A 57,008-nucleotide genomic window follows, 5' to 3' on the forward strand; every position below is an offset into this window, starting at 1 on the left:
GCCGCCGTCGGCCGACCCCACCCAGACCATCCCGCGCCAGTCGGCGGACCCGACCGAGGCCATCTCCCGCCCCGGCGACACGGACAACGACCGCACCCAACACATCAAGCCCAATGACCACCCGGACCAGCCCCGCTGAGTCCGCCACGATCAGCAGCCCGAGGGGCTCGGTGGGCGAATGTCTTGCCTGGCCCGCCCGGGACGTGGGTCCCGCCGTGCCGTTGAGCCGCTAGGGGCGAGCGAACGGCGTAGATCTTGGACACTTTCCGTTTCGGGCTGACGGAAAGTGTCCAAGATTGCCAGCTGTGGGGGTGTGAACGGCCTGGGCCGGGTGTTGACGGACGGCCGTTTCCCCTGACGGCAGGGGTTGAGCCGCTTCCCGTCGGGGGAGGCGAACGCGTGCCGTTTCCCACGGTGCGGGCCGGGACTGGTGGGCCGGGCTCGCGCTGCGCATAGGCTGAGCGGATGGTTGATCGCACCCACTCCGGTCCGAGCGACGCGAGCGTGCGGCGGGCCCTGGGCCGGGCCGCGACCGGGCGTGCGCTGGATGTCGACGAGGCGACCGCGCTGCTGTCCGCTCGTGGTGACGCGCTCGACGAACTGCTCCGGGTCGCCGGGGGGATCCGGGACGCCGGGCTGCGTGAGGCCGGCCGGCCGGGCGTGGTCACGTACTCAAAGAAGGTCTTCATCCCGCTGACCCGGCTCTGCCGGGACCGCTGCCACTACTGCACGTTCGCGACGGTGCCGCATCGGCTGCCGGCGCCGTTCCTGGACCGCGACGAGGTCCTCGCGATCGCACGGGCGGGTGCCGCGCAGGGCTGCAAGGAGGCCCTGTTCACCCTGGGTGACCGGCCGGAGGAGCGCTGGCCGGCGGCCCGCAGCTGGTTGGACGAGCGCGGTTACGACTCCACGGTGGACTACCTGCGTGCCTGCGCGGTCGCCGTGCTGGAGGAGACCGGCCTGCTGCCACACCTCAACCCCGGGGTGCTGTCCTGGTCGGAGCTGCAACGGCTCAAGCCGGTCGCGCCGAGCATGGGCATGATGTTGGAGACGACAGCGACCCGGCTCTGGTCCGAGCCGGGCGGCCCGCACTTCGGCTCGCCGGACAAGGAGCCCGCGGTCCGGCTGCGGGTGCTCGACGACGCCGGCCGGGTTGGCGTGCCGTTCACCACGGGCATCCTGATCGGCATCGGGGAGACCCCCGCGGAGCGGGTCGACGCGATCTTCGCGATCCGCCGCGCCCACCGGGAGTACGGCCACCTCCAGGAGGTGATCGTGCAGAACTTCCGCGCCAAGCCGGACACGGCGATGCGCGGCATGCCGGACGCGGAGCTGCACGACCTGGCGGCCACGGTGGCGGTGGCCCGGCTGCTGCTCGGCCCGAAGGCCCGGATCCAGGCCCCGCCGAACCTCATCGCCGGCGAGTACGACCTGCTGCTGCGCGCCGGCATCGACGACTGGGGTGGCGTCTCCCCGCTCACCCCGGACCACGTCAACCCGGAACGCCCGTGGCCGCAGATCGAGGAGCTGGCCCGGCACACCGAGCTGGCCGGGTTCACGCTGCGGGAGCGGCTGACCATCTACCCGGAGTACGTGCGCGCCGGCGACCCGTGGCTCGACCCTCGGCTGCTGCCGCACGTGAACGCGCTGGCCGATCCGACGTCCGGCATGGCGGTGGAGTCGGCCATGCCGCAGGGCCACCCCTGGCAGGAGCCGGAGGAGGTGTTCGGCGGGCGGACCGACCTGCACACCACCATCGACACCACCGGTCGGACCGACGACCGGCGGGGCGATTTCGACAGCGTCTACGGTGACTGGGCGGAGGTCGCCACCAAGGTGACGGCCGGCCCGGCCGCGGCCGCCGGCGACCATGACCTGCGGGCCGGGCTGCGGCTCGCCGCCGACGACCCCGCCGCGCTGCTGGAGCCCGCGCACACCGACGCCGCTCTGGCGCTGTTCGGCGCGGACGGTCCGGCACTCGACGAGTTGTGCCGGCTCGCCGACGACGTGCGCCGGGACGCGGTCGGCGACGACGTCACCTACGTGGTCAACCGCAACATCAACTTCAGCAACGTCTGCTACGTGGGCTGCCGATTCTGTGCCTTCGCGCAGCGTGAACGCGACGCCGACGCGTACCGGCTCTCCGTCGACCAGGTCGCCGACCGGGCCGAGGAGGCGTGGACCCTCGGTGCCAGCGAGGTCTGCCTCCAGGGCGGCATCGACCCGAAGATGCCGGTCACCGGGTACGCCGACATCGTGCGCGCGATCAAGGCGCGGGTGCCGGAGATGCACGTGCACGCGTTCTCGCCCATGGAGATCGTCACCGCCGCCGCGAAGGCCGGCGTGCCGGTCCGCGACTGGCTGACCCAGCTGCGCGAGGCCGGGCTGGACACCATCCCGGGCACCGCCGCGGAGATCCTCGACGACGACGTGCGCTGGGTGTTGACCAAGGGCAAACTCCCGGCCGCCGCCTGGGTCGACGTGGTCAGCACCGCCCATGAGCTGGGCATCCCGTCCAGCTCCACAATGATGTACGGCCACGTCGACCACCCCGGGCAGTGGCTGGCGCACTTCCGGGTGCTGGCCGGGGTGCAGGACCGCACCGGTGGCTTCACCGAGTTCGTGGCGCTGCCGTTCGTGCACACCAACGCCCCGATCTACCTGGCGGGGATCGCCCGGCCCGGGCCGACCTGGCGGGAGAACCGGGTGGTCCACGCGATGTCCCGGTTGCTGCTGCACGGCCGGATCGACAACATTCAGTGCTCCTGGGTGAAGCTAGGCGACGAGGGCACTGTGGCGATGCTCCAGGGTGGCTGCAACGACCTGGGCGGCACGCTGATGGAGGAGACCATCTCCCGGATGGCCGGTTCCGGCAACGGGTCGGCGCGTACCGAGGAGCAGTTGCGGGCCATCGCGACGGCGGCCGGGCGGCCGGCGCGCAAGCGCTCGACTGCGTACGGTCACGCCCGGCCCTGACGTCGAACCTTTCCCCGCCGCCGGCCGTACCACGCGGTGCCGGCGGCGGTCGCGGCGAGGACCGCCGCCGGTGTCCCCACGGGGCCTGGCGGCGTCGGTAGACGGCACCGGACCCGTCCGTCTCCGCGGGCGCGTTCGCGCCGCCGCCGGAAAGGTTGCCCATGACCAGTGATCAGCGGAAGCGGCAGTGGCCGCGACTGACCCGCCGGCAGACGTTGACCGCCGCGGCCAGCGCCACCCTCGGCGCCGCCGCGCTCACCGTGCCGGGCCTGTCGGCCGCGCAGAACGCTCCCGGCGCTGCCGGGCGAGCCGACGAGCCGATCGTCGTGCACCTGCGAGACGCCGATTCCGGAACGATGGACATCTTCGTCGGCGAGGCCCGGGTCGAGGTTCGCGACCGCGGCCTGGCGGATCGGCTGCGGCGCGCCGCCCGGCGCTGACCCGGCACCCCGCCCTGCCACCCTGTCCCCGCCCAGTGAGGTTGGTCGCCATGTCTTCCCACCGCGAGGCCCCGGAGATAGCCAAGGATCCGGTCGCCGACAGCTCCGACCTGTACGCGTTCGTCAGCCCCGACAAGCGCGACACGGTCACGTTGATCGCCAACTACGTACCGTTGCAGCTCCCCTCCGGGGGCCCGAACTTCTTCGAGTTCGGCGACGACGTGCGCTATGAGATCCATATCGACAACGACGGCGACGGCCGTCCGGATGTCACCTACCGGTTCGAATTCACCACCGAGATCACCAATCCGAACAGTTTTCTCTACAACACCGGCCCGATCGATTCGCTGGACAGCAGGAACTGGAACCGGCGGCAGTTCTACAGCCTGACCCGGGTGGCCGACGGCCGGGAGCACCGGCTGGCCCACAAGCTGCCCTGCCCGCCGTGCAATGTGGGCCCGCTGTCCACCCCGAAGTACGCCGAGCTGGTGCGGCAGGCCACCTACTCGCTCTCCACCGGGGAGCGGGTCTTCGCCGGGCAGCGTGCGGACGGCTTCTTCGTCGACCTGGGGGCGATCTTCGACCTCGGCACGTTGCGGCCGTTCCAGCAGCTGCACGTCGCCGGCAAGAAGATCTTCAAGGCCGAGGGGGAGCCGGTCAACGCCACCGACCGGATGAACGTGCACAGCATCGCCGTGCAGGTGCCGTTGGACCGGGTCCGCCAGAGTGCCAACCGTTACGGCGCGGGTGACCGGGCCTCGGTGATCGGGGTGTGGACGTCGGCGTCGCGCCGGCAGGTGCGGGTGCTCGGCGACCGGGGCGCTGCGGACACCGCCACCGGCCCGTTCACCCAGGTCTCCCGGTTGGGCAATCCACTGTTCAACGAGGTCATCGTGCCGATGTCCAAGAAGGACCTGTGGAACTCGCTGCCGCCGTCGGAGGACAAGCGGTTCGCGCAGTTCGTCGAGCAGCCGGAGCTGGCGGCGTTGCTGCCGGCGCTCTACCCGGACGTCTTCCCCAACCTGGACAAGCTCACCAAGGCCAGGAAGGCGCGCGCCGACCTGGTGGCGATCCTGCTCACCGGCATACCGGCCGGGTTGATCGACGGCTTCACCAACACCACCGGCGACGTGCAGGCCGACATGCTGCGGCTGAACACCGCGATCCCGCCGACCCGGCAGCCGGACCGGTTCGGGGTGCTCGGTGGCGACCTGGCCGGCTTCCCGAACGGTCGGCGTGTCGGCGACGACGTGGTGAGCATCGCGTTGCGGGCGATCGCCGGGGTGACCGTCCCGCTGGTGGACAGGACGTTCCGCCCGGACGCGGCGGCCGCCGCTGTCACCCCGGGGCTGAGCGCCGCCGACGTGACAGCGCCGTTCCTCGGAAACTTCCCCTACCTCGGTACGCCGTACGACGGGTTCAACAACCCGTCGGCGGCGGCGTCCTGACCGGCGTGGGGGAGCGGAGCATGCACGAGCACGCGTACGGGCCGTCGGAGACCGGGAGCGTCGTCCTCGATCTGGGTGGCGACACCGGTGCCCTGATCGTCTACACGAGCCCGGATCTGCATGGTCGGGAGATTGAGATCAGCCGCGAGGGCGAGCGGCGGGTCCACTCGGCGGTGCGTGAGCGCCGGGTGCGCGACGGCTCGTTCCACACAGCGGTCTATCCCGATCTGTCGTCCGGAATTTATACCGTCTGGTGGGACGACAAGACGTCCGCCGGCACGGTTTCTGTCCATGGTGGAGGGATAGCCGAGTTCGTGTGGCCCAGCAGCGGTTTCGGGGTCGCCAGCTGACCTCGCCGCGCCGGTTTTTCCATAGCGCCCCGTCCACATTGTGGACGGGGCGCATGTGCTGCCCGCAGCTCGACGGGCAGTCTGCGCCGTGTCGCGTTAACCTGTCCCCCACCAAGATCAGCTTGGCGGTGATGGCGGCTGGCGCCGTCCTGGCGGTGACTCGTCAGGGAAGCGCCACGGCAGAAAAGTCGGGCAACTCGCCGGAGAGGGCGTTACTCGGCCGGGGTCTGAATCGATAGGGCAGGTTGCGAGGCTGGACGGTCCGAGTGGTCGTCCGGGGGTGTCGGGAGGGCGACTCCATTATCAAGTTTGGCTTGACGGCGCACGCATTACACGCGTGTAATTTGAATGGGGTTGTTCGCACGGAACGCAACAAAACGGGACCGGACGGACAAGCACGCCTTTCGCGTGGGGGGTTGCAGCGGCGATGACGCCGGTGCGCGACAAGGAGGCATTTGATGGACGGCCAGCTTGAGGTGGCCGACCTGCTCGGAAACGCGCCGGAGTGGCAGGAGCGAGCGCTGTGCTCGCAGACCGACCCCGAGGCGTTCTTTCCCGAGAAGGGCGGCTCGACCCGCGAGGCGAAGAGGATCTGTTCGCGCTGCGAGGTCAAGACGGAATGCCTTGAATACGCTCTCGGTCACGACGAGCGGTTCGGCATCTGGGGTGGGCTCTCCGAGCGGGAGCGGCGCAAGTTGAAGCGGCGGGCCGCCTGAGCGGTGCGAGGTCGGGGCGGTGGGGGCCGCCCGACTCGCCCGGCAGGTTGCCTGATCGGGTCACGGTCCGGCGCGCGGGGGCGCGCTCGGCCTGACTCGCGGGGGAGCGCTCGGCCTCACTCGCGGGGGGACCGCTCAGGCCAGCTCGTCGGGGTCGACCCCGAGAAGGTTCGCCACCTGCTCGATGATCACGTCATGCACGAGATCGGCGAGGTCCTCACGGTCCATCGCCCGGAACTCCAGGGGCCGCCGGTACAGCACGATCCGCGGCGGCACCTCCTGCCGGCCCGGGCGGCCGGGCAGCAGCCGGGCCAGCGGGACCTCGCCGTCCTCCAGCACATCGGAGTCGTACACGTTCAGGTCCGGCGGGACGTCCTCGACGGCGAACTCGACCCCGGCCAGCTCCTTGGCGAACCGACGCTCCAGCGTCTCCACGGTGTCCAGGACCAGGTCGTCGAAGACCTCGGCCTTGGTCCGCGCCAGCGGCACGGTGGCCGGCACCAGCCGCCCGCGCAGGCCGCGCCCGTGCCGGTCACGGTGCGCACGCCGGCCGGAGCCGGGGCGGCGGTGTTCCGGGCTCGTCATGAGGCAAAGGGTAGCGCCCGCGCCGGGCTCGCCAGCGGCAGCGCCGCTCGCCTGGCGCGGCGCGCCCAGGACGGGCAACTGTGATCACCACGACGGGCGTGTCGCAACGCGAAGCGATGCGCCGGACCCGGTAATGGAGATACCCTGCCGCCTGTGAGGTCACCACGGCGCTGCTCCCGTAACGGCTGCCCCCGGCAAGCGGTCGCCACATTGACCTATGTCTACAACGAGTCGACAGCGGTGGTGGGGCCCCTGGCGGCGTTCGCCGAGCCGCACACGTACGACCTGTGTGAGCCGCACGCCCGCAGCCTGACCGCACCGCGTGGCTGGGACGTGGTCCGGCACGAGGGTGAGTTCGAGCCGCCGCCGCCCACCACGGACGATCTGGTGGCGCTGGCCGAGGCGGTCCGCGAAGCCGCCCGCCCGGCCCCCGCCCCTCGCCCCCCGGACCCGGGTCAGCACCACGAGAACCCGAACCAGACCGGCCGGCGAGGCCACCTCCGCGTAATCCCCCCCAACCACTAACTGCCGGGCTCCGCCCGGCCCCGCCCTCCCGGGTTGATCAAGAGGTTTGCGTCAAAAGCGCGTCGTTTGGTGACCGAAACCTCTTGATCAACCAGCGCGGCGGGGCGGGGTGAGGTGGGTGAGGTGGGGTTGGGGCGGCGTGGGGTGGGGTGGGGTGGGACCTTGTGGGACGCCTTGGGGGCGTTCGGGGGGGCGCCGGGGAAGCGTTCCAACACGTCCGACCGCCACACGCCGGTAGGCCGCAGACATCGGCACTCAGCGTGGTTAGCATGCGCCGCAGCGTGCACCGAGCCAAGTCACCGTGTACGCCTGGCGGGCAGGAGGGTCCGGTGGCGAACGAGGCGTTGCGGGTGGCGATGGCCGAGGCGGGGGAGACTGTCGAATCGCTGGCGGAGAAGGTTCGCGTCGACCCCAAGACGGCCGCGCGGTGGCTTGCCGCGGGGCGCATTCCGCACTCGCGTACCCGGGTCGCGGTGGCCCAGGTGCTGCGCCGGAACGCGGCCGACCTCTGGCCGGAGCCGTTCCGCCGCCGTGACCTGCCGTGGTTCCGACCGTGGGCCGAGCTTGAACAGGACGCCACCTCGATCCGCTCCTACCAGCCGCTGCTCGTGCCGGGCCTGCTCCAGACCGAGGGGTACGCCCGCGCGGTGCTGGGCACCGGTGGCCTGCTCCCACCGTCCGAGGTGGATCTGATCGTGGCGAGCCGCCTCGAACGGCAGGCGGTCCTCGGCCGCGATGCCCCGCCGCAGCTCGTGACGGTGATCGACGAGGTGGTGCTGCGCCGGCTGGTCGGCGACCGCGCCGTGATGTCCGGACAGTTGACCCACCTGGCGGTGGTCGCCGAGTGGGAGCACGTGCAGGTCCGGGTCATCCCGGCCGAGAGCCCGTGGCACACCGGCCTGGCGGGTCCCTTCGTGCTGGGCCGCCTGCCCGACGGGACGGAATTGGCGTATCTCGACAACCAGCTCCGCGGTCAGGTCGTGACCGATCCCGTCGACGTCGCTAGCCTGGGTCGGAGGTGGGAGAGCGTCACCGGTGAGGCGCTACCCCAACGCAGGTCGATCGAGCTGATCAGGGAAGTGGCCACGACATGGACATGACCGACGCCCGCTGGCGCACGGCGACCCGCAGCAGCAACAACGGCGGCGACTGCGTCGAGGTGGCCGACAACCTGCCCGGTCGGGTGCTGGTGCGCGACAGCAAGGACCGCGACGGCGGCACCCTGGCCTTCGCGCCGGCCGCCTGGTCGTCGTTCGTCGACGTTGTCCGTCGGTCCGACCGCTGATCCCCTGGCCGCTGACCCTGGCCGCTGATCCCCTGGCCGCTGACCCCAGCCGCTGATCCACTCGGCTTCTTGCGAAACGCGGTGTCGCGGCGCTGGGACACCCCGACTTCCTGGAACGCGAGTGGATCAAGCTGAGCGTGGCCGACGCCTGCACGGGCAGTCACGCATTGGCCCCGATGCTCTTCCGGTGCTGCCGGTTTGTCATCGTGTCAGTCGTCCACGGCGCCGACCCCTGAGGAAAAGTGATGCGTACTCCCCTCCGGCCCCTATCCCGGCGTGGACTACTCAGCGGCACTCTCGGTTCGGCTGCCCTGCTGGCCCTGGGTGGTGGCCTTGCCGGCTGCGGCACCAAGGGTGCGCAGCAGACCGATGCCGGCTGCGTCAGCGAGGACCTGTCCGGCACCGAGCGCAAGCTCGTCTTCTCCAACTGGCCGCAGTACCTGGACGTGGATGAGAAGGACGAGTCCAAGCGGCCCAGCCTTGACGAGTTCGTCCGGAAGACCGGCATCGCGGTCACCTACACCGAGGACATCAACGACAACAACGAGTTCTTCGGCAAGGTGCAGCACCAGCTCGCTGCCTGCCAGAGCACCGACCGGGACATCATCGTGCTGAGCGACTGGATGGCGGCCCGGATGAGCCGGCTCGGCTGGATCCAGAAGCTCGACCCGGCGAACATCCCGAACGTGCGGGCCAACCTGCTGTCGTCGCTGCTCGACCGGTCCTTTGACACCGAGAACCGGCTCTCCATCCCGTGGCAGTCCGGCCTCGCCGGGTTGGCGTACAACGGCAACGTCACCAAAGAGCTGCGGACTGTCGACGAGCTGCTCACCCGCCCCGACCTCAAGGGCCGGGTGACCGCGCTCAGCGAGATGCGCGACACGATGGGCCTGCTGCTCGGTGCGGCGGGGCACGACCCGGCCAACTTCACGAGCGCGCAGTTCGACGACGCGCTCAGCACGCTCAAGAAGGCCGTCGACTCAGGGCAGATCCGCAGGTTCACCGGCAACGACTACGCACCCGACCTGGCCAAGGGCGACATCGCCGCCTGCATTGGCTGGTCCGGCGATGTCGTCCAGCTCTCCGGCGCGGACGAGAAGATCAGGTTCGTCGCGCCCGACTCCGGGGTGATGCTCTACAGCGACAACATGATGGTGCCCAACAAGGCCACCCACAAAGCGAACGCCGAGCAGCTCATCAACTACTACTACGAGCCGGCGGTCGCCGCGAGGCTCGCCGCGTACGTCAACTACATCTGCCCGGTCAAGGGCGCACAGGCCGAGATGGAGAAGATCGACCCCGAGTTGGCGGCCAACCCGCTGATCTTCCCCGACGAGGCCCTGCTGGCGAAGTCCACGCTGTTCATGGCCCTGAACGAGAAGCAGGAGAAGGAGTACGAGGGCAAGTTCCAGCAGGTCATCGGGGCGTGACGAGGATGGCGCGTGAAACACCCGCCGGCGATCTGCGCCTGGCCAACCTGACCAGACGGTTCGGCACCCTCACCGCGGTCGACGACCTCAGCCTGACGATCGTCCAGGGCTCGTTCTTCGCGTTGCTCGGCGCGTCCGGCTGCGGCAAGACCACCACCCTGCGGATGATCGCCGGTCTGGACGAGCCGACCAGCGGTCAGGTGCTGCTCGGTGACCGGGACATCGGCCGGCTGCGTCCGCACCAGCGACCGGTCAACACCGTCTTCCAGAGCTACGCGCTCTTTCCGCACCTCACCGTCTTCGAGAACGTGGCGTTCGGGCTGCGCCGACGCGGCATCCGCCCGGTCGACGCCGAGGTCAACCGGATGCTGTCGCTGGTGCGGCTCGACGGCTACGGCAGCCGCCGCCCGGCCCAGCTCTCCGGCGGTCAGCAGCAACGGGTCGCGCTGATCCGTGCGCTGGTCAACCGGCCGCAGGTGCTGCTGCTCGACGAGCCGTTGGGTGCCCTCGACCTGACGCTGCGCAGACAGATGCAGATCGAGCTGAAGCGCATCCAGACCGAGGTCGGCATCACCTTCGTGCACGTCACGCACGACCAGGAGGAGGCCATGACCATGGCGGACACGGTCGCGGTGATGAACGCCGGCCGGATCGAGCAACTCGGCGCACCCGCCGACATCTACGAGTTTCCCGCCACCGCGTTCGTCGCGAACTTCCTGGGCCGGTCCAACCTGCTGGCCGGCGAGGCCGGCGGTGCCAGCGGCGGCGACGTCGTGGTGACGGCGCACGGCGCGCGCTTCTCGGTGCCCGCCGGCCGGTCCCGGGCCGACCACGGCCCGGTCCACCTGGGGGTACGCCCGGAGAAGCTGCATCTGGTCGGCTCCGCCGACCAGGTGCCCGTGGGTCATCAGCACGTCACCGGTGTGGTCACCGACGCCTCCTATCTGGGGGTCAGCACGCAGTACCTGCTGCGCACCGGCTCGGGCAGCGAGTTGTCGGTGTTCGCGGCCAACACGGGGACGTCGACGCGGATCGCGGTCGGCAGTGCGGCCGTGGCGTGCTGGGATCCACGGCACGCGTTCCTGCTGCCCCGGGACGCCGCCGACACCGAACTGCCGGTCCCGGTGGTCCCGGACCAGCCGGTGGGCGCGTCGTCGTGACCCTGCTGGCTCGCACCGGACCGGGGCAGCCGCCGCCCGCGCCACCGGCAGCCCGGTCCGGGCGACGCGGGCTCCTGCCGTACCTGCTGGTGTTGCCCGGTGTGGCCTGGCTGTTGATCTTCTTCGGTGTGCCGCTGGGGCAGCTCGCCGCGGCCAGCCTCTACGACCCCGGCGGCTCGCTCTCCAACGGTTACGCGATGACCTGGGCAGTCGGCAACTACCCGGACGTGTTGCAGGCGTACTGGCCGCAGTTCCTGCGCTCGTTCGGCTACGCCGCTCTGGCGTTGCTGCTGGCGCTGCTGCTGGGCTACCCGCTGGCGTACGCGATCGCGCAGAAGGCCGGTCGTTGGAAGAACCTGCTGCTGGTGTGCGTGGTCGCGCCGATGTTCACCAGCTTCCTGGTCCGCACGCTGGCGTGGAAGACGATCCTGTCGGACAACGGGGTGCTCGTTGGCCTGCTGCGCGACGTGCACCTGCTCGCCCCGGACGGTCGGCTGCTGGCCACCCCGTTCGCGGTGGTGCTCGGCCTGACGTACACCTTCCTGCCGTTTCTGGTGCTGCCGCTGTACGCGAGCCTGGAGCGGTTGGACCGCCGGCTGCTGGAGGCGGCCGGCGACCTGTACGCGAGCCCCGTCCAGGCGTTCCGCCGGGTGACCCTGCCGTTGTCCATGCCCGGCCTGGTCGCCGGCGCGCTGCTGTTCTTCATCCCGGCCAGCGGGGACTACATCAACGCGGAGCTGCTCGGCACACCGAACGAGTACATGGTCGGCAACGTCGTCGACTCGGCGTTCCTGGTCCGGCTGGACTACCCGCAGGGTGCCGCGCTGTCGGTCCTGCTGATGGCGGCGATCCTCGCGATGGTCTTCGGGTGGCTGCGCAGGGCCGGCACCGAGGCGGTGCGGTGAGACTCTGGCGATGGCTGGCCGACCGCTGGGTGATGATCGTGGCACTGCTGGTCCTCGGCTACCTGGCGCTGCCGATCCTGGTGGTGGCCGCCCTGTCGTTCAACCGCCCGTCGAGCCGGCTGTCGTACGACTTCAACGAGTTCACAGTGGACAACTGGCGTCGGCCGTGCGCCACCTCGGACATGTGCGAGGCGGTGGTCCGCAGCGTGCAGATCGGTTTCCTCGCCACCGTGGCCGCCACGGTGCTCGGCACCCTGATGGCGTTCGCGCTGGTGCGGCACCGCTTCCGGGGCCGGTCCGCGATCAACGTGCTGGTCTTCGTGTCGATGGCCACCCCGGAGTTGGTGATGGGCACGTCGCTGCTCGCCCTCTTTGTGTCCGCCGGGGTGCCGCAGGGCTTCTGGACCGTCGTGGTCTCGCACGTCATGTTCTGTGTGTCGTTCGTGGTGGTCACCGTGAAGGCACGGCTGGCCGGGATGGACCGGCGGTTGGAGGAGGCCGCCATGGACCTCTACGCCAGCGAGTGGCAGACCTTCCGGCGGATCACCCTGCCGCTGGTGCTGCCCGGCATCGTGGCCGCCGCGCTGCTGGCCTTCTCGCTGAGTTTCGACGACTTCATCGTCACGAACTTCAACGCCGGCACCACTGTCACGTTCCCGATGTACGTGTGGGCCGCCGCCCAGCGGGGCATCCCACCACAGGTCAACGTCATCGGTACCGCGATGTTCGCGGTCGCGCTGCTGCTGGTCGGGCTCAGCTCGCTGCGCGGTCGACGGGCCCGTCGCACCTCCGAGCCCGCCCGCTGACGGCATTTCGACACATCCACTGCCGCCCGCCGGTGACCGACCGTGCGACGGCACGGTGGGTAGGGGATTCGCGACGTTTGTTGGCAAATGTAGCCGCACGATCGGCCCCGGCCGGCCGACCTGGAGGGTTGTCCCAGGTGTCGTCTGTCGCCCGAGGAAGCGCCCATGGATCACCGGTGCGCGGCGAACGGCGCAGGTGACCAACGCGACGGATGATATTGCGCGCAGTGTTTGCGACGACACTCATCGCCGTGACGATGCAACCACCGCCGAATCCTGGCCCGCCGTACGCGCCGTCGTCCGGTCCGCCGCCCCGACCGAACTGGTTCCGCCGGGCCAGTCCCGCCCGCCGGGCCGCCGTGATCCTCGGCTCGGTGACCCTGTCGGTCCTGCTGCTCTGCTGCACCGGCGCCGCCATCATCAGCGCGCTGGCCGGCGAGCCGGAGCCGACCAGGACCGGGACGGCCGCCGAGGCTCAGCAGCCCATCGTGGCGGCGCCCGCCGAGCCGACCGAGGGTGCCGACGCCCAGGCCGCGTCGCCGCTCGCCGCCCCATCCGCCACGCCGGATCCCAGCGACGCGGTGCCAGCCTCGCCGACCCCGGCCGACGCCGTGTCCCCGTCTCGCGCCGCGTCCACGCCGGTCGTCCGGGTGACGACCGAGACGGAGCGAGCCGCCGTGCGCTACACCGAGCGGACCGTCAAGGACGCGACCCTCGCCGAGGGCAAGCGCGTCGTCCGGACCAAGGGCGTGAACGGCGTACGGACCCTGACGTACGAGGTGACCACCACGGACGGGGTGCGTACGGCCAGGAAGCTGGTCAAGTCCACGGTGACGAAGCAGCCGGTGACGCAGGTCGTAGCCGTCGGCACCAAGAAGGCGCAGTCGAAGTGCGACCCGAACTACAGCGGCTGCGTCCCGATCGCCAGCGACGTCGACTGCGCTGGCGGCAGCGGTAACGGCCCCGCCTACGTGCGCGGGCCCATCAGAGTGACCGGCAGCGACATCTATGACCTGGACCGAGACGGCGACGGCACAGCCTGCGACTGATCCCGCGGCTGGGTCTGCGATCACGCATTGTCATCTCGCGCGACCGAGACGCGGTGTGGAGCGTGATGCCTGTGAGTCATCTTGATGCCTCACAGGCATCACGGTCTCCAGTGCGAGCTATCCCCGAAGCTCGTCCCGCCCGGGAACGGCGCTCAGGTCAGGGGTCAAGCGGCCAGGCGTGAGCGGATGAGGAAGCGGACGCCGTCGGGCGCTTCCAGGGAGAAGCCGCTGCCTCTGCCCGGGACCACGTCGACGGTCAGCGTCGTGTGTTTCCACAGCTCCCACTGGGACTTCGACATCCAGAACTCGACCGGTTCCGGCACCCCGTCGACGGTCAGCGAGGCGAGCAGGACGTCGGACGAGCCGGTCCGGAACTCGCCCGCCGGGTAGCACATCGGGGCGCTGCCGTCGCAGCAGCCGCCGGACTGGTGGAACATCAGTGGGCCGTGTCGCCCCCGCAGCGACCGGATCAGCTCGGCCGCGGCGGGGGTGACGGAGACGACCGGCATCAGAAGAAGCCGAGCTTCTTGGTGGAGTAACTGACCAGCAGGTTCTTCGTCTGCTGGTAGTGCTCCAGCATCATTTTGTGGTTCTCCCGGCCGATGCCGGACTGCTTGTACCCGCCGAACGCGGCATGCGCCGGGTACGCGTGGTAGCAGTTCGTCCACACCCGGCCGGCCTGGATGGCCCGCCCGGCCCGGTACGCCGTGTTCATGTCCCGGGTCCATACGCCGGCACCCAACCCGTACAGGGTGTCGTTGGCGATCTTCACGGCGTCGTCGAGGTCGGCGAAGGAGGTCACCGAGACCACCGGACCGAAGATCTCCTCCTGGAAGATCCGCATCGAGTTGTCGCCCTCGAAGATGGTCGGTTGAACGTAGTACCCGCCCGACAGGTCTCCGCCCAGGTCGGCGCGGGAGCCGCCGGTCAACACCCGGGCACCCTCCTGGCGGCCGATGTCCAGGTAGGACAGGATCTTTTCGAGCTGGTCGTTGGAGGCCTGCGCCCCGATCATCGTGTCGGTGTCCAGGGGGTGCCCCTGCACGATCTGCTCGGTGCGAGAAACCGCCGCCGCGAGGAAGTCGCTGTAGTGGCCCTGCTGGATCAGCGCCCGCGACGGGCAGGTGCAGACCTCACCCTGGTTGAGCGCGAACATGGTGAAGCCTTCCAGGGCCTTGTCCAGGAAGTCGTCCGATGCGGCGCTGACGTCGTCGAAGAAGATGTTCGGGCTCTTGCCGCCCAGCTCCAGGGTGACCGGTTTGATGTTCTCACTGGCGTACTGCATGATCAGCCGCCCGGTGGTGGTCTCACCGGTGAAGGCCACCTTCGCGACCCTGGCCGAGGAGGCCAGCGGCTTACCGGCCTCCACGCCGAAACCGTTGACGATGTTGAGCACGCCCGGCGGCAGCAGGTCCGCCACCAGCGACAGCCAGTAGTGGATGGACGCCGGGGTCTGCTCGGCCGGCTTGAGCACCACGGTGTTGCCGGCGGCCAGCGCGGGCGCCAGCTTCCAGGTCGCCATCAGGATCGGGAAGTTCCACGGGATGATCTGCCCGACCACGCCGAGCGGCTCGTGGAAGTGGTACGCCACTGTGTCGTCGTCGATCTCGCCGAGCGAGCCCTCCTGGGCCCGGATCGCCCCGGCGAAGTAGCGGAAGTGGTCGATGGCGAGCGGGATGTCGGCGGCGAGGGTCTCCCGGACCGGTTTGCCGTTCTCCCAGCTCTCGGCGATGGCCAGGGACTCCAGGTTCTCCTGCATGCGGTCGGCGATCCGGTTGAGGATCAACGCCCGTTCGCCCACCGAGGTGCGCCCCCACGCGTCGGCGGCGCCGTGCGCGGCGTCCAGGGCCTTCTCCACGTCGGGGGCGGTGCCGCGGGCGACCTCGGTGAAGGTCTGCCCGGTGACCGGGGTGGGGTTCTCGAAGTAGGCGCCGCCGTGCGGCTTGACGTACTCGCCGCCGATGTAGTGGTCGTAACGGGACTGCCAGTGGGTGGGCGCGTCGTAGCGCGTCATGGTGACCTCCGCCGTCGATGGGGGATGACGGCGGGAAGGCTAGTTTCGCGGACGTTGCAGGAACGTTGCGCGCTCCAACGCGTACTCCCTGGCGAGCTGGTCGATGCGCGCGAGGGCGAGGGGCCGACGCGGCGCGCCCACCGGCAACGCCCGCGCCAGGGCCTGCCACACGGCCAGGTCGTCGGCGCCGGCGGGCGTCGCGGTCCAGGCCGCGAGCAGCGCCGGGTCCGCGGTGGCCAGCACGGCCGCACGGAGGTGACCGTCGATCAGTCGGCGCAGTCGTGTCACTCCCGGCGCGTCCGAGCCGGGCAGCAACGGCCCGGGGTACGCGTCGAGCGCGCCCGCCGCATCGCCCTGGTCCAGCCGGTGGGCGAGGGTGGTGAAGTCGGCGCGGACGGTTCCGCGCAGCCGGTAGGGGCGGGAGTCGAGCAGCTCGGGGCCGAGCACCCGGCGCAACCGGGACAGCTCGGCGCGCAGGGTGACCGGGTGCAGCCGGTCGTCGCCGTACAGGTCGAGGCCGAGCTGAACGCCGGTGCGTCCCTCCGGGTGGTGCAGCAGCAGGACCAGCAACTCGCTGTGCCGGCGACCGAGTCGGATCCGCCGGCCGTCCACCCGCAGCTCCGCCTCGTCGCGACCGAGCGCGGTCACCGTGGTGACGCCGGGCTCCACCGGTTGGCCGGCGGCGAGCTGCGCCTCGGCGGCCCGGGCGGTGGCGCGGACGAGGGCCAGGCTGTGCGGATTGGCCAGGTGGTCCCCGCCGGTGATGTCGATCGCGCCGAGCAGTCGGCCGGTGGCGGGGTCGTGGATCGGCGCGGCCGCGCACGTCCAGCGTTGCACCGGGCGGCTGAAGTGCTCGGTGGCGAAGATCTGCACGCTGTGGTCGACGGCCAGCGCAGTGCCGGGCGCGTTGGTGCCGGCGTGCGTCTCGTCCCAGCGGGCGCCGGGCACGAAGTTCATCCGTTCGGCGTGCCGGAGCACGCCCGGATGCCCCTCGACCCAGAGCAGTCGCCCGTCCGCGTCGCAGACCGCCATCAGGTGCGCGCCGTCCTGGGCGATGCCGCCGAGCAGGTCCCGGAACAGCGGCAGCACCCGGGCCAACGGGTGAACGGCCCGGTACGCGGCCAGGACGTCGTCGGCCAGGTCGACAGGTGGGGTGGCCTCGGGGTCGAGTCGCGCCGAGCGTTCCCAGGAGCGGCGCACCACGTCCCGCACCCGGTGTGGCGCGGCGCCGGCGGTGAGGAAGGCTTCGTGGGCGGCACCGACCTGCGCGATCCGTTCCGCCGGATCGACGCCGAACTCCAGGGCGAGCCACGGGTCAGCCATCAGGGCGACCTCCTCGGCCCCCATCGTGACGCAGCTCACCCTCGATCGCCAACCGCCGTGGCCGCCGGACCCCCGGGCGCAGACGGCGCGGCGCGGGACGAAGCCGGCAGGGCGAGGGTTGCAATCGTTTGTCCGCTGGTCGCTGCCGTGGAGGATGGCTTCCGCGGGTCCTTACAGAACCCTTAACCCGGGCCTGCGACGGTATGCCGGGCAAGCGGAACTCGGGGGAGCAGACACGTGCGGGTGCTGGTGGCGGACGACGAGCGGTTGTTGGCGGACACGGTGGCCCAAGGGCTGCGCCGCCTCTCGATGGCCGTCGACGTCTGCTACGACGGTGACGGCGCGCTGGAGCGGATCGGGGTCAACCGGTACGACGTCGCGGTGCTCGACCGGGACATGCCGGGACACACCGGTGACGAGGTCTGCCGCAGCATCACCGACTCACAGGTCGGCACCCGGGTGCTGCTGCTCACCGCCGCGGCCGGCATCCGGGACCGGGTGGAGGGTCTCGGTCTCGGCGCGGACGACTACCTGACCAAGCCGTTCGCCTTCGCCGAGCTGGTCGCCCGGGTGCAGGCCCTCGGTCGACGGTCCGCGCCGGCACTGCCACCGGTGCTCGCCCGGGACGGCCTGGTGCTGGACGTGGGCCGACACGTGGCCACCCGGGACGGCCGCCCGCTCGCGCTGAGCCCGAAGGAGTTCGCGGTGCTGCACGTGCTGCTGCGCGCGGACGGGCAGGTGGTCAGCGCCGAGGAGTTGTTGGAGCAGGCCTGGGACGAGTTCGCCGACCCGTTCACCAACGCCGTACGGGTCACCGTGATGACGTTGCGCAGGAAGCTCGGTGACCCGGCGGTCATCCACACCGTGCCGAAGGCCGGCTACCGCATCGGTGGGACGGCGTGACCTGGACGCCCCGACGTCGGGTGCTGCTCGTGGGCCTGCTGGCACTGCTGGCCGGGCCGCTGCTGCCGACCATGGGCAGGTGGGTGTCGGGTGTGACCTGGACCTGGGGACAGCAGTTCTGCGACCTGCCGGTGCCCGGTCTGATCTCGACCTGCGCCGACGTACGCCCGGGGGCGTTCGTGCTGCCCCTGCTGTCCGTGCTGCTCGTCACCGTGACCGCCCTGGTGGCGCTCTGGTTCGGTGCGGCCTGGTGCCTGCGCCCGGTCCGTGACCTCGTCGGACCGATCGGGCACCTCGGCCCGCAGAACCTCGGTCACCGGATCCGGCCCCGCGGCGGGGACGAGCTGGCCCAGCTCTCCCGCGCGATCGACGAGATGATGGAACGCGTCTCCGCCGGATACGAGGGGCAGCGACGGTTCGCGGCGAACGCCTCACACGAGCTGCGTACGCCGCTGGCGGTGCAGCGGACGCTGATCGAGGTCGGCATGGCCCAGGCGCTCACCAGTGAGCAGTTGGAGCTGTTGACCAGCCAACTGCTGGAGACCAACGAGCGCAACGAGCGGCTGATCGAGGGACTGCTCGCACTCAGCGAGAGCGACCAGGGCCTGCGCTCGCGGATCCCGCAGCGGCTGGACACGATCGTCGAGGCGGTGCTCGCCGGGTATCAGGACCGCGCCCGGGAGGCCGGCGTCACCATCGACACCCATCTCGCGCCCCGGGTGGTCGTCGGCGAGCGGGTGCTGCTGGAACGCCTGGTCACCAACCTGGTGGAGAACGGGATCAAGTACAACCGGCGCGGCGGCTCGCTGACCGTCGCGGTGAGCGGCGCGCCCGCGCTGACCGTGGTCAACACCGGTCAGCCGGTGCCGGCCGAGGCGGTGGCCGGTCTCTTCGAGCCGTTCCGACGGCTCGCCCGGGACCGCACCTCGCAGGGCGGAGGCGCCGGCCTGGGCCTGGCCATCGCCCGCTCGATCACCCAGGCGCACGACGGCATCATCGCGGCCCGGCCCGCCGAACACGGCGGTCTGCGGGTCGACGTCCAACTACCCAATGTGACCTAGCGCTCCACCCACCTCCCGGGGTCCCGCGTACCGCTGGATCCCGCCTGTGGTGTGCCCGAAAGGAGAAAGACGATGTCACACACCGTTGGCCAGGTTCGGGCCGATGTCGAGGAGGCCGCCCGCTGGCTGGCCGGCCGGGTGGTCCGCACACCCGTGCTGCGGTCCCCGGTGATCGACGGTCTGGCCGGCGCCCGGATCCTGCTCAAGGCCGAGAACCTCCAGAACGGCGGCTCGTACAAGATGCGGGGCGCGCTGCGGGCGGTCGGCCGGCTCGCCGCCTCCGGCCACACCGGGGTGATCGCGCAGAGCACCGGCAACCACGCGATAGCGGTGGCGTTGGCGGCCCGGGAGCACGGGCTCACGGCCACCGTGGTGCTGCCGGTCGACGCGGCGTCGACGAAGGTCGACCGGGCCCGCGCGGCGGGGGCGCGGGTGGTGCTCGCCGGCACTGACGTCGCGGAGCGGCTGGCGGTGGTCGACGGGCTCAGCGACGAGAGCGGTCACCCGGTCGTCGACGCGTACGACCACCCGGACGTCATTGCCGGGCAGGGCACGGCCAGCCTGGAGCTGATCGAGGAGGCCGAGCGCGCAGGCACACCGTTGGACGCGCTGGTCGTACCGGTCGGTGGTGGTGGCGGGGTGGCCGGCGCGTGCCTGGCCGCCGCCGGCAGGGGCATCGAGGTGTACGGCGTGGAACCGGTCGGTTGTGACTCGCTCGCCCGCAGCCTGGCGGCAGGTGTTCGCGTCCCGGTCGCGCCGGCGCCCACGATCGCGGACGGGCTGCGGCCGTCCTGTGTGGGTGAGCTGCCGTTCGCCATCGTGCGCGACGTGCTGCGCGGGGTCGTCCGGGTCGACGACGACGAGATCGGGGCGGCGTTCCGGCTGATCCTGATGGAGCTCAAGGTGCTCGCCGAGCCGTCCGGTGCGGCCGGCCTGGCCGGCGCGCTCCGGCTGGCCGGTGACGAGCGCGTGGGTCCCGGTCGGAGGCGGACGGTCGGCGTGGTGCTGACCGGCGGGAACGTGGAGGCATCAGTGGTGGCCCGGTTGTCCACCCAGCGGTCCGCCACGGTGACGACTGTCGAGGGGATGGCGGCGTGAGCGCGCCTGTTCGGATCGGAATCCTGTTCGGTGGACCGTCTGCGGAGCACGAGGTGTCCTGCGCGTCCGCGCTCGGCGTGGCCCGGGCGCTCGCCGGCGGCGGGTACCGCACTGTCGCCATCGGTGTCACCCGCAGCGGCGGGTTTCGGCTGCTGCCCGACGCGCTGCTGGCCGAGCTGCGCGACCGGCCGGCCGGTGCGCGGGCCATCGACGACCGCCTGGTGGTGTCCGGGCCGTCGGTCGAGCTGCGGGCCGGTCCGCGTCCCGGCGTCGTGCAGGTGTGCGCCGGCAACGCCCCCGGCGCGGTGCACGCCGAGCTGGACGTGGTCTTCCCGGTGCTGCACGGACCGTTCGGTGAGGACGGTGTGGTGCAGGGGCTGTTGGAGGCGCTGAACGTCCCGTACGTGGGGTGCGGCATCCTCGCCTCGGCGGTCGGCATGAACAAGGTGGCGATGAAGCGGGCGTTGCGCGCCGAGGGCGTTCCGGTCACCCCGTACGTCGCGTTCGACGCGCACACCTACCGTGCGGCCGACGACCCGGAGAAGCTGGTCGTCGGGCTGCGCCGGCCGCTCTTCGTGAAGCCGGCCAGCATGGGTTCGTCGATCGGCATCTCCCGCGTCGGCGAGGGTGACGACCTGGCCGCCGCCGTGGAGGAGGCGCTGCGCCACGACCAGCTCGTCATGGTCGAGCAGGGGGTCACCGGCAGGGAGCTGGAGTGCGCGGTCCTCGGTGGCTGGCGCCCCGAGGCGTCGGCGGTGGGCGAGGTACGCGTCGCCGGTGGATGGTTCGACTACCAGCAGAAGTACTTCGGCGACAGCGATCCGATGATCGTCCCCGCCTCGCTGCCGGACGAGGTGACCGCGCGGGTTCGGGAGCTGTCGTTGCGCGCGTTCGCCGCGATCGGCGGTTGGGGCCTGGCCCGGGTGGACTTCTTCTACGACGAGACGACCGGTGAGGTGTACGTCAACGAGCTGAACACCATGCCCGGCTTCACCGCGCACTCGATGTACCCGAAGGTGTGGGCGGCCGTCGGCGTCGCCTACCGGGAGGTGGTGGACCGCCTCGTCGAGCTGGCCCGTGTCCGGCACGCCGAACGGCCGGCGACCCCGGTGGGGAACGCCCGATGATCCTGCTCTCCGATCCCCGGGTGGCGGCCGTGCCCAGCTCCGACGACGGCGACCCGCTGGTGGACCTGCGTGCGTTGCCGGAGCTGCGCCTCGACGGCCGCGCGGCCGACCCCGCCGGGGCGTACGCCAGGCTGCGCGCGGGAGTCGTGGACCGCCTGCTGGCCGCGCAGCGTGACCTGCCCGCCGGCATGCGCCTGCTGGTCGTCGAGGGTTACCGCCCGTACCAGGCGCAGTTGGCCATCTTCACCGGCTACCGGGACGAGCTGCGCCGACGGCACCCGGACTGGCCCCCGCAGCGACTGCACGGGGAGACCAGCAAGTTCGTCTCGCCGGTCGACGTGGCTCCGCACAGCACTGGCGGGGCGGTCGACGTGACCCTGTGCACCGACGACGGGGTGGAGCTGGACCTGGGCACGGCCATCGACGCGACCCCGGATGACAGTGCGGACGCCTGCTTCACCGACGCGCCCACGATCGGTCGCACCGCCCGCCGACACCGGCGGATCCTGATGGACGCTCTCGGCGGCGCGGGGATGGTGAACTACCCGACCGAGTGGTGGCACTGGTCGTACGGGGACCGTTACTGGGCGCTGGTCACCGGTGCGCCGCGCACCCGGTACGGGCCGGTGGACCTGGCCGCCGCACGATCGATACCCGTCCCGGCTGAACGGTAGGGCGCTCCCGTCCGTACCAGGTGAGTGAAGGACACCACCGAGGACGGGAGTGACGGCGATGAGGGTGCAGCGCAGGCACGTGCTGGCGGCGACCGTGGCGGTCGTCGCCGCCGCGGGTGTGGCGGTGGGGACCAGCTTCGGGTTCGCCGGCACCACCCCGGCACGGTCGTCCGTCTGCTCCGGCTCGGTCACGTTCTCGGCGGAGGGCGGTGCGCCGGCGGCCACCAGCGACCGCTTCCCGGTGGGTACCCGGTTGCGGGTGACCAACCTGGACAACAACCGGGCTGCCACGGTGACGGTGACCGGCCCGTCGGGTAGCTGTGTGCTGCTCAACGCCGCCGCCATGGAGCTGGTCCGGGAGCCGGGCAAGAACGTGATCCGCCGCAACGTGGTGGAGCGGCTGGACGGAGCGGCGCCCGTCGGGCAGCCACCTGCCGGCACGGTCCGTCCCGGCGTCGCGTCTCCCGGCGCGCCCGGCCCGGCACCCAGCTCGGCCTGCTCGGGGCCGATCACCTTCTTCGCCGAGGTCGGGGCGCCCGCGGCGACCAGTGGGCAGTTCCCGGTGGGCACCCGGCTGCGCGTGACCAACCTGGACAACAACCGGGTGACGACGGTGACGGTGACCGGCCCGTCGGGCAGTTGTGTGCTGCTCAACGACGCCGCGATGGCGCAGATCCGGGAGCCGGGCAAGAACCTCATCCGCCGCAACACGGTCGAGGTCATCCGCTGACGCTCCAGCGTCAGTCGGCCTGCCAGGTGCCGTCGTCGCGGACCCGGGCCGGTGCGCGGCCCAGCAGCAGAGTCGTCAGTGCGCTGTCGATGGAGTCGCCGAGGAACCACTCACCGGCCTGATCGAGCGCGAAGACCCGGCCACGCTCGTCCACCGCGAGGATGCTGTCCTGCTGCTCGGTGCCGATCGGAAAGAGGCGTACGCCGAGGACAGCACCGAAGTCCGCGAGGGTGTCGGCGGTGTGGGCGATGGTGTGCGGGCGGATGTCGAAACGGGAGATCCACACCTGCTCGCCCCGCCCGCGCCGCGCGCCGACCAGGCTGGGAAACGCGGTCAGCGCCTCCACGGCCGCGGGAAAGACCGTGTGCTGATGGGTCAGCCCCGACACGGCGGTGACGTCCCGCACGGCCGCGGCGGCCATGATCTGGTCCCCCATGTGCGGTCGCCACCCGGCCGCGACCAGCGCGTTGGCGACCTCCGCCGGGAAGCGCCCAGGATCGGGGTCGGTTGCCGCCGGCGCACGCCAGGGTTCGGTGTACGCCCGAGCCGACTCCGGCAGGACGTTGGCGCGCACCAGGAAGGTGATGCACGAGTCGCAGGGCAGCTCGGCGGGGCCACCAGCCGGATCACCCGGCTCCCGGATCCGGAAGATCTCGAACCGGGCCCCCTCCAGCAGCGCCGCCGCCTCGGCCCGGCCCATCGGCGCGATGCCCTCGGCGGCCCGGCGGTGGTCGTACTCGTGCAGGACGTCGGAGACCACGATCAGCTCGGCGTGCGACTCCCCGCCCCGGACCAGGTCGCCAGGGGGTAGCTGGTCCAGGTAGTCGCGGACCAACGGGTGATGGTTGAGCGGGACGTCGGCCCTGGTGCCCTGGGCGGTCCAGATCCGCCCGTCGAGCGCCAGATGGGCGGCGGTGTTCGGGGTGGCTGCCCGGTGGATCTCCCGGACCAGCAGACTCGACGGGTCGACGGTGCGGGGAGAGGCCGGCCCGGTGGGACGGCTGCGTCGGTACAGATCCGCCACCACGTCGCTCGGCACCCGCGGCCAGGTGGTGACCTTGCCGGTCTGCTTGTCGATGACCGTCGTCGGCAGGTCCCCCGGGACCGTACGCACCTCGGTGGGCACGACCGACGTGATGACGAAGCCGAGGTCGAACTCGTCGACCATCGCTGTGCACTCGTGCCCGAGGCGCTGCGAGTCGCGGCGGGCCCAGGTGGCCGCGAGCTGCTCGGCCTGTTGACGGTCGATCACGCACTGAAACTACCGGACTACACGGATCGATGGCAGCCGGTATGGTGCTGCTCTACCGACGGTGACGGGAGGGGCGGCGGTGAGCGAACATGTGGACCGGCACGCCAACCGCGAGCTACGGGCCCGGTTCGACGACGTGTACGGGCAATATCAGCAGCTCAGGTCCGGTTTGGACACCCTGCAGACGAGGCTAGCCGAGCTGCGGGTGACCCGCCGGTCGGCCGACGGGCAGGTCACCGCCACCGTGGGCGCCCGGGGCGAGGTCATTGAGGTCGAGTTGACGCCGGCCGTCTACCGCGAGCGGGACGCCGGGGCGCTCGGCCGAAAAATCACCGAAACGATCCGGGCCGCCGCGACCGCCGCCGCCGACGCCACCCGCGACCTCGTCGCCGAGGCCGTGCCGGCCAACTCCGGCTCGATGGACTTCCTGCGCACCGGCGACTACGCGGCCCTGCTCGGCCGGGCCGACGCCGTGCTCGGCAGGCGTGAGGGGACGGCATGACCGACGGGCAGCTCTGGCTCGATCCGTCCCGGGCGCGTCGGGGCGGTGCCGACCTGGCGCTCGCCGGCGAGGCGGTCACGGCCCGTCGAGCAGCGGAAGGCGGTGCGATCGAGGCCGCCAGCGGTGCCCGGCCCTGGGGCCGCGACGACATCGGCGCCGCTTTCGAGCGCAACTACCGCGCGATCGAGCAGACCGTGCTGCGGGCCTGGGCGGGCGTCGGGCATCAGCTCACCGAGTTGGGCGGCGACGTGGTCCGGGCGGTCGACGCGAGCGTGCAGACCGACGGGGCCAGCGCCGCCCGGTTCGGTCGGGTCACCGACCAGCGCTGACGGCCGACGATCCCGATGAGCGTGCTGCCGAGCCCGATCCCGCACCCCCTCGACCACGCACCCTGGGACGTTCCGGGCTGGATCTACGAGGCCCTGGACTGGGTGGTCGGGGTGCAGTGGCCGGAGGGCAACGAGCGGGCCGTCTGGGACGTCGCCGACCAGTGGTACGAGGTCGCCACAGTGCTCGCCGGCCCGCACACGGACGCCGCCACGGCCGCTGCCGAGGTGCACAACGGGTATGGCGGGGTCGGGGCCGTCGACGCGGCGTTCGTGGCGGCCTGGCGGGGGATCGCCGAGGGTGCCGACGCCCCGCTGCCCGTGCTGCTCGCGGTCACCGCCGACCTGGGCCGGCTGGTCGAGGAGTGCGGCTGCGACATCGAGGGCGCCAAGCTGGAAGTCTGGATCGAGCTGGGCATCCTGGTCATCGAGTTGCTCTCGGTGGCGGTCGCGGCGGTGCTGACCGCCGGTGCCGCAACCCCCGCCGCCGGCGCGGCGATGACCGCCACCCGGCTGCTGATCCAGCAGATCTTCAAGCGGCTGATGGGTCAACTGGCCAGCAAGTCCCTCAGACACGGGCTCAAGGAGGCCGGCGAACGGGCCGCCAAGGAGGTCACCCGGGGTGGCATGCGAGGGCTCGCCAAGCGGGCCACCCGTGGAGGGTTGGAGGAGGCCGCCGAGGAGAGCGGCGTCACCCTGGCCACCCAGGCGTACCAGAACTCCACCGGGCGGGCGCACGGCCTGGACATGACCGACCTCGGCGCATCGGCGGTCGGCGGGCTCGCCGGCGGGGCCGTGGCTCCGCTTGCCGGCCTGGGCCGGCACGCCACCGGGCGGGCGGCCCGGGTCGGGGAGCACCTGGGGCGGGAGATGACCGGCGAGGTGCTCGCCGACAGCGCTGCCAGCCTGGCCACCGGCCAGGGACTCACCTCGGTGGAGGACGTGGCACGCGCTGCCGCGTCCGGGGCCACCGGCTCGGCGACCGGTCAGACCGACCACGCGTTACGGGCACGACTCGACGCGCAGACCAGCGCCCTCGCCGGGGCGTCATTCGCCAGCCCGTCGCTTCCGTCCGTGGCGGCGGTGGTGTCGGGGGATTCGGCTTTCTCGGAGGCGGCGTCTTCTTCGGGCGGGGCCGCTTCTCTGGGTGCGGCGTCGTCTGTGCATGGGGCGTCTTCTTCGGGCGCGGCCTCGTCTTCAGATGCGGCGTCTTCCGGGGGTGTGCCTTCTGCGGCGGGTGTTGTGCCTTCGGGGGAGATCTCGTCGGCGGTGGTTCCGGTGCAGGCGACGGCAGTCGCCGCCACTCCGCCTGACCAGCTGACGCCGCTACGCGCCGAGATGCCGACGGAGCCGGGCGTTCACCCGTCACGGGTGACCGATCTGCCGCCCGTCGCCGCCTCCGGCCTGCCCGCGGTTGCCGCCGAGCTGCAGGTGTCGTCACCATCCTCAGTGGGTGTGGTGTCCGACGTGGACGCCGCCGACCCCTCGCTGCGCCCGTCCGAGCCGACGCCGTCGACGGATGGGCCCCTGTCGAAGGTGGCGGGCGCGGCACACCCGGTCGCGGCCGACCCGACGCTCTCGTCGGTGGCTGCTGATCCGAGGTTCTCGTCGGTGGGCACCGATTCTCGGCTTTCTTCGGTGGCCGCACCTGCGGTTGGGACCTTCGAGCCGAGCAGCGGACCGGCCACCGGTGTCGCGCCCGGCAGTTCGCCGCACACCCCCACCGCTGGCCCGGTCACCTGGTCTCCGTCGACCGGCGCGCCAGCACCGACGACCACCGTCGGCCCGACAACGCCGGTCACCTTCGGTGCCCCAAGCACGACCAACCGCCCGTCGGTCACACCGACGGTGGTGGGCCGATCTGCCGTGCCATCGCGCGCCCCGACACGGGAGGCGGGCCCACCCGACCATCCCGCCCGGGGCAGGGCGTCGATTCCCGTCGAGGTGGTGTTCGGCGATCCGGTCGTGCCAGCGATCGACCCCGACGACTGGTACGCGGCGCAGTGGGCCGCCGAGGCGGAAGCCGCCGAGCGACGGCGCTACCAGGGCCACTACGAGTCGCAACGGACCGGCTTCGAGAACAACCGCCGGCAGGCGGAGGCCACCCGACTGCGCGCCCGGGCCGCGGAGCACGATCGCCGGGCGGTCGAGTACGCCACCTACGCCCGGCAGTTGCACCAAGCAGGTCACCGACAGTGGGCCGACGGCTGGCAGCGGGCCGCGAACGACGAGACACGCGCGTACGCCCAATGGCGTGACCTCGCGGATGCGGTGCTGGCCGGCACCACGGCGCCGCCGGTCGTGGATCTCGGCGCCGGCACCTTCGAGCACGCGAACAAGGACGTCGGCGCGCTCGCGCTCGGCGCGGTGGAGACTGCCGGGCCGTCCCGGCTCACCGGCGACGACGTGCCCCCGCCGATCGACGATTCCCGGCCATATGGGCGGCCCGGAGGGCTGCGCCCACCGCTCGCCCTGCACCAGGTCGACGTCGAACGGCAGATGCCCCGCGAGTGGGACGGCAGCATCACCCGCACCGCCGACCCCCGACGGGGCGGCTGGTTCCGACTGCTGAACGACGGAGGTCCCGCAGCCGACGCCACCCGGGGCATCAACTGCCTGGACTGCACATTATCGTTGTTCGAGACCTGGGTGCACGGGCGGCCACGAGTGTCGGCGCCACGTACCTTCGACGGCTACCTGGACGGGGACATCCGGCGCCCGATCCGCGGCGAGGCAGGCGGCCCAGGTCGGGTGGAGGACGTCACCGGTGGGCGCTTCCAGCAACTCCTCGCCCCGCCGTCCGGCCAGCGTCCGTACGCCGAGCAGGCACGGCAGGCCGCCGACCGGGGCTACCGCAACCTGCGCGACCAGCTGCTGTTGGGAGGCCACGGCAGCTACGCGTTCGTGGTCACCGAGTGGCCGCACGGCGGTTCCCACGCCTGGGTGGCGCTCAACCAGAACGGCACCGTGCTCTACGTCGACCCGCAGAACGGGGTGGTCCAGGACCGTCCCCTGTATCCCGACGTGGTGGGCATCGACGCGCTGGTGCTGAGCGGGGACGGGCGACCGATGCCGCTCGGCGGGCTGCCCCGGGGCCGGTTCAGTGAGCGGCCCGACCTGCCGGACCATCCGTCGACGGACGACAACGGCGGCCACGGTGACCCGTACATCAACCGGATGTACCTGCTGCTGGACGGCCCGGGCTCGGCAGATGTGGGTGACGTTGAGCCCGTCGACACCTCGTCCGGCGCTGTTCGGGACCACCCCTCGACGAGCGGCCCGACCCCTGTCGTCTCGATGGCAGACACCCTGGATGAGATCTTCGCGGCCGGAGTGAGTCCGGCCGACTTCGCGGCGGCGATCGACCCACCTGCGCTCCGTCGTCTGGTACCCGACCTGGACGAGTCGTCGGCGCGGGATGTGGCGCGGCTGTTCGGCGACGGCCGGGTCCGCGACATGCTCGATCACGCACGGAGGGAGCCGCCCGCCAACGAGCCCGAACTGGCCGAGCGTCTGACCCGGGAGTTGGTGCAGCATCCAGACCTGGCGCGCCTGATCCTGTCGGCACCCGAACTCGCGAACTCGCTGACCGCACGCCCGTTGACTCTCTATCACCTGGCTGGTCATCAGCAGGCCATCGACGTCCTCGCCGAGGTGCTCGAAGACGTCGCCCGGCCGGAGGCTGTGGCGTTGGAGGCAGCGACCGGCAGGGTCGCGGACCAGCCCCAGCCGACGCCGCTTACCGACGACCAGCGGCGGATCAGTGCGAGTATTCGACTGCCGGATGATTCGGCGAACCAACCGGGATTCGACAAGCGCCGTCAGGCCGACCCTTCATATCGGCAGCACTACCTGGACAGCCTCTACGCGGCGGCAGCGGTCGCCCAGACCGAGCTGAATCAGTTGGCGATGTTCCTGGCCCAGGTCGGTGATCGACGTGTCGGGGAGCCGGGCTGGCGTTCCCAGCCCAAGGACCGGCGCCGTGCCGAGGACAAGGTGGACAAATATCAGGGCGACGCGTCCATGTTGCTCGATCTGGCGGGTGCGAAAGTCGAGTTCCGTAACCTCGATGACCTCTACGCGGCGCTTGAACGAGTACGCGACCATCCGGACGTCGTGATCGTGAGTTGCCAGGACCGGTTCATGTCCCCGCAGGACAGCGGCTACAGGGACGTGCAACTCGTACTGCGGATGGGGAACGGGCACATGGCCGAGTTCCGTCTGCACCTGGCGGCGCTCGACGCGGTGGCGGTCTGGGAGCATGCGCTGTATGAGGTTCGCCGTGATGTGCAGGCCTTGGCCCGAGCCGAGGGTCGTGCGTTGACACCCCGCGAGGGAGCCATCGCAGATGGAATCCTCCGACGGGAGCAACATCTGTTCTGGCAGGCGTTGCAATCGACCTATGAAGGGAACACGTGATGGTCCAGATGCCGGGCTTGGTGCTCCCGTCCTACTACCTCTATTACCAGTCACCGGTGAAGATCGTGACGACTCCCGACGGTGGTGCCAGGGTATGGAGGGTTTCCATCGACACCGGCGGCTGGCATGAGAAGAACGACATCTTCAGCGAGATTGTCTTCGCCGTCGGTGGAGATATTTTTCGGCGTACCCCTGAGGAGTTCGTGCAGGAGGTGGAGCGCTTTCGGGCTCACTATCTTGAGGGCGACGGTCCGATATTCGCTCTCTACGAGACGATACAGGCGGTCAGAGATGTGGCGAAGGCCGAAGATCGCCACCTGACGTCGAAGGAGCGAGCCCTCATTCACGGGATCCGGCTGCGGACGTTCGTGATGTTCGAGGAGCAGCTCCGCGCTGCCGGTGATCCGGGCGCGGACCCCGATATAGCGAGAGCAACCTAGACGTTGCTCCGTGAGCGGATCGAGGGAAGGGCGAGTCGGTGACGACCGTAGGGCTGGACGCTCGGTTGGTGCGGGCGCAGGAACGTTACGAACAGGCGGTGTTCGGTGGCGACGCGAAGCCGCTGGACGAGGCCGAGCGGGATCTCGCGGCGCTGGACGCTGATGTGGCTCTGACCCGTGGCCGGATCCTGCACGCCCGCTTCATCGACACCGGTTCGGAGGACCCTGCGGAGTTGCCGCTCTTCGAACGGGCAGCCGGCATCTACCGCGAGCTGGGCGACGCCCGTGGTGAGGGCGAGTCTCTCTTCTGGGTGGGCGCGGTCCACCAGGTGATCCGGCAGGACCAGGCGACCGCTGCCCCTGCCTTCGCCCGGGCTCGGGAGTTGGCTACCGCGGCGGGGGACGAGCTGACTCTGTCGTACGTGCTGCGGCACCTCTGCTTCGCCGAGCAGGCCGCCGGTCGCTTCGACGCGGCGCGGCAGTTGCTGACGGAGTCGACCCGGCTACGCCGGAAGTTGTCCTTCACCGCGGGGGTGGCGGCGAATCTGATCGGTCTGGCGGACCTGGCGGCGAGCGACGGCGATCGGAAAGCCGCCCGTGAGCTGCTCGACGAGGCCGCTGGGCTGGCGGCCGGCAGTGGCGCCCATGGGGTCGGCCGGTGGATCGAGCAGGCCCGCGACCGGTTGGGCCTTGCCTGACCGAACGTAGGTCGCCGCTGTCGCGGAAGGCAGGCGGCGCGGGCGGGAAAGTGGCAGAGCCGAATAACATCGACGCATGGCGAGACCCGGTACGGAGAACACCAAGCCCAACCTCTGGGCATGGCCGGTCGGCATCATGATCGGTCTGGCTGTCGGCATTCCCGTTTTCGGTACGGAGGGCGGGGTGGCATTCGGTGTCGCCCTCGGGGTTGTCTTCGCGGTCGCCTTCGGTGCGACCAGGCGTCGGACCGGTGGCGACCCCGTCGGCGGGGCGGCGGGGCGAGATGTCAGTTCCACGGACGCGGGTCACTGCAACATCTCGACTGGCGACGCCACCGTGGCTCCCGCCGATGGCTCGCGCCGAGGGTGATCGACTCCGGTTTGGTGAAATCGGGGCATCCGGGTCCTTCGGATAGCCCGATTTTCATGAAGTCGAGTGGATCACGCCCGGACGCGGCGCCGGGGCGGGCGGCGGCGCTGGGGCTAGCGGCGCTGAGCCGTGTGGTGGTGCCGGGCAGTGTGGCGGAGGCGGTGGCCGTACAGGAGGAGTTGCGGCCATTGGTCGACCTGGTCGGGCCGGGGCCCAGCGCGCCCGCGACGGTGGCCGGCCTGGACGTCGCGTACGGCCAGGGTGGTGACCTCCTGGCAGCGGCCGTGACGGTGCTGGACGCCGCGACGTTGGAGGTGGTGGATTCCGCGGTCAGCGTGGGAGAGCCCGCGTTCGACTACGTGCCGGGGTTGTTCGCCTTTCGTGAGTTGCCCGCGCTGCTCACCGCGTTGGACCGCCTGAGCGTCCTGCCCGACCTGCTGGTCTGCGACGGGCACGGTCTGGCCCATCCGCGACGGTTCGGGCTGGCCTGCCACCTTGGCGTGGTCACCGGGTTGCCCGCGATCGGGGTGGGGAAGACGCCGCTGGTCGGGACGTGGGATCCGCTGGCCGCCGAGCGGGGTGCGTGGTCGCCACTGCGCGACGGCGGTGACGTCGTCGGCCGGGTGTTGCGCACCCAGGACGGGGTGAAGCCGGTCTTCGTCAGCGTCGGGCATCGGATGAGCCTGGAGAACGCGACAGCGCAGGTGCTCGTGCTGGCCCCGCGCTACCGGCTGCCGGAGACCACCCGCACCGCCGATCGACTCAGCCGCGACGCCCTCGCCAGCGCCGAACAGACCGACTGACCGCACCGAGCGCGCCGACCCGACCGCACCGAGCGCGCCGACCCGACCCCACCGCCCACGCCGACCCGACCCCACCGCGCACGCCGACCCGACCCCATCGATCACGCCGACTGATCGCGCCCGGCGGGCCGGTCGGAACGCGCTCCGGTCGGACCCGCGCCGACCTTCTTCGCAGGTCGGCGGGCCGGGCTGTAAACCGTAACGCCGCACACATCCGGGCCGCTCTATGACCGATGGGGTAGGTGGGCCGGTAGTAGCCTGACCCGCGGACCCCACCCGGGGAGAACGGCGAGGTGATCATGACGGTGCGTCGACGCGCGGCACAGCTCGCGGCGGTCTGCGGTCTGGTGGGCGGCCTGGTGATGCTCGGTGCGTCACCGGCGCTGGCCGACGAGGACTCGGTCCGGGTGGGTGCCGCCAGCAGCTTCGCCGCCGGCGGTTCCCCGCAGGGGGTGAACGTCGCGGTGCGCAAGCGCACCAACGGGTGCGTCCTGCTGCGTACCGCACTGGGTCTGCGTCTTGAGGGTCTTGAGCCAAGCCAGGTGAAGGTCGAGGTCAACGCGGGCGGGCGCTGGTTGCCGGTGGGCGTCTCGGGTGGCGGCGGCACGGTGGCCACCGCGCCGACGTCGCCGACGAAGCCGACCCTGTGCAAGGGCAAGGGCATCACCGTGCGGTACCGGGTGGCGTTCGCCGCGGGTGTCCCGGGTGGTCAACTCGTCGTCAGCGGCGCGGGTGTCAGCGCCATCGGTCAGGAGCTGGGTCGGGGCAGCGACACGGCGAAGGTGGCCGGCGCGAGGGTCACCCCGTCGCCGACGCCGTCGAAGAAGCCGACGCCCACCCCGAGCCCGTCCGAGGTCGTGACCGTCGACGAGGCGGTGAACCCGGCCGCCGCGGGCATTGTGTCGAGTGCCCCGAACACCACGGCCACTGCCGCGGAGTCGTCCGGAGGAGGTTCAAAGGTGATGTTCTTCGGCATCGTGATGGTGGCGGTCGGTCTGTTGCTCATCGTGCTGCTGGTGCGTCGCTCGCGGCAGGACCGCAAGCCGTCCGACCAGTCGCCCGAGATGCTGCCGGGCAACCCCGGCGGCACCACCTACCGCGCCGGCGGTGGGTCGCCGGCCGCGCCCGGTCGCCCCGGCCAGGTGTACGGCCAGCAGCCACCGGCCGCCGGCTGGGGTGCCGTGCCGTCCCCGCGCCCCGCCACCGGTGGGGTCTACGGTGCGCGCCCCGGCGGTGCCGGTGCGGTCCCGGAGCCGACGCAGCCGATGCCGGGGACACCCGGAACTCGACCGCTGCCCGGGGACCCGCCGACGGACGAGGGCGGCCACACTGTCTTCATTCCCCGGCTCCCGGGCTGAGCGGGGCGAGACACGAACCCTCCGTTAGGCTCAGGACCGGTGTCCAACTTGCGGCCAAGGAGCGGAACACGTGTCTGATCTGTCCCAGATTGTGAAGGCGTACGACGTCCGAGGGACGGTGCCGGACCAGTGGGACGAGCGGGCCGCCGAGGCACTGGGAGCCGCATTCACCCAGCTGCTCAACTCCACCGACGAGCCGGGCGACGCGGTTGTCGTCGGGTACGACATGCGGGCCACCTCGCCCGGGCTGGCCGCCGCGTTCGCCGCCGGCGTACGGGCCGAGGGGCGCTCGGTGATCGAGATCGGGCTCGCCTCCACCGACCTGCTCTACTTCGCCTCCGGCTCGCTCGACCTGCCCGGTGCGATGTTCACCGCCAGTCACAACCCCGCGCAGTACAACGGCATCAAGATGTGCCGCTCCGGTGCCCGGCCGATCGGCCAGGAGAGCGGCCTGACGGAGATCCGGGATCGGGCCCAGGCCCTCCTTGACTCGGGCGAGGCCCGTCCGGCCGGTGAGCCGACCCAGCCGGTCGAGCGACGTGACATGCTCCCCGACTACGCCGGCTACCTGCGCAAGCTGGTCGACCTCTCGGGCATCCGGCCGCTGAAGGTCGTCGTCGACGCCGGTAACGGGATGGGCGGTTTCACCGTCCCCACCGTGCTGGGCGACGCCGCCCTGTCGCCGCTGCCGCTGGAGATCGTGCCGCTCTACTTCGAGCTGGACGGCAGCTTCCCCAACCACGAGGCCAACCCCCTGGACCCGGCCAACCTGGTCGACCTCCAGCGCGCGGTGGTCGAGCACGGTGCCGACATCGGGCTGGCCTTCGACGGTGACGCCGACCGGTGCTTCGTGGTGGACGAGCGCGGCGAGCCGGTCTCGCCGTCGGCGATCACCGCCCTCGTCGCCGCACGTGAGCTGGCCAAGCACCCGGGCTCCACCGTGATCCACGGTCTGATCACCTCCAGCGCGGTCGCGGAGATCATCCGTGAGCACGGGGGGCAGCCGCTCGTCGCCCGGGTCGGGCACTCCTTCATCAAGGCGGAGATGGCCCGCACCAATGCCGTCTTCGGCGGCGAACACTCCGCGCACTACTACTTCCGTGACTTCTGGTTCGCCGACACCGGAATGCTCGCGGCGATGCACACGCTGGCCGCGTTGGGTGAGCAGTCGCTGCCACTGTCCGTGATGGCCGGCGAGTTCGAGCGTTACGTCGCCTCGGGCGAGATCAACTCGACGGTGGCCGACCAGGCGGCGGCGGTGGCCGAGGTGCGGGCCGCATACCCGGACGCGGTGGCCGACGAGATGGACGGTCTCACCCTGCGATTCCCCGACGGCGCGTGGTTCAACCTGCGCGCCTCCAACACCGAGCCGCTGCTGCGGCTCAACGTCGAGGCGCCCACCCGGGATCGGATGGTCTCGCTCCGGGACGACGTGCTGGACCGCGTTCGCCGATAAGATCGCCTGCGCCGGTCGGCACCGCCGCCGGTGAAGCCGCACACGTGGAAGGAGCCGTGCCATGGCCCTGGATCCGCAGTTGCTCGAGATTCTCGCCTGTCCGGACACGCACCACGCCCCGCTCAGCTACGACGCCGAGGCGCAGACGTTGACCTGCACGGAGTGCGGTCGCATCTTCGAGGTCCGCGACGACGTGCCGGTGCTGTTGCTGGACGAGGCGCGCGGCGGCCCCGGGCAGCCGTCGTGATCGACGGTACGGCCGGGGTCAGCGGACGTCGCGATGCCGATGAAGCCCTGCTCGACAACCCGGAGGCGCTGGCCGAGCACGACCCGGGCGGCATGCTCCGGCACACGGCGTCGGCCGGTGCGCAGGTCCGCGAGAGCGCCGCACTGGCTGCCGAGGCGAACCTGGCGGTGCTCGCCGACGACGGGCGGCCCCGAGCCGTGGTCATCGCCGGCATCGGCACGGCGGGGCGTACCGGAGACGTGCTGGCCACGGTCGCCGGGCCGCGCTGCCCGGTCCCGATCATCGGGCACCGCAGCGCCGGCGTACCCGGTTGGGTGGGCGCGGCCGACGTGGTGATCGCGGTGAGCGCGTCCGGTCGTAGCCCGGAGGCGCTCGGCGCGGCCGAGGCGGCGCACCGGCGCGGTGCCCGGCTGGTCGCCGTGGGTGCCCCCGACTCGCAGTTGCAGTCGATCGCCGAGCAGGCCCGGGCGCCGTTCATTCCGGTGCCCCGGCGTGCTCCGGCCCGGGCCAGCCTCTGGGCGCTCACCGTGCCGGTGCTGCTCGCGGCCCGTTCCCTCGGGCTCGTGAAGGTCAACGAGGCGGACCTGGCGGAGACCGCGGCCCGGCTCGACGCGGATGCCGACCGCTGCCGGTCCGCCGCCGAGTCCTTCGTCAACCCGGCGAAGTCGCTGGCCCTGGCCCTGGCCGGCTCGATCCCGATCGTCTGGGGCTCGTCCCCGCTGGCCACCGTGGCCGCCCGCCGGTTCGGCGACACCCTGTCGGCCAACGCCCGCTACCCGGTGGTCACCGGGGCGCTCGGTGAGGCCGGCCGGGGTCGGGTCGGGCTGCTCGACGGCGTCTTCGGCGGTCTGGCCGAGGGGGAGCGGGACATCTTCGCCGACCCGGCCGAGGACGACGGCGAGGGCACCCGACTGCGGTTGGTGCTGTTGCGCGACGGCGGGCTCAACGCCGAGGACGACACCGACGAGCCCTTCGCCGTCGAGGAGCGCCGCGCGGACGCGGTGCAGACCCTCGCCGAGCGCCGTGGCGTGCGGTGCGATGTGGTGACCGCCGAGGGTGGCTCCGCGTTGGAGCGGCTGGCCTCGCTGATCGCGGTCCCGGATTTTGCCTCGATCTACCTTGCCCTGGCCCATGGGCTGGACCCGATGGCCGTGCCGGCCATCACCGAAATGAAGGAGCTGTCGAACCAGTGAACGAACGCAATGGGCGGCGCATCATGCGCGGACCGGTTGGCTTCGTACGGCGAAGCGGAGCGGTGGCATGAGTGCCAACGGTGGGACGAAGGCGATTGTCGCCGCACTGCTGGCAAACGTCGGCATCGCCATCACCAAGTTCGTCGCGTTCCTGCTGACCAGCTCGTCGTCGATGTTGGCCGAGTCGGTCCACTCGGTCGCCGACTCCGGCAACCAGGCACTTCTGCTGCTCGGCGGCAAGCGGGCCAAGCGGGCGGCCACCCCGGAGCACCCGTTCGGGTACGGCCGGGAGCGCTACATCTACGCGTTCATCGTGTCCATCGTGCTGTTCAGCATCGGTGGCCTGTTCGCCTTGTACGAGGCGTACCACAAGTGGTCGGATCCGCACGGGATCACCGAGTGGCAATGGGTGCCGATCGTCGTGCTGGTGGCGGCGATCATCATGGAGTCGTTCTCCTTCCGGACCGCCATCAAGGAGTCCAACCACGTCCGGGGCAACCAGTCCTGGGTGCGCTTCATCCGCCGGGCCAAGGCGCCCGAGCTGCCGGTGGTGCTGCTGGAGGACTTCGGTGCCCTGGTCGGTCTGGTGTTCGCGCTGTTCGGTGTGACCATGACGCTGATCACCGGCAACGGTGAGTGGGACGCCGCCGGCACCGCGATGATCGGCGTGCTGCTGGTGCTCATCGCCATCGTGCTGGCAATCGAGACGAAGAGTCTGCTGCTCGGTGAGGGTGCCGAGGCGTCGGAGCTGGCCGCCATCGAGCGCGCCGTCACCGACGGCCCCGAGGTGGAGCGGATCATCCACATGAAGACGCTCTACCTGGGCCCGGAAGAGCTGATGGTGGCCGCGAAGATCGGCGTGCCGGCGTGCGAGAGCGCCCAGGACCTGGCCCGGGGCATCAACACCGTGGAGGCGCGGATCCGCGCCGCGGTGCCGACCGCCCGGGTGATCTACCTGGAGCCGGACATCTACAGCGTCGCCGCCGCCGAAGCCGGCACCGGCACCGCTGCTGACACCGCCGCGCCGCAGCCAGAGGCCGAGCGGTCCGAGGGCTGACTGGTGGAGCCACTGTACGGACCGATCCGCGACTACGCGTGGGGGTCTCGTTCGGCCATCGCTCTCCTCCAGGGGAGGTCGGTGCCCAGCGAGGGTCCGGAGGCGGAGCTGTGGTTGGGCGCCCACCCGGGCGCCCCGGCCAGCGTGGTCCGTTCCGGCCTCCGGGTGAGCCTCTGTGACCTGGTGCGGGACGAGCCGGGGCAGTGGCTCGGCCAGCGGGTGTCCGAGCGGTTCGGCAGTCGCCTGCCGTTCCTGCTCAAGGTCCTCGCGGCCGACGCTCCGCTGAGCCTCCAGGCTCATCCGGACGCCGAGCAGGCCCGGGCTGGCTTCGCGGCGCAGGCCGGGCGCCCCGAGGGGGAGCGCAACTACTCCGACCCGCACCACAAACCGGAGTTGCTGGTCGCGCTCACGCCGTTCGAGGCGCTGTGCGGTTTCCGGGCCCCGGCGGAGTCGGCGGAGGCGCTCGCCGCGTTCGGCGTACCGGAGTTGGCGCCGGTGGTCGAGGCGTTGCGGGGCGGGCCGGCGGGGCTGCGGACGGCGGTACGGACGCTGCTCGGCTGGCCGGTCGAGCAGCGCGACGAGTTGTTGGGCGCCGTGCTGGCGTCGTCGGCCGACGGCCCGGACGCGGACCTGGTCCGCCGGCTGGCCAAGGCATACCCAGCCGATCCGGGCGCACTGGTGGCACTGCTGCTGCACCACCTACGTCTGGTCGCGGGCGAGGGGATCTGGATGCCCGCCGGCAACCTGCACGCCTACCTGAGCGGCTGCGGGGTGGAGATCATGGCGGCGAGCGACAACGTGCTGCGCGGTGGTCTGACCCCGAAGCGGGTGGATGTCGACGAGTTGCTGCGGGTGCTGCGTTTCGAGGTGCTCGACGATCCGGTGCGGGCCGCCCAGCCGGTGGGCCCGGGTGTGGATTGCTGGCCCGTGCCGGTGGACGACTTCGCGCTGCACCGGGTGCGCGTCGGTGCGGAGGTGCCTTCGGTCACGCTGACGCTGCCCGGTCCCCGGGTGGTGCTCTGCGGTGGCGGTTCGATCACCGTGGACGATGGCGCCGGCGCGGTGACGCTCGCGTCCGGCGAGGCGGCGATCGGCACGGCGGCCGGCGAGCCGTTGCGGGTCAGCGGTGCCGGTGAGGCGTACGTGGGGACCTCTGGGTTGCGCTGACAGGCTCGTCCGGCAACGACACAAGTCCGACTTTCCCGGAATAGCTTGACGCTGCCCTGCCTGAGTGTGACTCTATGAGTACGCAGCGTTATCGCGACGACGGTCCGAGAACGTGCGGGGGAACCAAACCGGGGGGATGCACGGGGCGGGCGGGACGTGGGCGGTTATCCGTCCATCACCGACCGCCCCGTGCGCTGTCCGCAGCCCGTCCCCGGATGCCCGTCGCTGGCGCGCGTAAGGTGGAAGGTCGGCGCAGACATCGTTCGACAGGAGCTTTCATGACCAGCACCCTCCCGGCGTCCGCCAGCGGTACGCCGTCCGAGGCCCGGCCGAGCACGCTCGCCGAAGGCGACTTCAAGGTGGCGGATCTGTCGCTCGCCGAGTTCGGGCGTAAGGAGATTCAGCTCGCCGAGCACGAGATGCCCGGCCTGATGGCGATTCGCCGGGAGTTCGCCGAGGCGCAGCCCCTCGCCGGCGCGCGGATCACCGGCTCGCTGCACATGACCATCCAGACCGCCGTCCTGATCGAGACGCTGGTCGCGCTCGGCGCGCAGGTGCGCTGGGCGTCCTGCAACATCTTCTCCACCCAGGACCACGCCGCCGCGGCGATCGTCGTCGGCCCGGAGGGCACCCCCGAGGCTCCGGCCGGCGTGCCGGTGTACGCGTGGAAGGGCGAGACCCTCCCGGAATACTGGTGGTGCACCGAGCAGGTGCTCGCCTGGCCGGACGGGCAGGGCCCGAACATGATCCTCGACGACGGCGGCGACGCCACCCTGCTCGTGCACAAGGGTGCGGAGTTCGAGAAGGCCGGGGCGGTTCCGCCGGTCGAGTCCGCCGACTCCGAGGAGTACGGCGTCATCCTCGAGCTGCTGCACCGCTCGCTCGGCGAGGACAACCAGCGCTGGACCCGGATCTCCGCCGGCATCAAGGGCGTGACCGAGGAGACCACCACCGGCGTGCACCGGCTCTACGAGATGCACCGCGCGGGCACCCTGCTCTTCCCGGCCATCAACGTCAACGACTCGGTGACCAAGAGCAAGTTCGACAACAAGTACGGCTGCCGGCACTCCCTGATCGACGGCATCAACCGGGCCACCGACGTGCTGATCGGCGGCAAGATGGCCGTGGTGATGGGCTACGGCGACGTGGGCAAGGGGTGTGCCGAGTCGCTGCGCGGCCAGGGCGCCCGGGTCGTGGTGACCGAGGTCGACCCGATCTGCGCGTTGCAGGCCGCGATGGACGGCTACCAGGTCGCCACCCTGGATGACGTTGTCGAGCAGGCGGACATCTTCATCACCGCGACCGGCTGCTTCGACGTCATCACCAACGAGCACATGGCCCGGATGAAGCACCAGGCCATCGTCGGCAACATCGGCCACTTCGACAACGAGATCGACATGGCCGGCCTGGCCAAGCGTTCCGACGTCGAGCGGGTCAACATCAAGCCGCAGGTCGACCTGTGGCGCTTCGCCGACGGGCACGCCATCATCGTGCTCTCCGAGGGCCGCCTGCTGAACCTGGGCAACGCCACCGGTCACCCGAGCTTCGTGATGTCGAACTCGTTCGCGAACCAGACGATCGCCCAGATCGAGCTGTTCACCAAGACCGAGGAATACCCGATCGGCGTCTACGTGCTGCCCAAGCACCTGGACGAGAAGGTGGCCCGGCTGCACCTGGGCGCGCTCGGCGCCAAGCTGAGCACGCTGACCAAGGAGCAGGCCGCGTACCTGGGTGTCTCCACGGAGGGTCCGTTCAAGCCGGATCACTACCGCTACTGATCGACGATTCGGGACCGGGTCGGCTGTTCGCAGCCGGCCCGGTTTCGTCGTTTCCGGCACCAGGGCCGGCGGGTTCAGCCTGACCGGGGGCCGCGGCGGGTGGGGCGGAACCACGTCCAGACGCACCAGGCCAGCCAGCCGACCGACACCACGGTGGCCAGGGCCCGCAGGCGCAACGCGCTGAGCAGCAGCACAACGGCCAGCACCGTCAGCCACGGCAGGAATGCCTTCACGGCGGGGATCCTCCCACAGTCGACCGGGGTGGCCCGCCCTCCCGAGGCCGAAGAGGCTGGTCACAGGGCGAGTGAGCTTGTCGCGAACGACTTGACGCCAACCCCGAGCGGGAGGAAGGTTGCCTGCCCTAAGTCAGTGGAGGCGTGCCTAATCAACTCGGAGCCCGGATGTTCGCCACCTACCTGATCGGCCTTCGGAAGGCCTGGAGGCCACCCTGGTGGTCAGCATCCTGGTCGCCTTCCTGGTGAAGTCGCGTCGACGGCTCGGACGGCCTCGGCCGGCTCGACGCGGGCCTCTTCTTCATCGCCTACCAGCGCGATCCGCGCCGCCAGTTCGTGCCGATCCAGACCCAGTTGGCCCGGCATGACGTGATGAACGAATACCTGCGGCACGTCTCCAGCGGTGTGTTCGCCTGCCCACCCGGGGTACGCGACGGCGGCGACCACTGGGGGCGCGCCCTCTTCGGGTGACCGTCGTCGAGATGGCGACAGCGGAATCGATCCGGGCTGCGGTGGCGCCGGGCGGCGCCGAAGGGGGATCATGGTGGCAGCCAGGCCCGGGACCCATCCGTGCGCCCGGCGCCGCAGCACATGGCGCATCTACCGGCAGACGCCGGTCCCACCGAACTGAATGAGGATGCAATATTAATCCCATGAGAGCCCGCGTACTGGTGGTCGACGACGACCCCGCGCTCGCCGAGATGCTCGGCATCGTGCTGCGTAGTGAGGGTTTCCTGCCCTCGTTCGTAGCGGACGGCGAGCGGGCGTTGGCCGCATTTCGTGACAGTCGTCCCGATATCGTGCTGCTTGACCTGATGCTCCCCGGTATGAGCGGTATCGACGTCGCCAGGTCCATCCGGGCGGAGTCCGGCGTGCCGATTGTCATGCTGACCGCCAAGAGCGACACCGTGGATGTCGTGCTGGGCCTGGAGTCCGGTGCCGACGACTACGTGGTCAAGCCGTTCAAGCCCAAGGAGCTGGTCGCCCGGATGCGGGCCCGACTGCGCCGAGGCGAGGACGTGGCCCCCGAGATGCTGACCATCGGGCCGCCCGACAACCAGATCACCATCGACGTGCCCGCGCACACCGTCAGTCGTAACGACGAGGAGGTGAAGCTGACTCCGCTGGAGTTCGACCTGCTGGTCGCGCTCGCCCGCAAGCCACGTCAGGTCTTCACCCGTGAGGTGCTGCTGGAGCAGGTCTGGGGTTACCGGCACGCGGCCGACACCCGCCTGGTCAACGTGCACGTCCAGCGGTTGCGGGCCAAGATCGAGCCGGACCCGGAGCGACCGGAAATCATCCTCACCGTGCGGGGCGTGGGTTACAAGGCGGGGACCGGATAGCCTGGTCGCACTGTGTCGACCACGCCCCCACCCTCCCCGAGTACGCCTGCCCGCCGGCCGAGCGCCGGCGGGGAGGTCTGGCGTGCGGTGAGCGGCCGGGTCGCCCGCGTGGTGGCCCGGGTGCACCAGACCTGGCGCCGCTCGCTCCAGGTGCGGGTCGTGACCATCACGCTGGTCGCGTCCAGTCTGCTGGTCGGCGGTTTCGCGTTCCTGATCGCCGACAAGATCACCACCATCCTGCTCGACAGTGCCCGCAGCGACGTCCGGCAGAGGGTGACCAGCGGCGCCAGCTACGCCGCCAAGCAGGTCTCGCTCTACGGCCAGCCGCAGGAGGCGCAGCTCCAGGAGACCATCGACGGCACTGTCAACTACCTCGCCGGTGGCGACCCTCAGCAGACCAGCGGGGTGGTGGTGGCGATCACGGCCAACGACTATCCCAGCGAGATCCAGACGCGCACCGCGCCCTCCGCGAACGTCCAGCAGCTGATCAGCCCGGAGCTGCGGGCCGCGGTCGCCGACGGCAAGGTCGCCAGCCAGATCCGCACCGGCCGGCTCACGGGGAAGTCCACCAAATACCTCGTGTACGGGTCGCCGGTGCCCACCAGCTTCGGCCAGATCGAGCTCTACTATCTGGTGCCGCTGACCCGGCAGGACGTGACCGCCGCCGACGCCCGAGCCACAGTGGTGGCCACCGGGGTCGCCCTGGTGATCCTGCTCGGGCTGCTCGCGGCGCTGGTCACCCGCCTGGTGGTCAACCCGGTCCGGGTCGCCGCGCGCACCGCCCAGCGGCTCTCCGCCGGGCTGCTCGACCAGCGGATGGTGGTCAACGGCGAGGACGACCTCGCCCTGCTGGCCGCCTCGTTCAACCAGATGGCCACCAACCTGCAACGGCAGATCCTGCGCCTGGAGGAGATGTCCCGGCTGCAGCGCCGCTTCACCTCGGACGTCTCGCACGAGCTGCGTACCCCGCTGACCACGGTCCGGATGGCCGCTGACCTGATCTTCGCCGAGCGCGACGAGTTCGACCCGGCGGTGGCCCGCAGCGCCGAGCTGCTCCAAGCCGAGCTGGACCGGTTCGAGGAACTGCTCACCGACCTGTTGGAGATCAGCCGGTTCGACGCCGGTTTCGCCATGCTGGATTCCGAGCCGACCGACCTGGTGCCGGTGGTGCACCGGGTGGTCGACCGGCTGGCCGGCCTGGCCGAGCGGGTGGGCGTCCCGATCGAGCTCGACCTGCCGGGCGCGCCGGTGATCGCCGAGGTCGACCCGCGCCGGGTCGAGCGGATCCTGCGCAACCTGGTCGGCAACGCCGTCGAGCACGGCGAGGCCCGTCCGGTGCTGATCACCCTCGGCGCCGACGAGACCGCAGTGGCGATCACAGTCCGCGACCGGGGTGTGGGGCTCAAGGTGGGCGAGGAGAAGCTGGTGTTCAACCGGTTCTGGCGGGCGGACCCGTCCCGGGCTCGGCAGACCGGTGGCACCGGCCTTGGCCTGTCGATCAGCCTGGAGGACGCCCGTCTGCACGGCGGCTGGCTGGAGGCGTGGGGTGCTCCCGGGCAGGGCGCGCAGTTCCGGCTCACTCTGCCGGCCCGCGCCGGCGATCGGCTGACCACCTCGCCGCTGCGGCTGGTGCCGGCCGACGCCGCGCTGCCCTTCGGTGGCCCTCGCGACGGTGGCCCGCTGGCCATCGGTCCGGGCACTGGCGGGGCGGTGGCGATCGGCCCGGCGCCGACCGGGGACGGACAGCGGGCGGAGGTGCGCTCATGAGACGGCCCTCTCTGCTCGGGGCACTCGGTGTGGTGGTGCTGCTCGGTGCCGGCTGCGGCATCCCGGCCGGGTCCGACGTGCGGGTGGACGGCAAGGGCGGGGCTGTGACCGGGGCCGGCGGGTTCGACGTCCGGCGCAGTGAGCCGCCGACGCGGACCGCCGGCGGCAGCGACAACGAGGTGTTCCTGCGCAACTTCCTGTCCGCCGCCGCCGGAGAGCCGGACCGGGCGTACGAGCGGGTCAAGGCGTTCGTCGCCCCGGAGGACAAGTCCCGTCTGCAGGACAAGAAGGGCAGCGAGGTCGCGCTGAACGTGGTCCGGCTGCGCGAGGCGGCGGTCTACACCCTCAACAGCGACTCGACCACCACCGTGAAGATCACGGTGCAGCAGCTCGGTGTGCTGCGGGCCAACGGCACCCTCGCCCCGCCCGTGGCGACCGAGTCGGAATACGAGTTCGGGCTGCGCAGCGCGGCGTTGGACGGCGGCGCCAACGACGAGCGCGCCGGCCTCTACGTCCTCGACCCGCCGAACGTGCTGCTGCTCAGCGACGTCGCCCTCAAGCAGTACTACCAGGAGGAGACGATCTACTTCTGGAGTTCCGACCGCAGCCGGCTGGTGCCCGACCAGCGCTACCGGCCGGTGGCGGTGCCCAACGAGCGCCGGGTCAACGAGGTCGTGAAGTGGCTGGTCGGCGGCCCTTCCGACTGGCTGCGCCCGGGTGTCGTCGGGCTGCCCGACCGCACCGAGCTGATCAACAATGCCACCGGCGCGAACAACCGGTGGGAGGTCAACCTGGACATGTCCGGTGACGACCAGAACGGCATCGACCAACTGATCACCCAGCTCGCCTGGTCACTCGGCGACCTGACGGGCGAGCTGGAGTTGAAGATCCGCAACAACTCGCAGCCCGTGCAGGACCTGAACGAACGACGCAACTCCCAGCAGCTCTACCCGAACGCCCAGAGCCCACAGCGGTTCGGCGTGTACGAGGGCGCCATCCACCCGCTCGACTTCGACGGCGAACTCAGCGGGATGGTGCCGCTGGCGCCCGAGGTCAATCGCAACATCGTCTCCGCCGGCCTGGCGTTGGCCCGGGATCAGCGGGTCCTCGCCGGGATGGTGGTCAACGGCAGCAGCAGTGGCCGTTACCGCCTCGCCGTGGGCACGGGTGTCGCGCCGGTGTCGGTCATCAACCGCAGCGGCACCGAATACTCCTCGATGAGCCGACCGGTCTGGCTGCGTACCGTCGACTCCCGTGCCGATCGCGGCCTGGTCGTGGCCGACGGGCAGCTCTACCGGTTCGACGAGGCGGCGCGGATGTATCCGGTGCCGCTCAACCTGCCCACCGCTGACGTCACAGCGGTGGCCGCCGCGCTGGACGGTCAGCGGGTCGCGGTGATCGCCGGTGGAAAGCTCTACGTCGCCGCGGTCAACCTGGACGGCGGCGGGGTCTCCATCGGGCCGCCGAGGCAACTGGCCACCTCGCTGACCGGCCTCACGGCGGTCGACTGGGGCAGGGAGGACCGACTGGTGGTGGCGGGGTCCGCAGGCCAACAGGCGATCTACGAGATCAGCGTGGACGGCGCCGTGGAGACGCCCCTGCGGACCGACGTGGGCGCCAAGGTCAACCACCTGACGGCGTACCCGACCAACCGCGTCGTGCGGGTCCCCAGCGGGGCCTACATGTACGAGGCGAACGGGGTGGCCTACCGCAGCAGCCCGTTCGAGCGGATCGAGCCGGACCGTGTGCGGGACATCGCCCCGGTGCCGGCCGGCGTCCGACCGAGCAACCCGTCGGCACCGTTCTTCCTCTACTGACACCGGTGAGCGGGCTCTGGGCGGACCTCACCGACCTGGTGCTGCCCGCCACCTGCGCGGGTTGTCGGGAGCGCCGGGCCGGCCTGCGGCACGGGGTCTGCCCGTCCTGCGTCGAGGCACTGGACGCGCTGCGTCCACGATCGGTCCGCCCCACACCCGCCCCGCCGGGCCTGCCGTCCTGCGTCGCCCTCGGGCCGTACGCGGGCCCGCTGCGCGAGGCGCTGCTGGCGTACAAGGAACACGGCCGGCACGGTCTGGCCCGCCCACTCGGGGCCCTGCTCGCCGAGGTCGTCGCGGCGGCGGTCGGCGTGGCCCGTCCGGTGGCGCTGGTCCCGGTCCCGGACACGGCGGCGGCAGCCCGCTCCCGGTACGGGGATCACCTGGACCGGCTCGCCCGGCACTGCGCGGCCCGGCTCAACCGGGGCGGCTGGGCGGCGCAGGTGCATCGTCCGCTGCGGGCGTTGCCCCGCCCCGACTCGGTGACCCTGGACAGCACCGGGCGGGCGGCCGCGGCCGAGGCCGCGTTCCAGCCCCGCTCCGCCGCGCCTGGCTGGCCCCGTGCCGCAGCCGTGCCCCCGGTCGTGGTGCTGCTCGACGACATCGTCACCACCGGCGTCACCCTGGCCGCCGCGACCAGGGTGCTGACCGCGACCGGGTGGACACCGAGTGTCGCCGCGGTGCTCGCGGCGACCGAGAAAAGACACCAGTCGTAACCGATCGTGTTTCCGTTTCACCCGTTGGTGTATGAGCTGCGAAAAATCCTGGGCCGTCTCGGCAACATGGGGTGACTGTCGCGCGAACAGGAGTTAGCGTTTCGCTGTCGGGGGTAGGAGGTTCGTTCCACCCCGCCCCCGGCGGTGAGAGGAGGCGTAGCCGTACCAACCGGTCGACGCCAGCGGGTCTCCCCACGGCGCGCGACCGGGTAACCGGATCGAAGACCGTCCGAACAAGGGAGGTCACGTGGACATCGTGGTCAAGGGCCGAAACGTCGAAGTGCCGGACCATTACCGGGTGCACGTAGCCGAGAAACTCGCAAAGATCGAACGCTACGACCACAAACTAATTCGTGTCGATGTCGAGCTTTTTCACGAGCGCAATCCGCGCCAAGCCGACCACTGCCAGCGGGTGGAGATCACCTGCATTTCCCGGGGCCCCGTCATGCGGGCCGAGGCGTGCACCAACGACTTCTACAGCGCGCTCGACGCGGCCATCGCGAAGCTCGACACCCGGCTGCGCCGCGCGGCCGACCGTCGCCGCGTACACCGGGGTCGGCAGACGCCGATCTCCGTCGCCGAGGCCACCGCGGGCCTGCCGGTCGCGGACCTGGTGGCTCCCGCCCTGAGCGCGCCGGCTGACGGCGCCCGCGCCGGCACCGCCGTCGCGGAGCGGGTCGAGGAGGAGTACGACGACCAGCAGCCGTGGCACATCGCCCGGGAGAAGGTGCACCCGGCGGAGCCGATGACGATCGACGACGCGCTGTTCGAGATGGAACTGGTCGGGCACGACTTCTACCTGTTCCAGGACAAGGAGTCCGGCCGCCCGAGCGTCGTCTACCGGCGCCACGCGTACGACTACGGCATCATCTCCCTCGCCACCGACCGGTAACGAGACGCGTTGATCAGGGAGTTGTGGTGGGGAAGCCCCCGCCACAACTCCCTGATCCGTCAACGGAGGTCGGTGGGCAGCAGCGCGAAGGTCAGGTCGTCCAGGCGGGTGCCGGCCAGCCCGGGCAGACGGCCCCGTTGCAGGGCCTCGCGCTCGAACCCGACCCGCTCCAGCACGCGGTGCGACGCGGTGTTGTCCGGCACCGTGCCGGCGGTCAGCCGCGCCATCCCGGCCGGGCCGAACGCCCAGCCGGCGAGCAGTCGGATCGCCCGCGTCGCGTACCCCCGGCCGCGCCAGTCCGGCAGCAGCGCATAGCCGACCGACGCCTCGCCACTGGCCACGTCGGTGTACGACAGCCCGCAACTGCCCGCCGGCTCCCCGCTGGCCACGTCCGTGATCAGCAGTCTGGCGATGTCGCCGGTCAGCCATCCGCTCTCCGCGAGACGGCAGCGTCGTTCGATCGCCTCCCGCGTCGGCGGTACGGGCGGCGCCTGGTTCGCCACCACCTCGGGTCGGCTGTGCAGCCGGTACATCAGCTCCGCATCGCCGGGCGCGAGCCGGCGCAGCGCCACCACCTGATCGGTGAGCACACCGTCGGGCAGATCGGGCAGCAGCCGGGCGGTCGGGCCGGGCGGATCCCCGGCGAGGCGTACCCAGGCCAGCAGATCGTGCCGCCCCGTGTCCCGGTTGCAACCAGCCGACCGCCGCGAACCCTCGTAGCGGAAGCCGGCGGCCAGCGCGACCCGCTGGCTCGGCCCGTTCTCCGCGTCGGTGAGCAGTTCCAGTCGGGCCGTCCCGGCGGCGAACGCGTGCTCGCTCAGCGCGCGGGTCGCCGCCGCGGCCACCCCGCGCCCGCGCGCCTCCGCCCGCACCCAGTAGCCGATCTCGGCCTGGCCCCGGGTGGGCACCGGATTGCTCAGCCCCACCGTGCCGAGCAGCCGGTCGGTGGTCGGGTCCGCGATGGCGTACGCGGCGCCGCCGCCGGCCCAGGCCGCGGGGGCGCCGGCGTCGATCCACCAGCGGGCGTCGGTCTCGGTGTACGGCGACGGCAGCCCCGAGATGAACCGCTGGGTCAGCGGATCCGCGCAGCCGTCGACCACGTCGGCGATGTCCTCGGCGCGGAATGGCCGCAGTCGCACCCCGTGCGCCTCGACGACCTGCTCAAGGCTCATGTCAGGTCCTTGCTGAGCAACGAGGCCACCCAGACGTCGACCCGCTCGCCGCGGTGCTGCACCCCGCCCCGGGCCGTTCCCTCGAACGTGAAGCCCGCCTTCTCGGCCACCCGGCGGGAGGCGGTGTTGCCCACGTTCGCCTTCCACTCGATCCGGGCCAGGCCCACCGTCGTGAAACCCCAGGCGCTGAGCGCGACCAGCGCGGCCGGCATGTACCCGCGGCCACGGGCCGCCGGGGCGGTCATGAAGCCCACGTCGGCCACCAGCGCGTCGGCGGGGGAGAGCCGCAGGTCGAGCGAGCCCGCGAACCGGTCGTCCGCGTCGGCGATCACGAAGTGGGCGGCGTCCCCCCGGGCCCAGGCGTCCTGGCCGTGGATCCGGTAACCCTGCGCGTCGGCGCGGTCGTACGGGTCCGGCACCGTCGTCCAGCGGACGGTCTCCGGGTCCTGACAGGTCTGCACCACGGCGTCCAGGTCCTGCTCCTCCATGGGGCGCAGGCGTATCTCGCCGGCGCCGGCCGTGGCGAACAGGACGGGCTGCGGGCGGCCGAAGACGGCGGCCCGCCGGGCGGCGAGGGTGCCCGGGCCGGCCGGCCCGGTCGACCCGGGTGCAGGCACCTCGCCGGGCAGCAGCGACCCGATCCAGGTGTCCGCGCCACGGTGCGGCGTCGGGTGGGCCATCCGCAGCCGGCCGTCGACCCGGAAGCCGGCGCGTAGTGCGACCAGCCGGGAGGCGTGGTTGCCCACCTCGGCGTGCCAGATCAGCCGGCGTAGCCCGAGGCTGTCGAAGGACCAGCGGGCCAGCGCCCGGGTGGCCCGGACCATCACTCCCCGACCGCGCGCCCACGGGGCGGTCCAGTAGCCCACCTCACCGGTGCCGGCCTGGTCGATCGAGATCAACCCGCACGAGCCGAGCAGGTCACCGGTGGCCGGGTCGCAGACCGCGAAGGGAGCTCCGGTGCCTTGCGCCCAGGCCTGTCCGCTCACCTCGGTGACGAAACCGTGAGCGTGTTCCGGGCGATATGGGCGGGGTACGGTTGTCCAGCGCTGAATGTCCCGGTCCTGACAGGCTCGGTGCACGGCCTCGGCGTCCGCCTCCCGCCAGGGCCGCAGCAGCACGCCGTCCTCGATGATCTCCACGGGCTCCACTCGTGCATCCTGCCGTAGCGTTCGCCGACGGCGTAACCGGATAACGTTTGGAGCGTGCGCCGGACGCGAGTTATGTCGGGTTCGGCGGGGTCGAGCACCGCCACCAGTGACCATCGGGCCGATGGAGCGCCTACGATGGTTCGAGACTGTCTAGGGGAGCGTTGATCCGTGTCGATTCTGGAAAAGGTCCTTAACGCGGGCGAGGGCCGCATGGTGCGGCGGCTCAAGGCCATCGCCAATGCCGTCAGCTCGATCGAGGACGACTACGTCAACCTCACCGACGAGGAACTGGCCGGCATGACCGAACAGTTCCGGGAGCGGCTCGACGAGGGGGAGACCCTCGACGACCTGCTGCCGGAGGCGTTCGCGGTGGCCCGTGAGGCGGCCGCCCGGGTGCTCGGCCAGCGCCCGTACGACGTCCAGGTGATGGGCGGCGCGGCTCTGCACTTCGGCAACATCGCCGAGATGAAGACCGGTGAGGGCAAGACGCTGACCTCGGTCATGGCCGTCTACCTCAACGCGCTGTCCGGCAAGGGCGTCCACGTCATCACGGTCAACGACTACCTCGCCCAGCGCGACGCGGCGTGGATGGGCCGGGTGCACGAGTTCCTCGGGCTGACCGTCGGCGTGGTGCTGCCCAACCGGCCGGCCACCGAGCACAAGGCCGCCTACGAGTGCGACATCACCTACGGCACCAACAACGAGTTCGGCTTCGACTACCTGCGCGACAACATGGCCTGGTCGAAGGAAGAGCTGGTCCAGCGCGGCCACAACTTCGCAGTGGTCGACGAGGTCGACTCCATCCTGATCGACGAGGCACGCACCCCGCTGATCATCTCCGGCCCGGCCGAGCACTCGGCCCGCTGGTACGGCGAGTTCGCCGGCGTGGTGGCCCGGCTCCAGCCCGGCACCGACGGTGAGGGCGACTACGAGGTCGACCACTCCAAGCGCACCATCGCCGTGACCGAGCGGGGTGTCGCCAAGGTCGAGGACCGGCTGGGCATCGACAACCTGTACGAGTCGGTCAACACCCCGCTGGTCGGCTACCTCAACAACGCCATCAAGGCCAAGGAGCTCTACAAGCGCGACAAGGACTACATCGTCAGCGACGGTGAGGTCCTGATCGTCGACGAGTTCACCGGTCGCATCCTGCACGGCCGTCGCTACAACGAGGGCATGCACCAGGCGATCGAGGCCAAGGAGGGGGTGGAGATCAAGCAGGAGAACCAGACCCTGGCCACGATCACCCTCCAGAACTACTTCCGCCTCTACGAGAAGCTGTCCGGGATGACCGGTACGGCGCAGACCGAGGCGAGCGAGTTCAACAAGGTCTACAAGGTCGGCGTCGTGACGATCCCGACCCACCGCCCGATGGTTCGCGAAGACCGGCCGGACGTCATCTACAAGACGGAAAAGGCCAAGTTCAACGCGGTCATCGAGGACATTGCCGAGCGGCACCAGATGGGCCAGCCGGTGCTGGTCGGCACCGTCTCGGTGGAAAACTCCGAAATCCTCTCCCAGCTCCTGCGCCGACGCGGCATCCCGCACAACGTGCTGAACGCCAAGTTCCACGCCCGGGAAGCCGAGATCGTCGCCCAGGCCGGGCGTAAGGGCGCGGTCACCGTGGCCACCAACATGGCCGGCCGCGGCACCGACATCCTCCTCGGCGGCAACCCCGAGTTCCTCGCCGCGAACGAGCTGCGCCAGCGCGGCCTCGACCCGCTGGAAAACGAGGAAGAGTACGCCAAGGCGATGGAGGAGGTCCTTCCCACGTGGAAGCAGGCCTGCGACGCCGAGGCCGACGAGGTCTCCGCCGCCGGTGGCCTCTACGTGCTGGGCACCGAGCGGCACGAGTCCCGGCGGATCGACAACCAGCTGCGTGGTCGCGCCGGCCGGCAGGGTGACCCGGGCGAGTCCCGGTTCTATCTGTCCCTCCAGGACGAGCTGATGCGGCGCTTCCGGGCCGGAGCGGTCGAGGCCGTGATGGAGCGCTTCAACATTCCGGAAGACGTGCCCATCGAGTCGAAGATGGTCACCCGGCAGATCAAGAGCGCCCAGGCCCAGATCGAGGGCCAGAACGCCGAGATCCGCAAGAACGTGCTCAAGTACGACGAGGTGCTCAACAAGCAGCGCCAGGTCGTCTACGCCGAGCGGCTCCGGGTGCTCAACGGTGAAGACCTCTCCGACCAGGTCCGCAACATGATCGACGACACCGTCGAGGCGTACGTGCGTGGCGCCACCTCCGAGGGCTACGGCGAGGACTGGGACCTTGAGCAGCTCTGGTCCAGCCTGAAGCAGCTCTACCCGGTCGGCGTGACGATCGAGGAGCTGGAGGAGGAGGCCGGCGGCTCGCGCGCCGGCATGGACGCCGACTTCCTGGTCTCCCGCCTCAAGGACGACGCGAACGCCGCGTACGACCGGCGCGAGGAGCAGGTCGGCACCGAGGGGGTGCGCCAGCTCGAGCGGATGGTGCTGCTCCAGGTCATCGACCGCAAGTGGCGCGAGCACCTCTACGAGATGGACTACCTCCAGGAGGGCATCAACCTCCGGGCGTACGCCCAGCGCGACCCGGTGGTGGAATACCAGCGCGAGGGCTTCGACATGTTCGCCACCATGATGGAAGGCATCAAGGAGGAGACGGTCGGCTTCCTCTACAACGTCGACGTCCAGGTGACCGAACCGGAGCCTGAGGAGGGTTCCGAAGAGGTCGCGCTGCTCGACAAGCCGGTGGAGATCCGGGCCAAGGGCCTCAACCGCGCTCCGCAGCGGCAGGGCCTGCAATACTCGGCTCCCACCATCGACGGTGAGGCCAGCCCCGGCGCGGTCGCTGTCGAACAGGCCGAGCAGCAGGCTCCGGCGCTCGGCGTGGGTCGACCGGCCCCGGGTGCTCCGGCGGCACCGGGGCAGACCGCGCCGTCCGCCCCGCAGCGGCCCGCCTCCGGGCTTCGCGGCCCGGCGGTTCCGTCCGCCGCTTCCCGCCGGCCGGCAGCGAACCAGGCCGAGGCGAGCAACGGTCCGTCCCGCAACGCGCCGTGCCCGTGTGGCTCGGGCCGCAAGTACAAGCGCTGCCACGGCGCCCCCAACGGCGGCAACTGACCGACAGAGCACCTGACGAACGGGTATCGGCCATCAGGCCGGGACCCGTTCGTCGTCTCCCGGCGTCACGCCCCCGGTCCGCGTGGCGATGATCATCTCGGTCTTCAGGAAGTCGGGGTGTCAGCGTCAGGTTGATGGCCCGATTTCCTGAAACCCGAGTCGATCAAGCCAAGCCGGCCCGGTTTTGGCAGGCTTAGCCTGGTTTGGCTTGGCCGGGTGCGGTCCGGCGCGGTCCGGCGCGGTCCGACGTGGCCCGTCTGGCTCGGCCTGTCTGGCTCGGCCTGTCTGGCTCGGCCTGTCTGGCTCGGCCTGTCTGGCTCGGCCTGTCTGGCTCGGCTGGCGCGGTCCGATCCGGCTCAGCGCGATCCTGCTGATGCGGTCAGAGGACGTGCAGGGCGGTGCAGAGCCACCGGCCCCGACGATGCTCCAGGCGGAGCGCCATTGCCCAGCTTCGGCCGCCCGCACCGGTGAGGACGGCAGCCGCCTCCACTGCGGCCTCGCTGGGTTCGCAGACGCGTAGGCGCAGCAGCCGGACGACTGGTCGGTTGGCGCGACGGCGAGGTGCGCCGGTCCGCCCGGACGCGCGGGCCAACTCGGTCAGCAGGTCACTAGCTCGGGGCGGGTCGAGCAGTGCCCGCGCCTGCGCCGGGGACCGGTAGCCGTTGATCACCTCCAGGCAGGTGCCGACGAAGCGATGCGCGGCTCGGGTGGCTTCCGGGGCGGTCGCCGGTGGCAGCGGCGTTACCGGGTGGGTGGTGGACCGGCTCGGCACCGGGCGGAGTGCGCCCCGGCGCTCGGGTGGTCGGACCGGGTCTGGCCGGGTCGAGGCGAACAGGTCAAGGGCGAGTTGGCCGTGCACGGGTGCCGGCCAGTACGACCCGTCGGCCTCGTCGGCGTACGGCGGGTCGATGGGTGGGACTGGGCGCAGCCGTACGGGTGGTCGGTGAGGGCCGGGTTGCGCCTGGCTCATCATGGCCCCTTTGATCTTGCGTTTACGTTCGTTTGCCTCCGACAAGGGCAATTCTCAGGGATAAAGAGGCCTCGGTCAATGGTTGGCGAGGACCCTGCCGAGCGCACAGCACGATCCACTCGGGTTTGCGGAAGTCGCGGTATCCGCACGGCCTGGACACCGCGCCTTCCTTGAAACGGAGTGGATCAAGCGCCAACGGGTGAGTGGGGGCGCCAAGACCGGGACACCAGCCGCTGCTACTCCGGGTCGCGATCGATCAGCGGGTTGCTCTGGACCCACTCCGCAGTCTCGTCGTACTTGCGCGCTATGTACTCCTCCAGGCGCGCGCGCTCGACGCGCCACTGGCCGCGTCCACCGATCTTGATCGCGGGCAGTTCACCGCTGCGCACCATGTGGTAGACCTGCGAGTCCGACACGTTCAGCTCGGTGGCTACGTCGGAGAGCAGCAGGAACCTCGGCTCCACAGGAACTCCCGGGGTTGATGTCGTTTGGCTCAGTTTGCCACCGACAGCCCGTGCCGCCCAACGCCGGGCCGTCAGAGTGGCCAGCCGGACACACCGGCCGGGAACTTCCACCGACCGGAGGCGGGGTGTATGACGGTCACAGCGTGCGGCATGATCTGCGCCCGTGCCGGCGGCCGCCGGTGGTGGACGAAGCGGGGAGACGACCGGTGACCGAGGAGCTTGTCCGGGTGTACGTGCCGGCGACCGTACCGATGCTGACCCGGCTGCGTGAGGAGGGGCTGGCTGCCGACGATGCGCATGCCGTGACCCCGGCGCTGCGTGAGTGGTACGCCGAGGGCGACGAGGAGGAGTTGGAGTACGTCGCGTTCACGCGGGCCGCCCAGGACGCGCTGCACCTGCTCCGGGAGGACCCGACGGCGCCCCGCCGCCGCGTCGTCGTCTCGGTCGACCTGCCGGCCGGCGCGGTCGGGCGGGGCGACGGTGAGCTGGGTTCCAGCATGGTGGCGCTGGCCGACGCCGTGCCGGTTGGTGCCATCGCGGCCATCCACGTGGATGGAGCGGACGCGGTCGAGGACGTCACGGCGGCGGCCGACGTGGTGACCGAGGCCGCCGCTGGCGACCCCGATGCCCAGTTCGCCGTCGACGGCGCTGAGGACCACGAGCTGGAGTGGTACGACGTGACGGAGCTGGACCTGCTGCTGCGCGCAGTCAGCTGAGCCGGACGCCGGACGCCGGACTCCGGCCGACGTCAGCGGGACGGGTCGGCCTTGGCCGGGTCCGCGTCGAACGTGCCGAACGTCTCGGCCGGGCTGGCCTCGTCGTCCTCGGGGTCGACCCGGGCCGCGACGGGCTCGGGGCTGTCGTCGGGTTCGTCGTCGGTGTGGGCCGGGCCGAGGGTGCGGCCGAACGCGATGAGCGCGGTCAGCGCCCCCACGAACAGCACCCAGATGCCGTTGTCCACCCGCGACGTGCCCAGTGAGGTCTGCGCCACCGCGTCGGCTTCGCTGAGCGCACTGGCCAGGTCGAGCAGCGACCGGCCACCGACCCGGATGATCATCTCGGCGAGCAGCAGGAGCAGGCCGGGGCCGGCGCCGGCGAGCAGGTACGCCGGCCAGCGCAGCGCCGGGGCCGCGGGATCGTGGCGGAGGGCCCGACGCCGCGCCCAGGTCAGGTAGCCGAAGGCGAGGAGCCCGGCGAGGAGCCCGGCGACGAGTGACTCGGTGCGGGACACCCACTTGGCCGCGTTGACCACCGACTCCTGGCTGTCGCCGGCCCCGAAGAGGTCGAACAGCGGGTCCCGGGCGCGGCTGAACGCGACCACGAAGATCAGGGTGCCCAGCGCGGCGGTCACCACAGCGCCGACCGCCGGGGCGGACCGTGCGGCGGCCACCGCGCCACCGATGATCGCCGCCGCCGCCGTGGTGCCGGCGATCACGTTGGTGGTCGCGGTGTCGAAGTAGGTGAGGTTAATGGCCAGCGCGGCAGCCAGGCCGACGAGCATCCCGCCACCGATCGCCCCGGCGAAGCGCAGGGTGGCCCAGTCGCCGTACCGGCGGGACAGCAGGTTGCCCGCGGCCAGCGCGACGGCCGCGCCGGCCACCAGCGCGGCCGAGATCACGCCGGGCAGGGCGAACGCGGAGAGGCTGATCGCGGTGACCCCGGCGGCCGCCGAGGTGGTGGCCTCCCGGGTGGACCAGAGCATGGCGGTCAGCCACCCGAGCGCCAGCAGCGCGAGGATCGCCGCGCCGGGGGCGGGCAGCGGCCGGCTGCTGGGGCTGGCCGCGTCGGCCGACGGGTCGTCCGACTCCGCGGCCGGGACGCGGCCGGGCTGCTTGGTCATCGTCTCCCCTTCGAGGCGGCAGGTCACCGACCATTCAGGGTACGCGGGCCCGCCGGGTCACCCGCCGCCCCGGGACGACCGCGAGGGGGTACGCCGGGGCGGGGCTCCCCGGGCGTGCAGGCGACGCGGTCACTCGGCGGGTGGGTGAAGGGCTGCCCGGCGTACGGGCGGGTCGTCGGATCGAGCTCGATCGGTAAGGGGAGGAGGGGCGGGTCGGTCCTTGGCGAGGGCGGTGGCGGAAGTGGGGCGTGCAGCCCTTCGTGGGAGAATCACCGGAGGTCCCGCCGCTGCTCGGCCCTCCCGGGTAGCGTCCGGTGTCCGGCCGTCCGGTCGGTGCCTGCGGGTCCGGTTTCGCCACTGCTGTCGAGATCGCCAGGAGCCTTGATGGATGCCGTGTTCTCCGTTCCCGAGCCGCGCAACGAGCCGGTTCGCAACTACGAGCCGGGCAGCCCCGACCGGGACCGGCTCCAGCGGCGGCTGACCGAGCTCGCCGCCGAGCGCATCGACCTGCCGATGACCATTGCTGGCGAGCAGCGGATGGCTGCCGGTGACTCGATCGACGTGGTGCAGCCGCACCGGCACGCGCACGTGCTGGGCGTGACCGGGCACGCCACCCACGACGACGCCCACGCCGCGATCAAGGCGGCCAAGGACGCCGCCCCGATGTGGCGGGCGCTGCCGTTCGAGGAGCGCGCCGCGATCTTCCTGCGCGCCGCCGAGCTGCTCGCCGGGCCGTGGCGCGACACGCTCAACGCCGCCACCATGCTGGGTCAGTCGAAGACCGCGATCCAGGCGGAGATCGACGCCGCCTGCGAGTTCATCGACTTCCTCCGGTTCAACGTGCACTTCGCCCGCCGCCTGCTGGAAGAGCAGCCCGCGTCCTCGCCGGGGGTCTGGAACCGGTTCGACCACCGCCCGCTCGAGGGCTTCGTCTACGCGGTCACTCCGTTCAACTTCACCGCCATCGCGGGCAACCTGCCGTCGGCGCCGGCCCTGCTGGGCAACACGGTGATCTGGAAGCCGGGCCCGACCCAGCAGTTCGCCGCGCACTTCACCATGCGGCTGTTCGAGGCCGCCGGCCTGCCGCCCGGCGTGATCAACATGGTCACCGGCCGGGGCGAGGAGGTGTCCGACGTCGTGCTCGCCGACCCGGACCTGGCCGGCATCCACTTCACCGGCTCGACCAAGGTCTTCCAGCAGTTGTGGCGGACCGTCGGCGACAACATCGCCCGTTACCGGGGCTACCCGCGCCTCGTCGGCGAGACCGGCGGCAAGGACTTCGTGGTCGCGCACACCAGTGCCGACGTGGACGCCCTGCACACCGCGCTGATCCGCGGCGCCTACGAATACCAGGGTCAGAAGTGCTCGGCGGCCTCGCGGGCATACGTGCCGCGTTCGATCTGGGAGGGTGGCCTGCGCGACCGGCTGGCCGCCACCACCGACTCGCTGACCTACGGCGACGTGGCCGACTTCAGCAACTTCGGCGGCGCGGTGATCGACGACAAGGCCTTCGCCCGGCACACCGCGGCGCTGGAGCTGATCGCCGGTGACGACTCCTGCCGGGTGCTGGCCGGTGGCACCGCCGACGACTCGGTCGGCTACTTCGTCCGGCCGACGCTCTTCGAGTGCGGCGACGCCGCCCACGAGACCTTCACCACCGAATACTTTGGGCCGATCCTGGGCGTGCACGTGTTCGACGACGCCCGCTTCGACGACGTGGTGGCGCAGGCCGAGTCGATCGCCCCGTACGCGCTGACCGGCTCGGTGTTCGCCACCGACCGCCGGGTGGTCGACGCGGTCGCCGAGCGCATGCGGTACGCGGCCGGCAACTTCTACATCAACGACAAGCCGACCGGCGCGGTGGTCGGCCAGCAGCCCTTCG

53 protein-coding genes and 1 pseudogene (2 of these 54 running past the window's edge) are annotated in these 57,008 nt (G+C 71.2%); 43 read left to right on the forward strand and 11 right to left on the reverse strand.

What is annotated here, in order from left to right:
• From CLT68_RS11200 to CLT68_RS11225, 6 genes are all read left to right on the forward strand, one after another.
• A protein-coding gene (locus CLT68_RS11200; protein WP_099850664.1) for a hypothetical protein crosses the window boundary here: on the forward strand, nt 1–139 show its 3' end. It extends 830 nt beyond the left edge of the window; the window shows 139 of its 969 coding nt (coding positions 831–969); the start codon falls outside the window, past its left edge; its stop codon occupies nt 137–139.
• A 326-nt stretch (nt 140–465) separates the two neighbouring features.
• Nucleotides 466–2,976 (forward strand): bifunctional FO biosynthesis protein CofGH, encoded by a 2,511-nt coding sequence (locus CLT68_RS11205; RefSeq protein ID WP_099850666.1) that lies wholly within the window; start codon nt 466–468, stop codon nt 2,974–2,976.
• A 161-nt stretch (nt 2,977–3,137) separates the two neighbouring features.
• Complete coding sequence (locus tag CLT68_RS11210; protein ID WP_099850668.1) at nt 3,138–3,416, forward strand: hypothetical protein; 279 nt, start codon at nt 3,138–3,140, stop codon at nt 3,414–3,416.
• Nucleotides 3,417–3,466: 50 nt separating this feature from the next.
• The gene (locus CLT68_RS11215) at nt 3,467–4,864 is read left to right on the forward strand and encodes a DUF4331 domain-containing protein (RefSeq protein ID WP_099850670.1); all 1,398 of its coding nucleotides are present in this window, start codon (nt 3,467–3,469) and stop codon (nt 4,862–4,864) included.
• Nucleotides 4,865–4,884: 20 nt separating this feature from the next.
• Nucleotides 4,885–5,214 carry a phospholipase gene (locus CLT68_RS11220; RefSeq protein WP_099857036.1) on the forward strand — a complete coding sequence of 110 codons (330 nt, stop codon included), beginning with the start codon at nt 4,885–4,887 and terminating at the stop codon, nt 5,212–5,214.
• Between the two features lie 458 nt (nt 5,215–5,672).
• The gene (locus CLT68_RS11225) at nt 5,673–5,930 is read left to right on the forward strand and encodes a WhiB family transcriptional regulator (protein ID WP_007455784.1); all 258 of its coding nucleotides are present in this window, start codon (nt 5,673–5,675) and stop codon (nt 5,928–5,930) included.
• Nucleotides 5,931–6,065: 135 nt separating this feature from the next.
• Here CLT68_RS11225 and CLT68_RS11230 read toward each other — a convergent pair whose 3' ends face one another.
• Nucleotides 6,066–6,515 (reverse strand): metallopeptidase family protein, encoded by a 450-nt coding sequence (locus CLT68_RS11230; RefSeq protein ID WP_074316962.1) that lies wholly within the window; start codon nt 6,513–6,515, stop codon nt 6,066–6,068.
• 153 nt (nt 6,516–6,668) lie between these two features.
• Here CLT68_RS11230 and CLT68_RS11235 point away from each other — a divergent pair, with 153 nt between their 5' ends.
• From CLT68_RS11235 to CLT68_RS11270, 8 genes are all read left to right on the forward strand, one after another.
• Nucleotides 6,669–7,040, forward strand: coding sequence for a DUF3499 domain-containing protein (locus tag CLT68_RS11235; RefSeq protein WP_088946295.1), 372 nt, complete (start codon nt 6,669–6,671; stop codon nt 7,038–7,040).
• 356 nt (nt 7,041–7,396) lie between these two features.
• Entirely contained in the window at nt 7,397–8,140 is a 744-nt protein-coding gene (locus CLT68_RS11240) for a Scr1 family TA system antitoxin-like transcriptional regulator (RefSeq protein ID WP_099857038.1), read from the forward strand.
• Nucleotides 8,131–8,325 carry a DUF397 domain-containing protein gene (locus CLT68_RS11245; protein ID WP_088946296.1) on the forward strand — a complete coding sequence of 65 codons (195 nt, stop codon included), beginning with the start codon at nt 8,131–8,133 and terminating at the stop codon, nt 8,323–8,325. Before CLT68_RS11240 ends, CLT68_RS11245 begins: the two co-directional genes overlap by 10 nt.
• A gap of 245 nt (nt 8,326–8,570) precedes the next feature.
• Nucleotides 8,571–9,755, forward strand: a complete 1,185-nt coding sequence (locus tag CLT68_RS11250; RefSeq protein ID WP_099850672.1) for a polyamine ABC transporter substrate-binding protein — start codon at nt 8,571–8,573, stop codon at nt 9,753–9,755.
• 5 nt (nt 9,756–9,760) lie between these two features.
• Complete coding sequence (locus tag CLT68_RS11255; RefSeq protein WP_099850674.1) at nt 9,761–10,915, forward strand: ABC transporter ATP-binding protein; 1,155 nt, start codon at nt 9,761–9,763, stop codon at nt 10,913–10,915.
• A complete protein-coding gene (locus tag CLT68_RS11260; protein WP_099850676.1) occupies nt 10,912–11,820 on the forward strand; it encodes an ABC transporter permease in 909 nt (302 codons plus the stop codon). Before CLT68_RS11255 ends, CLT68_RS11260 begins: the two co-directional genes overlap by 4 nt.
• On the forward strand, nt 11,817–12,626 hold the full coding sequence (locus CLT68_RS11265; protein WP_486482136.1) for an ABC transporter permease: 810 nt from the start codon (nt 11,817–11,819) through the stop codon (nt 12,624–12,626). The genes CLT68_RS11260 and CLT68_RS11265 overlap by 4 nt, the downstream gene beginning before the upstream one ends.
• A 257-nt stretch (nt 12,627–12,883) precedes the next feature.
• Complete coding sequence (locus CLT68_RS11270) at nt 12,884–13,675, forward strand: G5 domain-containing protein (RefSeq protein WP_486482425.1); 792 nt, start codon at nt 12,884–12,886, stop codon at nt 13,673–13,675.
• A 164-nt stretch (nt 13,676–13,839) separates the two neighbouring features.
• On the opposite strand, the gene CLT68_RS11275 is transcribed toward CLT68_RS11270, so the two are convergent.
• The 3 genes from CLT68_RS11275 to CLT68_RS11285 are packed head-to-tail and all read right to left on the reverse strand — an operon-like array spanning nt 13,840 to nt 17,012.
• A complete protein-coding gene (locus tag CLT68_RS11275) occupies nt 13,840–14,184 on the reverse strand; it encodes a DUF779 domain-containing protein (RefSeq protein ID WP_370452959.1) in 345 nt (114 codons plus the stop codon).
• Entirely contained in the window at nt 14,184–15,689 is a 1,506-nt protein-coding gene (gene adh, locus CLT68_RS11280) for an aldehyde dehydrogenase (protein WP_099850680.1), read from the reverse strand. The genes CLT68_RS11275 and adh overlap by 1 nt, the downstream gene beginning before the upstream one ends.
• A 39-nt stretch (nt 15,690–15,728) precedes the next feature.
• Nucleotides 15,729–17,012, reverse strand: a complete 1,284-nt coding sequence (locus tag CLT68_RS11285) for a GAF domain-containing protein (protein WP_099857042.1) — start codon at nt 17,010–17,012, stop codon at nt 15,729–15,731.
• A gap of 237 nt (nt 17,013–17,249) precedes the next feature.
• On the opposite strand from CLT68_RS11285, the gene CLT68_RS11290 reads away from it, so the two are divergent.
• The 6 genes from CLT68_RS11290 (at nt 17,250) to CLT68_RS11315 (ending at nt 22,605) form a co-directional block, all read left to right on the forward strand.
• Complete coding sequence (locus CLT68_RS11290; protein ID WP_099850682.1) at nt 17,250–17,915, forward strand: response regulator transcription factor; 666 nt, start codon at nt 17,250–17,252, stop codon at nt 17,913–17,915.
• Nucleotides 17,912–18,976 carry a sensor histidine kinase gene (locus CLT68_RS11295; protein WP_231927218.1) on the forward strand — a complete coding sequence of 355 codons (1,065 nt, stop codon included), beginning with the start codon at nt 17,912–17,914 and terminating at the stop codon, nt 18,974–18,976. The genes CLT68_RS11290 and CLT68_RS11295 overlap by 4 nt, the downstream gene beginning before the upstream one ends.
• Before the next feature lie 72 nt (nt 18,977–19,048).
• On the forward strand, nt 19,049–20,074 hold the full coding sequence (locus CLT68_RS11300; protein WP_099850683.1) for a pyridoxal-phosphate dependent enzyme: 1,026 nt from the start codon (nt 19,049–19,051) through the stop codon (nt 20,072–20,074).
• Nucleotides 20,071–21,201, forward strand: coding sequence for a D-alanine--D-alanine ligase family protein (locus CLT68_RS11305; RefSeq protein ID WP_099850685.1), 1,131 nt, complete (start codon nt 20,071–20,073; stop codon nt 21,199–21,201). The genes CLT68_RS11300 and CLT68_RS11305 overlap by 4 nt, the downstream gene beginning before the upstream one ends.
• On the forward strand, nt 21,198–21,875 hold the full coding sequence (locus tag CLT68_RS11310) for a M15 family metallopeptidase (RefSeq protein WP_099850687.1): 678 nt from the start codon (nt 21,198–21,200) through the stop codon (nt 21,873–21,875). Before CLT68_RS11305 ends, CLT68_RS11310 begins: the two co-directional genes overlap by 4 nt.
• Before the next feature lie 58 nt (nt 21,876–21,933).
• Nucleotides 21,934–22,605 carry an RlpA-like double-psi beta-barrel domain-containing protein gene (locus tag CLT68_RS11315; RefSeq protein ID WP_099850689.1) on the forward strand — a complete coding sequence of 224 codons (672 nt, stop codon included), beginning with the start codon at nt 21,934–21,936 and terminating at the stop codon, nt 22,603–22,605.
• Nucleotides 22,606–22,615: 10 nt separating this feature from the next.
• Here the strand turns inward: CLT68_RS11315 and CLT68_RS11320 are convergent, their stop codons facing one another.
• A complete protein-coding gene (locus CLT68_RS11320; protein ID WP_099850690.1) occupies nt 22,616–23,857 on the reverse strand; it encodes an SUKH-3 domain-containing protein in 1,242 nt (413 codons plus the stop codon).
• Between the two features lie 79 nt (nt 23,858–23,936).
• Here CLT68_RS11320 and CLT68_RS11325 point away from each other — a divergent pair, with 79 nt between their 5' ends.
• The 14 genes from CLT68_RS11325 (at nt 23,937) to ahcY (ending at nt 39,671) form a co-directional block, all read left to right on the forward strand.
• Nucleotides 23,937–24,359 (forward strand): YbaB/EbfC family nucleoid-associated protein, encoded by a 423-nt coding sequence (locus CLT68_RS11325; RefSeq protein ID WP_099850692.1) that lies wholly within the window; start codon nt 23,937–23,939, stop codon nt 24,357–24,359.
• The gene (locus CLT68_RS11330; RefSeq protein WP_099850694.1) at nt 24,356–24,688 is read left to right on the forward strand and encodes a hypothetical protein; all 333 of its coding nucleotides are present in this window, start codon (nt 24,356–24,358) and stop codon (nt 24,686–24,688) included. The genes CLT68_RS11325 and CLT68_RS11330 overlap by 4 nt, the downstream gene beginning before the upstream one ends.
• Before the next feature lie 15 nt (nt 24,689–24,703).
• The gene (locus tag CLT68_RS11335) at nt 24,704–29,104 is read left to right on the forward strand and encodes a toxin glutamine deamidase domain-containing protein (protein WP_099850696.1); all 4,401 of its coding nucleotides are present in this window, start codon (nt 24,704–24,706) and stop codon (nt 29,102–29,104) included.
• Nucleotides 29,104–29,544 (forward strand): hypothetical protein, encoded by a 441-nt coding sequence (locus CLT68_RS11340; RefSeq protein ID WP_099857044.1) that lies wholly within the window; start codon nt 29,104–29,106, stop codon nt 29,542–29,544. The genes CLT68_RS11335 and CLT68_RS11340 overlap by 1 nt, the downstream gene beginning before the upstream one ends.
• 38 nt (nt 29,545–29,582) lie before the next feature.
• A complete protein-coding gene (locus CLT68_RS11345) occupies nt 29,583–30,242 on the forward strand; it encodes a tetratricopeptide repeat protein (RefSeq protein ID WP_486482137.1) in 660 nt (219 codons plus the stop codon).
• Nucleotides 30,243–30,318: 76 nt separating this feature from the next.
• Entirely contained in the window at nt 30,319–30,612 is a 294-nt protein-coding gene (locus tag CLT68_RS11350; protein ID WP_099850698.1) for a hypothetical protein, read from the forward strand.
• 137 nt (nt 30,613–30,749) lie between these two features.
• Complete coding sequence (gene nfi, locus CLT68_RS11355) at nt 30,750–31,415, forward strand: deoxyribonuclease V (RefSeq protein WP_486482426.1); 666 nt, start codon at nt 30,750–30,752, stop codon at nt 31,413–31,415.
• A 299-nt stretch (nt 31,416–31,714) separates the two neighbouring features.
• Nucleotides 31,715–32,773 (forward strand): hypothetical protein, encoded by a 1,059-nt coding sequence (locus tag CLT68_RS32825; protein WP_158240874.1) that lies wholly within the window; start codon nt 31,715–31,717, stop codon nt 32,771–32,773.
• A gap of 70 nt (nt 32,774–32,843) precedes the next feature.
• Complete coding sequence (locus CLT68_RS11365; RefSeq protein ID WP_099850704.1) at nt 32,844–34,229, forward strand: phosphomannomutase/phosphoglucomutase; 1,386 nt, start codon at nt 32,844–32,846, stop codon at nt 34,227–34,229.
• 61 nt (nt 34,230–34,290) lie between these two features.
• Nucleotides 34,291–34,476 (forward strand): Trm112 family protein, encoded by a 186-nt coding sequence (locus tag CLT68_RS11370; RefSeq protein ID WP_030331539.1) that lies wholly within the window; start codon nt 34,291–34,293, stop codon nt 34,474–34,476.
• Nucleotides 34,473–35,669 carry an SIS domain-containing protein gene (locus CLT68_RS11375; RefSeq protein ID WP_088946313.1) on the forward strand — a complete coding sequence of 399 codons (1,197 nt, stop codon included), beginning with the start codon at nt 34,473–34,475 and terminating at the stop codon, nt 35,667–35,669. The genes CLT68_RS11370 and CLT68_RS11375 overlap by 4 nt, the downstream gene beginning before the upstream one ends.
• A gap of 67 nt (nt 35,670–35,736) precedes the next feature.
• A complete protein-coding gene (locus CLT68_RS11380) occupies nt 35,737–36,726 on the forward strand; it encodes a cation diffusion facilitator family transporter (RefSeq protein ID WP_099850706.1) in 990 nt (329 codons plus the stop codon).
• 3 nt (nt 36,727–36,729) lie between these two features.
• A complete protein-coding gene (manA, locus tag CLT68_RS11385) occupies nt 36,730–37,893 on the forward strand; it encodes a mannose-6-phosphate isomerase, class I (protein WP_099850708.1) in 1,164 nt (387 codons plus the stop codon).
• Nucleotides 37,894–38,171: 278 nt separating this feature from the next.
• On the forward strand, nt 38,172–39,671 hold the full coding sequence (ahcY, locus tag CLT68_RS11390; protein WP_099850710.1) for an adenosylhomocysteinase: 1,500 nt from the start codon (nt 38,172–38,174) through the stop codon (nt 39,669–39,671).
• Nucleotides 39,672–39,745: 74 nt separating this feature from the next.
• On the opposite strand, the gene CLT68_RS33135 is transcribed toward ahcY, so the two are convergent.
• On the reverse strand, nt 39,746–39,904 hold the full coding sequence (locus CLT68_RS33135; protein WP_172861943.1) for a hypothetical protein: 159 nt from the start codon (nt 39,902–39,904) through the stop codon (nt 39,746–39,748).
• A gap of 255 nt (nt 39,905–40,159) precedes the next feature.
• Between CLT68_RS33135 and CLT68_RS11400 the strand changes: the two are divergent.
• The 6 genes and pseudogenes from CLT68_RS11400 to hpf form a co-directional block, all read left to right on the forward strand.
• A pseudogene (locus CLT68_RS11400) lies at nt 40,160–40,375 on the forward strand (deferrochelatase/peroxidase EfeB); the annotation flags it as partial.
• A gap of 182 nt (nt 40,376–40,557) precedes the next feature.
• Nucleotides 40,558–41,247, forward strand: coding sequence for an MtrAB system response regulator MtrA (gene mtrA / locus CLT68_RS11405; RefSeq protein ID WP_030331519.1), 690 nt, complete (start codon nt 40,558–40,560; stop codon nt 41,245–41,247).
• A gap of 12 nt (nt 41,248–41,259) precedes the next feature.
• Nucleotides 41,260–43,014: an MtrAB system histidine kinase MtrB gene (gene mtrB / locus CLT68_RS11410; protein ID WP_099850712.1), complete on the forward strand. Its 1,755-nt coding sequence runs from the start codon at nt 41,260–41,262 to the stop codon at nt 43,012–43,014.
• Nucleotides 43,011–44,831, forward strand: coding sequence for an LpqB family beta-propeller domain-containing protein (locus CLT68_RS11415; RefSeq protein WP_099850714.1), 1,821 nt, complete (start codon nt 43,011–43,013; stop codon nt 44,829–44,831). The genes mtrB and CLT68_RS11415 overlap by 4 nt, the downstream gene beginning before the upstream one ends.
• 38 nt (nt 44,832–44,869) lie before the next feature.
• Nucleotides 44,870–45,544 carry a ComF family protein gene (locus CLT68_RS11420; protein ID WP_099857048.1) on the forward strand — a complete coding sequence of 225 codons (675 nt, stop codon included), beginning with the start codon at nt 44,870–44,872 and terminating at the stop codon, nt 45,542–45,544.
• A gap of 247 nt (nt 45,545–45,791) precedes the next feature.
• A complete protein-coding gene (gene hpf, locus CLT68_RS11425) occupies nt 45,792–46,436 on the forward strand; it encodes a ribosome hibernation-promoting factor, HPF/YfiA family (protein ID WP_099850716.1) in 645 nt (214 codons plus the stop codon).
• A 59-nt stretch (nt 46,437–46,495) separates the two neighbouring features.
• On the opposite strand, the gene CLT68_RS11430 is transcribed toward hpf, so the two are convergent.
• Together CLT68_RS11430 and CLT68_RS11435 are read right to left on the reverse strand one after the other, a co-directional pair.
• Nucleotides 46,496–47,608 (reverse strand): GNAT family N-acetyltransferase, encoded by a 1,113-nt coding sequence (locus tag CLT68_RS11430; RefSeq protein WP_099850718.1) that lies wholly within the window; start codon nt 47,606–47,608, stop codon nt 46,496–46,498.
• Nucleotides 47,605–48,756, reverse strand: coding sequence for a GNAT family N-acetyltransferase (locus tag CLT68_RS11435; protein ID WP_099850721.1), 1,152 nt, complete (start codon nt 48,754–48,756; stop codon nt 47,605–47,607). The genes CLT68_RS11430 and CLT68_RS11435 overlap by 4 nt, the downstream gene beginning before the upstream one ends.
• Nucleotides 48,757–48,924: 168 nt before the next feature.
• Here CLT68_RS11435 and secA point away from each other — a divergent pair, with 168 nt between their 5' ends.
• On the forward strand, nt 48,925–51,852 hold the full coding sequence (gene secA, locus CLT68_RS11440) for a preprotein translocase subunit SecA (RefSeq protein ID WP_099850722.1): 2,928 nt from the start codon (nt 48,925–48,927) through the stop codon (nt 51,850–51,852).
• Nucleotides 51,853–52,231: 379 nt separating this feature from the next.
• On the opposite strand, the gene CLT68_RS33755 is transcribed toward secA, so the two are convergent.
• The gene (locus CLT68_RS33755; protein WP_099850725.1) at nt 52,232–52,825 is read right to left on the reverse strand and encodes an Rv3235 family protein; all 594 of its coding nucleotides are present in this window, start codon (nt 52,823–52,825) and stop codon (nt 52,232–52,234) included.
• A gap of 233 nt (nt 52,826–53,058) precedes the next feature.
• The gene (locus tag CLT68_RS11450; protein ID WP_099850727.1) at nt 53,059–53,286 is read right to left on the reverse strand and encodes a helix-turn-helix domain-containing protein; all 228 of its coding nucleotides are present in this window, start codon (nt 53,284–53,286) and stop codon (nt 53,059–53,061) included.
• Nucleotides 53,287–53,492: 206 nt separating this feature from the next.
• Between CLT68_RS11450 and CLT68_RS11455 the strand changes: the two genes are divergently transcribed.
• On the forward strand, nt 53,493–54,002 hold the full coding sequence (locus CLT68_RS11455; protein ID WP_088946327.1) for a DUF6912 family protein: 510 nt from the start codon (nt 53,493–53,495) through the stop codon (nt 54,000–54,002).
• A 32-nt stretch (nt 54,003–54,034) separates the two neighbouring features.
• Here the strand turns inward: CLT68_RS11455 and CLT68_RS11460 are convergent, their stop codons facing one another.
• A complete protein-coding gene (locus CLT68_RS11460; RefSeq protein ID WP_486482138.1) occupies nt 54,035–55,126 on the reverse strand; it encodes a hypothetical protein in 1,092 nt (363 codons plus the stop codon).
• A gap of 384 nt (nt 55,127–55,510) precedes the next feature.
• On the opposite strand from CLT68_RS11460, the gene pruA reads away from it, so the two are divergent.
• Nucleotides 55,511–57,008 carry the 5' portion of an L-glutamate gamma-semialdehyde dehydrogenase gene (gene pruA, locus CLT68_RS11465; RefSeq protein ID WP_099850729.1) on the forward strand. Its footprint extends 131 nt past the window's final position, so only the first 1,498 of its 1,629 coding nucleotides appear in the window; the start codon lies at nt 55,511–55,513; its stop codon lies beyond the right edge, outside the window.

The sequence above is a fragment of the Micromonospora sp. CNZ299 genome (assembly GCF_002754415.1).

Coding starts and splice junctions, on each gene's coding strand:
- CLT68_RS11205 (WP_099850666.1), top strand. CDS start 466: ATGGTTGATCGCACCCACTCCGGTCCGAGCGACGCGAGCGTGCGGCGG.
- CLT68_RS11210 (WP_099850668.1), top strand. CDS start 3,138: ATGACCAGTGATCAGCGGAAGCGGCAGTGGCCGCGACTGACCCGCCGG.
- CLT68_RS11215 (WP_099850670.1), top strand. CDS start 3,467: ATGTCTTCCCACCGCGAGGCCCCGGAGATAGCCAAGGATCCGGTCGCC.
- CLT68_RS11220 (WP_099857036.1), top strand. CDS start 4,885: ATGCACGAGCACGCGTACGGGCCGTCGGAGACCGGGAGCGTCGTCCTC.
- CLT68_RS11225 (WP_007455784.1), top strand. CDS start 5,673: ATGGACGGCCAGCTTGAGGTGGCCGACCTGCTCGGAAACGCGCCGGAG.
- CLT68_RS11230 (WP_074316962.1), bottom strand. CDS start 6,515: ATGACGAGCCCGGAACACCGCCGCCCCGGCTCCGGCCGGCGTGCGCAC.
- CLT68_RS11240 (WP_099857038.1), top strand. CDS start 7,397: ATGGCCGAGGCGGGGGAGACTGTCGAATCGCTGGCGGAGAAGGTTCGC.
- CLT68_RS11245 (WP_088946296.1), top strand. CDS start 8,131: ATGGACATGACCGACGCCCGCTGGCGCACGGCGACCCGCAGCAGCAAC.
- CLT68_RS11250 (WP_099850672.1), top strand. CDS start 8,571: ATGCGTACTCCCCTCCGGCCCCTATCCCGGCGTGGACTACTCAGCGGC.
- CLT68_RS11255 (WP_099850674.1), top strand. CDS start 9,761: ATGGCGCGTGAAACACCCGCCGGCGATCTGCGCCTGGCCAACCTGACC.
- CLT68_RS11270 (WP_486482425.1), top strand. CDS start 12,884: ATGCAACCACCGCCGAATCCTGGCCCGCCGTACGCGCCGTCGTCCGGT.
- CLT68_RS11275 (WP_370452959.1), bottom strand. CDS start 14,184: ATGCCGGTCGTCTCCGTCACCCCCGCCGCGGCCGAGCTGATCCGGTCG.
- adh (WP_099850680.1), bottom strand. CDS start 15,689: ATGACGCGCTACGACGCGCCCACCCACTGGCAGTCCCGTTACGACCAC.
- CLT68_RS11285 (WP_099857042.1), bottom strand. CDS start 17,012: ATGGCTGACCCGTGGCTCGCCCTGGAGTTCGGCGTCGATCCGGCGGAA.
- CLT68_RS11300 (WP_099850683.1), top strand. CDS start 19,049: ATGTCACACACCGTTGGCCAGGTTCGGGCCGATGTCGAGGAGGCCGCC.
- CLT68_RS11310 (WP_099850687.1), top strand. CDS start 21,198: ATGATCCTGCTCTCCGATCCCCGGGTGGCGGCCGTGCCCAGCTCCGAC.
- CLT68_RS11315 (WP_099850689.1), top strand. CDS start 21,934: ATGAGGGTGCAGCGCAGGCACGTGCTGGCGGCGACCGTGGCGGTCGTC.
- CLT68_RS11330 (WP_099850694.1), top strand. CDS start 24,356: ATGACCGACGGGCAGCTCTGGCTCGATCCGTCCCGGGCGCGTCGGGGC.
- CLT68_RS11335 (WP_099850696.1), top strand. CDS start 24,704: ATGAGCGTGCTGCCGAGCCCGATCCCGCACCCCCTCGACCACGCACCC.
- CLT68_RS11340 (WP_099857044.1), top strand. CDS start 29,104: ATGGTCCAGATGCCGGGCTTGGTGCTCCCGTCCTACTACCTCTATTAC.
- CLT68_RS11350 (WP_099850698.1), top strand. CDS start 30,319: ATGGCGAGACCCGGTACGGAGAACACCAAGCCCAACCTCTGGGCATGG.
- CLT68_RS32825 (WP_158240874.1), top strand. CDS start 31,715: ATGACGGTGCGTCGACGCGCGGCACAGCTCGCGGCGGTCTGCGGTCTG.
- CLT68_RS11370 (WP_030331539.1), top strand. CDS start 34,291: ATGGCCCTGGATCCGCAGTTGCTCGAGATTCTCGCCTGTCCGGACACG.
- CLT68_RS11380 (WP_099850706.1), top strand. CDS start 35,737: ATGAGTGCCAACGGTGGGACGAAGGCGATTGTCGCCGCACTGCTGGCA.
- ahcY (WP_099850710.1), top strand. CDS start 38,172: ATGACCAGCACCCTCCCGGCGTCCGCCAGCGGTACGCCGTCCGAGGCC.
- mtrA (WP_030331519.1), top strand. CDS start 40,558: ATGAGAGCCCGCGTACTGGTGGTCGACGACGACCCCGCGCTCGCCGAG.
- CLT68_RS11415 (WP_099850714.1), top strand. CDS start 43,011: ATGAGACGGCCCTCTCTGCTCGGGGCACTCGGTGTGGTGGTGCTGCTC.
- CLT68_RS11430 (WP_099850718.1), bottom strand. CDS start 47,608: ATGAGCCTTGAGCAGGTCGTCGAGGCGCACGGGGTGCGACTGCGGCCA.
- CLT68_RS33755 (WP_099850725.1), bottom strand. CDS start 52,825: ATGATGAGCCAGGCGCAACCCGGCCCTCACCGACCACCCGTACGGCTG.
- CLT68_RS11460 (WP_486482138.1), bottom strand. CDS start 55,126: ATGACCAAGCAGCCCGGCCGCGTCCCGGCCGCGGAGTCGGACGACCCG.